Here is a 54,552-nt window from a genome sequence, read left to right as displayed (position 1 = left end):
GATCTCAGTCTGGCAGGCGGCACCGACAACTCAGCGGAAGGTGTTGCACCGGGCCATGTCACCGGTCCTGTAGCCCTGGTGGAACCACTGCTGCCGCTGCGCCGCCGAGCCGTGCGTCCAGTTCTCCGGGGTCACCCGGCCCTGGAACCTCTCCTGGATCCGGTCGTCGCCCACCGCGGCCGCCGCGTCGAGGCCGTCCTGGATGTCCGCGTCCGTGAGCCGGGTCAGCAGCGGGCGGCCCGTCCTGTCGTCGGGGGTGGTCGTCGCGTGCCGCGCCCACACCCCGGCGTAGCAGTCGGCCTGGAGCTCGACCCGGACGGCGTTGGAGTTCGCACCGGTCCGCCCGTCCTGGGCGCGCTCAAGGGTCCCCATCAGGTTCTGGATGTGATGGCCGTACTCGTGGGCCACCACGTACGCCTGGGCGAAGGGCCCGCCGCTCGACCCGAACTTGGTCCGCAGCTCCTCGAAGAAGCCCAGGTCCAGATAGACCTGCCGGTCCCCGGGGCAGTAGAAGGGCCCGACGGCCGAGGTCGCCGAGCCGCAGGCGGTCCCGACCCGCTGGGTGAACATCACGGTGGCGGCGTTCCCGTAGGCCCCGCCCCGTCGCGCGTACTCGCTCCGCCAGAAGTCCTGGAGGCTGTTGACGACGGCGACGATCCGGCAGTCCTCGCGGGTGTTCGCGTCCGAGCCCTTCTTGCAGGCCTGGTTCACCTGGGCCGCCGAGGACGAGGTCGCGACCGGTTCGTCGCCGCCGTCGGTGAGCCCGAGCTGGTCGGGCCCGACCCCGAAGAGCACACCCAGGACCAGCGCGATGAGGCCGATGATGCCGCCGCCGACCGTCGCCCTGCCGCCGGGGACGCGGCTGTTGCGGACGTCCTTGACCTCCGAGGTGTCCAGGTCGGCGTCGTCGTCGAACTGCACGGTCCACCACCCTCCGCGTACTGCCGCGGCAGTGGCCGCCGCCCTGCGCCGAGTATCGGCCGATCTTCCTCCCTTCGCCCCTTTTATTAGGTCAAGGCGAAATGCAAGGAAATGTGAGAAAGCTCCGATCGCGCCATATGACACCCACATGGCCGAAAACCAGTTGCAGGAGCCCGTTAGACTGGCCGTATGGCCACTCTCCCCGTGCATTAGCGGCGTCGAAGCCCGTCAATAACCGTCCTTCCGCCGTTCCCATCGCCCTGGAGTCTGTCCGTGATCACCGCCACCGGCATCGAGCTGCGCGCCGGCGCCCGCGTCCTCATCGAGTCCGCTTCCTTCCGTGTCGCCAAGGGCGACCGCATCGGCCTCGTCGGCCGAAACGGAGCGGGCAAGACGACCCTCACCAAGTGCCTCGCGGGCGAGGGCCAGCCCGCCGCCGGCGCCATCGCCCGCTCCGGCGAGGTCGGCTACCTCCCGCAGGACCCGCGCACCGGTGACCTGGACGTCCTGGCCCGCGACCGCATCCTCTCCGCCCGCGGCCTCGACACCCTCCTCAAGAAGATGCGGGCGAACGAGGAGCGCATCGCGACCGGCACCGGCGGCACCCGCGACAAGGCCATGCGGCAGTACGAGCGCCAGGAGACCGAGTTCCTGACGAAGGGCGGCTACGCGGCCGAGGCCGAGGCCTCCACCATCGCCGCCGCCCTCGGTCTGCCCGACCGCGTCATGGGCCAGCCGCTGCACACCCTCTCCGGCGGTCAGCGCCGCCGCGTCGAGCTCGCCCGGATCCTCTTCTCGGACGCCGACACGCTCCTCCTTGACGAGCCGACCAACCACCTCGACGCCGACTCGATCATCTGGCTGCGCGACTACCTGAAGACCTACCGCGGTGGCTTCATCGTCATCTCCCACGACGTCGACCTCGTCGAGACCGTCGTGAACAAGGTCTTCTACCTGGACGCCAACCGCTCCACGATCGACGTCTACAACATGGGCTGGAAGCTCTACCAGCAGCAGCGCGAGGCCGACGAGAAGCGCCGCAAGCGCGAGCGTCAGAACGCCGAGAAGAAGGCCGCCGCCCTCAACTCGCAGGCCGACAAGATGCGCGCCAAGGCCACCAAGACCGTCGCCGCGCAGAACATGGCCAAGCGCGCCGAGCGGCTGCTCTCCGGCCTGGAGGCCGTGCGTGCCTCCGACAAGGTCGCCAAGCTCCGCTTCCCGGACCCCGCGCCCTGCGGCAAGACCCCGCTGACCGCCGAGGGACTCTCCAAGTCCTACGGTTCGCTGGAGATCTTCACCGATGTCGACCTCGCCATCGACAAGGGCTCCCGCGTCGTCATCCTCGGCCTCAACGGCGCGGGCAAGACGACCCTGCTGCGCCTTCTCGGCGGCGTGGAGCAGCCCGACACGGGTGAGGTCACCCCGGGCCACGGCCTGAAGCTCGGCTACTACGCCCAGGAGCACGAGACGCTCGACCCCGAGCGGACCGTCCTGGAGAACATGCGCTCCGCCGCGCCCGACCTCGACCTCGTCGACGTCCGCAAGACGCTCGGTTCCTTCCTCTTCTCCGGTGACGACGTCGACAAGCCGGCCGGCGTGCTCTCCGGTGGCGAGAAGACCCGTCTCGCGCTCGCGACCCTCGTCGTCTCCTCGGCGAACGTGCTCCTGCTCGACGAGCCCACCAACAACCTCGACCCGGCCAGCCGCGAGGAGATCCTCGGCGCCCTGCGGACGTACAAGGGCGCGGTCGTCCTCGTCACGCACGACGAGGGCGCGGTCGAGGCGCTCGACCCGGAGCGGATCATCCTGCTCCCGGACGGCGTCGAGGACCTGTGGGGCGCGGACTACGCGGACCTCGTGGCCCTGGCCTGACCCGGCTCCACGGCTCCGGAAGCGCCCTCGGGCGGGCTCCGGGGTCCGGAGTGATCCTTCAGGGCTGGATCATTCGGCTCATGGGTGATCCTTCATCTGAGTGAGGGCGTCTCGTACACCCCGGCGCGGTGCTCTGCCGAATCCTTCCGGCAGACCCGCGCCGTATGTGTGTTCCCCCTGCGGCCTTGACCTGGCACTTCCCGCCCCGGGCGGCGCGGGCCCGGCTTTCCCTCTGTGCGGAATCTGTGCCTCCGGTCGTGGCGAGGGGGTGCTGCTCCCGCAACCCGGCCGCACGGACCTTGTCGAATGGGTGGCCAGGACGCCGGGTAGGGGTGATCATGAGAAGTCCAGAGCGCACTTCCCATGAGGAGGCACGGGTGGCCGAGACTCTGAAGAAGGGCAGCCGGGTGACCGGCGCCGCGCGCGACAAGCTCGCGGCAGACCTGAAGAAGAAGTACGACTCCGGTGCGAGCATCCGGGCGCTGGCCGAGGAAACCGGCCGCTCCTACGGATTCGTCCACCGGATGCTGAGCGAGTCCGGAGTCACGCTGCGTGGACGCGGCGGAGCGACACGAGGCAAGAAGGCAGCCTCGGTCTGAGTCATCGGGGCGGCTCGACCGGCCACCGGATCTCTCGGTGGCCACCCGGTCGACCGCGCGGTCGGCCAGGTGGTTACTGTGCAGTCACTTAGCATCCTCGCAAGTGCTGCACCGGAACCGGAGGCGCCCCATGGCTACGCTCGACGACTCTGAGCTCGTATTCGACAAGGACGGTGTACGGCTCACCGTCGAGGACGCCGTTGCCACGGTGACCCTGACCAACCCGGCGAAGCGCAACGCTCAGTCTCCCGCTCTGTGGCGGGCGTTGACAGAAGCCGGCCGGTCGTTGCCCGGCAGCGTGCGGGTCGTCGTCCTGCGCGGAGAGGGAAAGTCCTTCTCCGCGGGGCTCGACCGGCAGGCGTTCACGCCCGAGGGCTTCGACGGAGAGCCGTCCTTCCTCGATCTCGCGCGCGGTTCCGACGCGGACCTCGACGCGGAGATCGCCACGTACCAGGAGGCGTTCACCTGGTGGCGCCGTAGCGACCTCGTGTCGATCGCGGCCGTCCAGGGGCACGCCATCGGCGCGGGCTTCCAGCTCGCCCTCGCCTGCGACCTGCGGGTCGTCGCCGAGGACGTGCAGTTCGCCATGCGCGAGACCAGCCTGGGTCTCGTCCCGGACCTGACCGGGACGCACCCGCTCGTCTCGCTCGTCGGCTACGCCCGCGCGCTGGAGATCTGCGCCACCGGCCGCTTCGTCCACGCGGAGGAGGCCGAGCGCATCGGTCTCGCCAACATCGCCGTGCCCGCCGACGAGCTCGACGCGGCGGTACGGGACCTCAGCGCCGCCCTGCTCGCGGCGCCGCGAGCCGCGGTCAACGAGACCAAGGCGCTCCTCCAGGCTGCCGCGGGCCGCTCGTACGAGGAGCAGCGCACCGCCGAGCGCGCCGCCCAGGCGCGCCGTCTGCGCGACCTCGCGGGCCTCGGCGACTGACGCGCCCCGTTCGCCCCGGCGCGGTTCCTACCGCAGCTCGGAGACCAGCACCGTGACCGCCGTCGCCTCTCCGGCCGCGGCGGTCACGGCGTTCCGTACGTCGCGGACCACGTCCAGCGGTCGGTGACCTGCCGTCACCGCCAGCTCGACCCGCACCCGGCCGGAGGCCCGGTGGACCGGCGGGCCCAGCATGTCCGTCACTCCCGCGACCCCGTCGACCCGCAGCGCCGCGAGCGCGGCGGGGTCGTCCGTGGCCGGGGAGGTTCGCCCGGGTGGGGGAGCGGCGGGGCCGGAATTCTCCGGCGCCGCGTCGAGCAGCTCCGTCACCCGCAGGTCGACGGCGGCCACGACGAGGCCGAGCCTGTCCTCGGCCGCCGTGAGCAGGGCCGTACGCAGCTCGGCGACGAGCTCCGGAAGCGCCCGCCCGGCCACCGCCCCGAAGCCCGCCGAGATCCGCAGCGCCCCCGGCGGCAGCCCGCCGGGCGGCACGGGGAACGTCTCCGCGGCCGGCTCGGCGCCGGCGCCCGCGCCGGGCTCCGTGTCGGTGTCCCCACCGGCGCCCGCGCTCGCCTCCGCGGCGGGGGCGATGCGGAGTTCGCCCGGCACCACTCCCCGTACCGCCACGGCAGCCCCGTCGAGGGCCGTCCGTACCGCGCGCTCCGTGATCCAGGCCCCGTCCTCCGGTGCCCCCAGCGGCAGCAGCCGACCCGGCGCGAGCCGGTCCCGTACCGAAGCCGTCCAACCCTCAGCCGTCGTCATTGCCCCAGCCTGCCGCATCCCCCAGCGCGGGACCGGGCAGCCGCCCTTAGTGTGGGCAAAGAACCCCGAAATATCCCAGAAGGGGCGAAATTAAATGGTGGACAGTGCACACTCCGGTGACATGCCGTCCGACGAACAGCGCCGCACCTCCGTGACCAAACGCGGTGGCGGCGCCCCGGCCTCGCGGGGCCGGACCACGATCGCCGACGGCGTCGTGGAGAAGATCGCCGGCCTCGCCGCGCGCGACGTCGTCGGCGTCCATGCCATGGGCAGCGGGATCTCCCGCACCTTCGGCGCCGTACGCGACCGCGTACCGGGCGGGGGCGGCGGCAAGGCGAGCGTCACCCGAGGGGTGAAGGCCGAGGTCGGCGAGGTGCAGACCGCGCTCGACCTGGAGATCGTCGTCGACTACGGCGTCTCCATCGCCGACGTCGCCGGCGACGTCCGGGAGAACGTCATCGCCGCCGTGGAGCGGATGACCGGCCTGGAGGTCGTGGAGGTCAACATCGCGGTCAGCGACGTGAAGCTCCCGGACGAAGAGGAGGAGGAACCGGAGTCGAGACTCCAGTAGCCCTCGGACAGTCCTCGGAAGGGACAGAAAATGAGTATGGCGGTGGTCGGCCTGGTGGCCGGCATGGCCCTGGGTTTCGCCGGCTACTTCGGCGGCTTCGGGGCGTTCGTGCTGGTCGCGGCCCTGGGCGCGATCGGCTTTGTGGCCGGCCGGTTCCTCGACGGCGACCTCGAACCCGGCGACCTGTTCCGGGGCCGCGAGCGCGGCGACCGGCGGCGGTGACCCGGGGTGGCAGCGGACCCGGTACGTGACCGCGGGGCGACCACGATCGCCGACCGGGTCGTCGCGAAGATCGCCTCCCAGGCCGCGCGGGAGGCGCTGGACGCCGTCCCCCAGGGCGGCTCGGCGCCGCACGCCTCGGTCGTCGTCCACCGGGACGTCGCCCGGGTCTCGGTGAGCCTCGAACTCGCCTACCCGACCGACGTCGGCCGCCAGTGCGGGGCCGTCCGGAGCCGGGTCCGCAGCCGCGTGGAGGGCCTCGTGGGCATGGAGGTCCACGAGGTCGCCGTCCACGTGGAACGCCTCCACTCCCCGCACACCCGCGAGACCAGCCCAAGGGGCCGCCTCTCATGACCACGACCCCGACCCCGGCCCCGGCCCCGGACCCCGAGGGCACCGCCCCCCACCCCGAGCCCTCGGCCCCCGGGGCGCCCGGGGACCCCGACCCCGTACCCGTCCTGGCGGACGCCGGTGGGCCGCGCGTCCGCCGCTTCTGGGCGGTCCGGCGGATCCCCGCAGCCCTGCTCGCGGCCCTCGTCCTCGGCGGGGCGGGGCTGCTCCTGTACGACGTGGCCGCCGTCCGGGCCGAGCGCTCCGCCATGGCCTGGCGGCGCGAGTTCGCCGACACCCTCGCGAGCGAACCCCTCGACAGCACCCCCGTCGTCGCCGGCGCGGCCGTCGCCGTCCTGCTCGGCGTGTGGCTGCTGATCCTGGCCGCCACCCCCGGACTGCGGGCCGTCCTCCCCATGAGCCGCCGGCATGCCGAGGTACGCGCGGGGCTCGACCGGGAGGCCGCCGCCCTCGTCCTGCGGGACCGTGTCATGGAGGTCTCCGGCGTCCAGTCCGTCCGGGTCCGCGTCGGCCGCTCCAAGGCCGAAGTCCGCGCCGTCTCGCACTTCCGGGACCTCGACGAGGTCCGGAACGACGTGGAGGCCGTCCTCGCCACCGGTGTCGAAGAGCTCGGCCTCGCCCACCCGCCCGCGCTGACCGTACGGGTCACCCGACCGCCGAAGAAGGGGTGAACGCCCGTGACGGTCGTCCTCCGCCGCGTCAACCGCGCACTGCTCGGCCTCGCCGGGCTGCTCCTCGTCGTCGTCGGCGGCGCCGTCCTCGCCGCCGCCCTCGACCTGTCCGTACCGTCCTGGTGGCCCTGGTCGGGCCCCTCCGACGTCCTGCTCTCCGCCGCGGACCGGCAGCGATGGCGCGAGGAGGGCTGGTGGTGGCCGGTGGTCATCGCCGTCCTCGGGCTCGTCGTCCTGCTCGCCCTGTGGTGGCTGCTCGTGCAGTTCCGGCGGGCCCGGCTCCGCGAGGTCCTCGTCGACACCGGCGACGGCGAGGAGGCGATCCTCCGCGGCCGGGCCCTGGAGACCGTCCTGGAGGCGGACGCCGGCGCCCAGGAGGGCGTGGCCCGCGCCAAGGTCTCCCTCACCGGCCGCCGCGCCGCCCCCCGCACCCGCGTCGCCCTCGACCTGGAGCCCTACGCCTCCCCGGGGGACGCCCTGAGCCGCCTCGGCACCGAGGCCCTGGCCCACGCCCGTACGTCCGCGGGGCTGCCCGAGCTGCCGACCGAGGCCCGCCTGCGGGCCGTGAAGCACCGGGCCCGCAGGGTCACCTGAGCCCCGCCCCCGGCCTCAGAAGCCGGAGCGCGCCCCGCCGTCCACCGGGAGCATCAGCCCCGTCAGGTAGGAGGCGGCCGGCGACAGCAGGAAGGCCGCCGTGCGCCCGAACTCCTGCGGGGTGCCGTAGCGGCGGAGCGGGATCGTGGCCTCGTTCGCCGCGCGAGCCGCGTCCGCGTCGCCGGAGAGCGCGTCGAGCGAGCGCACCCGGTCGGTGTCGATGCGGCTCGGGAGCAGCCCGACGACCCGGACCCCGCGCGGGCCCAGGTCGTTGGCGAGGGACTTGGCGAAGCCGGCGAGCCCGGGGCGCAGCCCGTTCGAGATGGTCAGGCCGGCGATCGGCTCGTGGACCGAGGCGGACAGGACGAAGCCGATCACCCCGCCCTCGGTCAGCGTCTCGGCCGCCGCGCGGGCGAGACGTACGGCCCCGAGGAAGACGGCGTCGAAGGCGGCCGCCCACTGCTCGTCGGTGTTGTCGGCCGCGAAGCCGGGCGCGGGGCCCCCGACGCTGATCAGGATGCCGTCGAAGCCTCCGAAGCGCGCCCGCGCCTCGGCGATCAGCCGGGCGGGGGTCCCCGGGTCGGCGTTGTCGGCGGCGACCCCGGCGACGGCGGCCCCCTCCGCACCCCCGCCCAGCCCGGCCACGGCGTCCGCGACCGACTTCTCCTCGCGCCCGGTGATCAGCACCTTCGCGCCCTCGGCGAGCAGCGCCTCCGCCGAGGCCCTGCCGAGCCCACGGGTCGCGCCGGTCACCACGTACACACGGTCCTTCAGTCCCAGATCCATGGGCCCATCCTGGCCTACTCCCCGGCCTCCGCCTCCTTCGCCACCGGCTCCTCCGCCTCTCCCGCGAAGGCGAGCCCGAGGGCGGTGCCCACGAGCCCGATGTGGCTGAAGGCCTGCGGGAAGTTGCCCAGCTGGCGCCCGGCCACCGGGTCGTACTCCTCCGCGAGGAGACCCACGTCGTTGCGGAGGGCGACGAGCCGGTCGAAGAGCTTGCGCGCCTCCTCGGTCCTGCCGATCAGCCGCAGTGCGTCCGCCAGCCAGAACGAGCAGACGAGGAACGTCCCCTCCCGGCCCGGCAGCCCGTCCACCGTCCCGCCGGCCGTGCTGTACCGGTTCACGAACCCGCCGTGCAGCAGCTCCGCCTGTACGGCGTCCACCGTCCCGACCACGCGGGGGTCGTCCGGCGGCAGGAAGCCGACCTGGGGGATGAGCAGCGTGGCGGCGTCCAGCTCCTGCGAGCCGTACGACTGGGTGAAGGTGTTCCGGACGGGGTCGTAGGCCTTCGCGCACACCTCGGCGTGGATCTCGTCGCGCATCGTCCGCCACCGCGCCGCGTCGCCCGGCAGCGTGGGGTGCGCCTCCAGGGTGCGCACCGCCCGGTCTGCGGCCACCCAGGCCATCACCTTCGAGTGGGTGAAGTGGCGGCGCGGGCCGCGCACCTCCCACAGCCCCTCGTCGGGGTCCCGCCAGGTCGACTCCAGGAAGCCGAGCAGGCTCAACTGGAGGCTCCAGGCATGGCGCTGCGCCGGGATCCCGGCCTCGCGCGCACGGTGGAGCGAGTCCAGGACCTCGCCGTACACGTCGAGCTGGAACTGCTCCACGGCCGCGTTCCCGGTCCGTACCGGCGCCGAGTCCGCGTAGCCGCGCAGCCACGGCAGGGTGGTCTCGGGCAGCCGCCGCTCCCCGGCGGGGCCGTACATGATCTGGAGGTCGGCCGGATCGCCCGCGACCGAGCGCAGCAGCCAGTCCCGCCAGGCGACCGCCTCGTCGACGTAACCGGCGGCGAGCAGCACGCCGAGGGTGAGGGAGGAGTCGCGCAGCCAGCAGGCGCGGTAGTCCCAGTTCCGTACGCCGCCGAGCTCCTCAGGCAGGGAGGTGGTGGGGGCGGCGACGATTCCGCCGGTCGGGGCGTACGTGAGCGCCTTCAGGGTGATCAGGGAGCGCAGCACCGCCTCCTGGTGGGGGCCCCGGTAGGTGCAGCGGGCGGACCACTCCCGCCAGTCCGCCAGGCACAGCTCCAATGCCTCGAAGGGGTCGACGAGGTCGGGGCGCGGCTCGTGCGAGGGGTGCCAGGTCAGGACGAAGGCCACCTTCTCGCCCGCCGTGACGGTGAAGGAGGAGCAGGTGGCGAACTGCTGGCCCCAGGTCTTCACGGCCGGCTCGCTGCGCAGCCAGACGGAGTCCGGCCCGGCGATCGCGACCCGGTGGCCGTCGGCGCGGCGCATCCAGGGCACGATCGATCCGTAGTCGAAGCGCAGCCGCAGGACGGAGCTCATCTCGACCGTGCCGCTGACGCCCTCCACGATCCGCATGACGTCGGGGGACACGTCCCGCTGGGGCATGAAGTCGACGACCTTGACGGTGCCGGTGCGGGTCGTCCAGTAGGTCTCCAGGACGAGGGAGTCCTCGGCGTAGCGCCGGGTCGTGCAGGTCTTGGCGCCCTTGGGCGCGATCTGCCAGTGGCCGTTGTCCTCGTCGCCGAGGAGCGCGGCGAAACAGGCGGCCGAGTCGAAGCGGGGCAGACACAGCCAGTCGATCGACCCGTCACGGCCGACGAGCGCGGCGGTCTGGAGATCGCCGATGAGGGCGTAGTCGTCGATACGTTGCGTCACGCTTTGGGCTGTTCCCGGAAGTGACGCCCGTCAATCAGAGAGACGGAGCGGCCTGGGCCTCCGCCGTGTCCCCGGCCGCGTCCCCGTCACCTTCCCCGTCCCCGCCACCGGCGGCTTCGGCGCGTGCCGCGGCCTGCCGGTCCTGCTTCTCCCGGCGCACGAGGATCACCCACCCGACGGGTACCCCGGCGGCGAAGAGCCACCACTGCACGGCGTACGCCATGTGCGCGCCGATCGATTCGTGATCGGGCTCGGCGATCGGCTCGGGGGTGCCGTCGGCCGACTCGGGGGTGATCAGTTCGAGGTAGCCGCCGAGGACCTCGCGGCCGATGAGCGAGGCCTGCTGCTCGCTGTTGATCAGCATCACCTGACGGTCCGGCAGACCCTTGAGGTCCTTGATGCCGCTGGCGCCGGTCGTCTCGTCGGCCTTGAGCCGGCCGGTGACGGTGACCTCGCCCTTGGGCGCGGGCGGGACCGGCGGGTACGCCCGCTGCTCGGCGGCGGCGGGCACCCAGCCGCGGTTGACCAGGAGGACCCGGCCGTCCCGCAGGACCAGCGGGCTCAGGACGTGCACGCCCACCCGGTCGTCGGTGGAGGTGCGCCGGCGGACGACCACCTCGTGGGCGGTGTCGAAGGTGCCGGTGGCGGTGACCTGCCGCCAGTAGTCGGCGCGCGGGACGGTGTGGCCGGGGGAGGTGAGCTCCTCGACCGGGACCGGCTTCGCCTTGAGGTTGTCGGCGATCAGGGCGTTCTGGGTCACACGGCGTTCGTGCCGGTGGAACTGCCAGAAGCCCAGCTCGATCATCGTGGGGACGAGGACGAGCGCGATGAGGGTGAGGATCACCCACTGCCGGGACAACAGGAAGCGGTACACCCCATGACGGTACAACCGGGGTCATGGGGTGCGTGCGGCGGGGTTCGGCCGACCCGGGGAGCCGCGGGCCCCAGGATCGTTTCCTCGGATCGGTGTGCCGGGCCGGAGCCGTGGACCCGGCCGGATCACACCCTGTCCACGATGCCCACCTTTCCCTCCGCGCGGGCGCAGTGGGCGCCGCAGTACCAGCTGCCCTCGCTCTCGACGCCCTGTCCGATGATCTGGACGCGGCAGTGCTCACAGATGGGCGCCATGCGGTGGATGGCGCACGAGAAGCAGTCGAAGACGTGCACCGCACCCTGGGCATGGACCTCGAAGGACATGCCGTAATCGTTTCCGCAGACCTCACAACGTGCCATGCGCCACAGGGTGGAGCTCCCGGCGGGCGGGAGCGGCGAGCCACGCCCACCCGGCCCCGCGCGTCACCCGTCTGCCGGGGCCACGTCCCGCAGCAGCTGCGTGTAGGCGGCCTCGTCGACGACCGGCGTCCCGAAGGACTTGGCCTTCAGCGTCTTGGAGGTGGGCGCGTCCGGGTCGTTCGTGACGAGCAGGCTCGTCAGCCGGGAGACGCTGGTGGCGACATGGAGCCCCGCCTCGACCGTGCGGTCCTCCAGGAGCTCCCGGTCGACGGAGGTGTCGCCGGAGAAGGCCACCCGCATGCCCTGCTTGAGCGGCCGGTCCGTCTCGTACCGCCCGGGGTTGGGGTAGGGGCAGGCGGGGCGCTTCCGGGAGGGGCGCCAGGAGTTCATGCGGTACGCGGACGACGACGGCGCCGCGTACGAACCCTGGTGGCCGATCCGGGGCTGCGCCGGGGCCCCGGCCCACTCCGTCAGCGGCCGGCACTCCAGCAGCGGCAGCCGGACGTTCCGCTCGGCCGCCGCGTGCAGGCTCGGCCGGAACGCCTCGGCGAGGACCCGCGCGTCGTCCAGCGCGTTGTGCGCGCGCTGCTGGACGACGCCGAAGTGCGCGGCGAGCGTCGCCAGCTTGTGGTTGGGCAGCGGCAGCGACAGTTCCTTGGCGAGCGCGATCGTGCACAGGCGCTGCCGCACGGGCGCGGTCCGCTCGGCGCGCGCGTACTCCCTGGCGATCATCTGCCAGTCGAACATCGCGTTGTGCGCGACGAGGACCCGGCCGTCGAGCCGGGCCGCGAACTCCGCCGCGATCTCCGGGAAGAGCGGCGCGCCCTCCAGGACGTCGCTGGTCAGCCCGTGGATCCAGACGGGACCGGGGTCGCGCTCCGGATTGACGAGCGTGTACCAGTGGTCCTCGACGTTCCCCTGGGCGTCCAGCCGGTAGACGGCAGCCGACACTATCCGGTCGTCGCGGGCGAGGCCGGTGGTCTCCACGTCGACGACCGCGTACCCCTGTGGGTAGGCGGCCGGCCACGTCGCTGCTGTCGTACGGTCGTCGAGCATGGTCAATGAGAATACGGCCCGCGACCGACAGCGCCGTCCCCGGTGTCCCCGGAGGCCCCGGCGAGCAGACCGTCCACCAGCGCCCGTACCGAGTCGACGAAGAGCGCCTCGGTGTCGATCGGCGCCGCCAGGGCCCGGGCCAGCTCGGCGTCCGACCCGGCCGCCTCCGCGCGCCACAGCTCCTCCTCGGCGGGGGACTGGGCGGGGGCACGCTCGCGGTTGCGCTCCACCAGGACGTAGCCGACGACCTGGAACTGCAGCGCGCGGACGGCCCGCGCCGCGTGCGCCCCGCGCAGCCCCGCCGCGTGGGCCTCATGGGCCAGGGCGCGCTGGGCCGGCAGGAACATCCGCTCCGTCAGACCCCGTTCGTGGACCATCGCCACGAGGTGCGGCCGCTCGCGCAGAGCGCGCCGGAGCGCGCGGGCGACCGAGACGATCCGCTCGGCGGGGGTCGTCCCCCGCGGCCGGATCGTACCCAGGTCGGTGACCGTGCGGGTGACGAGCGCGTCGAGGAGCGACTCCCGGTTGCCGACGTGCCAGTAGATCGAGGTGACCGCCGTGCCCAGCTCGGCGGCGAGCCTGCGCATCGTCAGGGCGGCCGGGCCGTGCTCCCTCACCAGGGCGGCCGCGGTGTCCAGGACCTCGTCGCGGCTCAGTGCCGAGCGTGCCATCACTCTCCCCCAACTCCTTGGCGTGCACGGGTCTTTACCCTTCATCGGTGACGGTGTAACTGTGTTACAGGCCGACTGTCCGGGGGACCTTCCCGAAGGGTGGTACGTCATGGCACGAGTACGGTACGGGGCGCGCACCGACGCCGAGATCGCGGCGGCGCGCACGAAGAGCGCGAAGCTCCCCGACATCTGGTCCACGGGAGTGGTCGCCGTCTGGGAGACCGACCCCGACGTCGTCGCGGCGATCCTGCCGCCCCCGCTGAAACCCACGGCACGCCCGCTCGTCCGCGCCAACATCAGCCAGGTCGACCTCCCCGGCTACCCCCTGGGCGCCGGCTCCGTGGCGGTCGCCGCCGCCCACGGCGACCGCGAGGGCTGGTACCCGCTGGTCATGCCGATGACCCACGAGCGCGCCCTGATCGGCGGGCGCGAGGTCTTCGGCGAACCGAAGAAGCTGGGCGAGGTCACCGTGGAGCGCGAAGGACTCGTCGTCCGCGCGGCCCTGGCCCGGCACGGCATCGCCTTCGTCGAGGTGCGCGGCGCCGTCTCCGGCCCGCTGCCGCTGCCGGAGCCCGTCGAGAAGACCGACTTCTACTTCAAGTTCCTGCCGGGCGTCGACGGCACCGGCTTCGACGCCGACCCCGTCCTCGTCCACTGCGTCCGCAACGAGAAGGTGCGGAAGCTGGAGCGGGTCACCGGGGACGTGGTCCTGCGCGAGTCCATGTACGACCCGGTGGCCGACCTTCCCGTACGCCGGCTCGTCGAGATCACGATCGGCGAGAAGACCACCGACCAGCGGGGCACGGTCGCCGAACGCGTCTCCGCGCAGGCGCTGCTGCCCTACATCCACCAGCGGTACGACGACCCGCTGCAGATCCTCGACGGCCCCCCGGAAGGGAGTGTCTGATGGAGCTGCGCGCGGGACAGGTCGCCGTCGTCACGGGCGCGGCGAGCGGCATCGGGCTCGCCATGGCCCGCCGCTTCGCCGCCGAGGGCATGTCCGTCGTCCTCGGGGACGTCGAGCCGGGCGCCCTCGCGGAGGCCGCCGACGAGCTGATGGAGGACGGGGCGCAGATCCTCGCCCGCACGGTCGACGTCTCCGACCCCGAGGAGGTCCGGGCCCTCGCGGACGCGGCGTACGACACCTTCGGCGCCGTCCACGTCCTCTGCAACAACGCCGGGGTCGGCTCCGGCGCCGAGGGCCGGATGTGGGAGCACGAACCGAACGACTGGAAATGGGCGTTCTCCGTCAACGTCTGGGGAGTCTTCCACGGCATCCAGGCCTTCCTCCCGCGCATGATCGCGAGCGGCGAGCCGGGCCACGTCGTCAACACCTCCTCCGCCGACGGCGGCATCGCCCCGCTGCCCACCGCCTCCGTGTACGCGGTCACCAAGGCGGCCGTCGTCACGATGACCGAATCGCTCTACGCCCACCTGCGGGCCGAGCACGCGCGCGTGGGCGCCTCCGTGCTCTTCCCCGGCCCGCACATGCTCCGCACCGGCCTGTGGGAGTCGCACCGCAACCGGCCCGAGCGCTTCGCGAAGGAGCGCCCGCGCAGGAGCCCGTACCGCAGCCTCGACCAGTGGGAGGCCGCGATGAAGGAGGCCGGGCAGGAGATCGCCTTCACCCCGGTGGAGGACGTCGCCGAGCTGGTCGTCGAGGGCATCCGCGCCGACCGGTTCTGGATGCTGCCGGAGAGCGAGCACAGCGACGGCCAGATCCGGGCGCGCTCGCGGTCGATGCTCGACCGCGCCAACCCGTCGTACCTGGAGAGCTTCATCCTCGACCGGGACCAGGACCGGGACCAGGAGCAGGACCCAGACCGAGACCGTGACCGAGACCGTGACTGAGGGGCGTACCGCCATGACGACGTACGAGGATCCCTATCTGATCATCTCCTCCGACTGTCACGCCGGACTGCCCACCGAGCAGTACCGGCCCTATCTGGAGTCCCGCCACCACCGCGCCTTCGACGAGTTCCTCGCCGGCCGCGACGCGCGCCGCGAGGCGATGACCCGCCTCGGCGTGCGCAACGAGGCCTTCGCCGACAAGTGGTTCCACGACAACGAGGAGGGGCTGCGCGGCGGCTGGGACGCCGCCCAGCGGCTCAAGGAACTCGACGGCGACGGGGTCGCGGCCGAGGTCGTCTTCCCCGACGCGGACGCCGTCGACAGCCAGACCGCCGCTCCCTTCGGCGTGGGCCTCGGCCTCTCCGGCGACCAGGACCCGGTGCTCGGCATGGCGGGCGCGAAGGCGCACAACCGCTGGCTCGCCGAGTTCGTCGGTCAGAATCCCGAGCGGCACTGCGGGGTGGCGCTGCTCCCCGTCACCGCCGACCCCGTCGAGGTCGTCGCCGAGATCCACCGGGCCAAGGAGTCCGGACTGGGCGCGCTCATGATCCCCTCCATGTGGGTCGACAAGGCTCCGTACCACGACCGGCGGTACGACCCCGTGTGGGCGGCCGCCGCCGAGACCGGCATGCCGGTCGTCACCCACTCCGGCGCCGCGCCCCGCGAGGAGTACGGCGACCACCTCGGGATCTACGTCTCCGAGGTCACCTTCTGGCCGGCCAGGCCCCTCTGGTTCCTGCTCTGGTCCGGGGTCTTCGAGCGCCACCCCGGCCTGAGGTTCGGCGTCGCCGAGTCCGGCTGCTGGTGGCTGCCCAACCTGCTCTGGTTCATGGACCGGCTCTACCTCGGCGCGCACGGCGGCAAGAAGCTGTCCCCGTTCGCGGAGTTGAAGCGGCCGCCGAGCGAGTACCTGGACCGGCAGGTCTTCGTCTGCGCGACCAACACCAAGCGGCGCGAGCTCGCCCAGCGCTACGAGATCGGCGTCGACAACATCCTGTGGGGTTCGGACTTCCCGCACCCGGAGGGGACCTGGCCCGCCACGCGCGCGTGGCTGCGGAACACCTTCCACGACATCCCCGTGGCGGAGACCCGGCGGATGCTGGGGCTCGCGGCGGCGGAGGTCTTCGGTTTCGACCTGCCGGCCCTTGAACCGATCGCCCGCCGGATCGGCCCCACCCCCGCCGACCTCGGCCAGTCGGCCGACCAGGCGGCCGTGGAGGCCTCCTGGGCCCGCTCGCGCGAGGTGGGCCGCCACTGGCTGACCGAGAACGACTTCCCGGTCCTCGGGACGAACTGATGGGGGGCGAGCCGATGGACAGGTACACCGTCATCTCGGCCGACTGCCACGCGGGCGCCGACCTGCTGGACTACCGGCCGTACCTGGAGAAGAAGCACCACGACGACTTCGACGCCTGGGCGGCGACGTACGTCAACCCGTACGAGGACCTCCTGGCCGACACCGCCGACCGCAACTGGAACTCGCAGCGCCGGCTGAGCGAGCTGGAGCAGGACGGCGTCGTCGCCGAGGTCGTCTTCCCCAACACCATCCCGCCGTTCTTCCCCAAGGCCTCGCTGATGGCGCAGCCGCCCACCCGCGCCGAGTACGAGCAGCGCTGGGCCGGGCTCCAGGCGCACAACCGCTGGCTGGCCGACTTCTGCGCGGACGCGCCGGGGCGCAGGGCGGGCGTGGCGCAGATCCTCCTCAACGACGTGGAGGCGGCGGCCGCGGAGATCCGCCGCACCCGCGAGGCGGGGCTCACCGGCGGCATCCTGCTCCCCGGTGTCCCGCCGGGCTCGCCCGTCCCGGAGCTGTACTCGGAGACGTACGACCCGATCTGGGCGGTCTGCGCGGAGTTGGACGTGCCGGTCAACCACCATGGCGGTTCGGCGTCGCCGCCGCTCGGGGAGGAGCCGGCGGCCCGCGCCGTCTTCATGGTCGAGACGACGTGGTTCTCCCACCGGGCCCTGTGGCACCTGGTCTTCGGCGGTGCGTTCCGGCGCCACCCGGGGCTCAAGCTGGTCCTGACCGAACAGGGCTCGGGCTGGATCCCTGGCGTGCTCGACATGCTGGACTACTACCACGGGCGTCTGGTGTCGGCCGCGACGAAGGCCTCCACCGCCGAGTCCAAGTTCGGCGCCGGGCTCGCGGAGTCCATGGGCAAGGGCCCCAGCGAGGTCTGGCGCGACAACTGCTTCGTGGGCGCGAGCTTCATGCGCCCGCACGAGGTGCCGCTGCGCGAGCGGATCGGCCTGGACAAGATCATGTGGGGCACCGACTACCCGCACGACGAGGGCACCACCCCGTACTCCCGCGAAGGCCTCCGCATCGCCTACGCGGGCCTCCCCAGGGAGGAGGTGGCCGCCATGGTGGGGGGCAACGCCGCCCGCGTCTACGGCTTCGACCTCCGGCTGCTCGACGCCCTCGCCGCCGTCCACGGGCCGACGGTCGAGGAGGTCGCTGAACCCCTGAAGGAGGTCCCCGCGGGCGCCACCAGCCCGGCCTTCGCCCCGGGCGGGTCGGTACGCGTCTGGTGACCCGCCGGGTGCGACGCTCCTGACGTGACCGACGCACCCGAGGACATCGACGCATCCGCACACGAGGCCCACGGCGGAGGCCTCGGCTCCCGTCTCAACTGGCTCCGGGCGGCCGTGCTCGGAGCCAACGACGGAGTCGTCTCCACCGCGGGCCTCGTCGTCGGCGTCGCCGGGGCCACCGAGTCCCAGGCGGCGCTGCTCACCGCCGGTCTCGCGGGACTGCTCGCCGGATCGATGTCGATGGCGGCGGGGGAGTACGTCTCGGTCTCCACCCAGCGCGACTCCGAGGAGGCCGCCCTCGCGCAGGAGAAGCGCGAACTGCGGGAGGACCCGGAAGCGGAACTCGCCGAGCTGACCGGCCTCCTGGCGGCCCGCGGCCTCTCCGCCGACGTGGCCCGCGAGGCCGCCGAACAGCTCACCGAGCGCGACGCCCTGCGCGCCCACGCGCGCGTGGAGCTGGGCATCGACCCGGACCGGCTCACGATCCCCTGGCACGCGGCCGCCGCGAGCTTCCTCGCCTTCACCGTCGGCGCCCTGCTGCCCCTCCTCGCGATCGTCCTGCCCCCGGCCTCCGCCCGCCTCTGGGTCACGGTCGTCAGCGTCCTCGCGGCCCTGACCTTCACCGGCTGGTGGAGCGCCCGCCTGGGCGAGGCCCCCGCCGGCCGTGCCATCCTCCGGAACGTGGCGGGCGGCGCCCTGGCCATGGCGGTCACCTACGGCGCGGGTTCGTTGCTGGGGGCGACGGGAATCTAGGGGTGTCTTGTCAGAAGGTTCCAAGGCTTGCTGACAACTCGTCTCGCATACTTGTTGGTAACCACGTCTATCCGCACCCCGACCCTCACCCCTACCGTCATCGGCATGCCGAACCTGCCCGATGTCGTGCTCTGGTCCATACCGGCGTTCGTCCTGCTCACCGTCGTCGAGATGGTCAGCTACCGCCTCCGCCCCGACGACGACGCCGCCGGGTACGAGGCCAAGGACGCCGCCACCAGCATCGGCATGGGACTCGGGAGCCTCTTCGTCGACCTCGTGTGGAAGATCCCGATCGTCGCGATCTACGCCGCCGTCCACGAGCTCACTCCGCTCCGCGCGCCCGTCCTGTGGTGGACGATCCCGCTGATGCTGCTCGCCCAGGACTTCTTCTACTACTGGTCGCACCGCGGGCACCACGTCATCCGCGTCCTGTGGGCCAGCCACGTCGTGCACCACAGCAGCCGCAGGTTCAACCTCTCCACCGCCCTGCGCCAGCCCTGGACCGGTTTCACCTCCTGGCCCTTCTACCTGCCGATGATCGCGCTCGGCGTCCACCCGGCCGCGCTCGCCTTCTGCTCCTCGGTCAACCTCGTCTACCAGTTCTGGATCCACACCGAGCGGGTCGGCAAGCTGCCGCGCCCCTTCGAGTACGTCCTCAACACCCCGTCCCACCACCGCGTCCACCACGCCTCCCAGGGCGGCTACCTGGACCGGAACTTCGGCGGGATCCTCATCGTCTGGGACCGGGTGTTCGGCTCCTGGGTCGGCGAGACCGACCGGCCCGTCTACGGGCTCACCAAGAACATCGAGACGTACAACCCCCTGCGCGTCGCCACCCACGAGTACGCCGCCATCGCCCGCGACGTCCGCTCCGCGCGCGACTGGCGCGAGCGGGCCGGCCGGGTCTTCCGCGGCCCGGGCTGGCAACCGGGACCCGTGCGGGAACAGTCCCCGCGGTCCGGCGCGACGCCGGAGGCGGCGGCATGAGCACCGAAGAAACGGCGGCCCGAGCCGTCCCGCTCTCCCCGACCTCCTCGTCCGCTTCCCAGGCCCTGCTCGCCGCCTTCGGCCTCGCCGCGGCCGTCGACCTGGGCTCGCTCCTCGCGGGCGCCGAGCTGGGCCACCAGCTGGCCAAGCCGCTCCTGATGCCCCTGCTCGCCGCGTACGCCGTCACCAGGGGCGCCCCGAAGCTCCTGGTCGCCGCGCTCCTGCTCGGCTGGGGCGGCGACCTCTTCCTGCTCTCCGACGCCGACTGGGCCTTCCTCGTCGGGATGGGCTCCTTCGCCGTCGGGCACGTCTGCTATCTGCTCCACTTCGGGCGGAGGCGCACGTCTCCGCTCCTCGGCGCCGGATACGCCGTCGCGCTGCTGACCACGATCGCGCTCCTCTGGCCCGACCTCCCCGCCGAGCTGCGGATCCCCGTCGCCGGGTACTCGCTGCTGCTCACCGCGATGGCGTACCGCGCGAGCGCCCTCGGCCTCCTGGCCGGCCTCGGCGGCGCCCTGTTCCTGCTGTCCGACACGCTCATCGCCACCGGCGTCGCCGAGTGGCCCCAGCTGCCGGCGCCCGACTTCTGGGTCATGCTGACCTACATCGCGGCGCAGTACCTGCTGACGGTGGGAGTGCTCTCCGCGATGTACGGTGAACGTCGTACAACCGTCTGACAGCAAGGACCACCCCCCATGCGCGCCACCACCATCCACGCCCCGTTCGACATGCGCGTGGAGGACGTGCCCGACCCGGTGGTCCAGGACCCCACCGACGTCGTCCTGCGCGTGCTGCGCGCCTGCATCTGCGGCAGCGACCTGTGGGCCTACAAGGGCGAGTCCGCCCGGCAGCCCGGCCAGCGCATCGGCCACGAGTTCCTCGGCATCGTCGAGGCGGCCGGCTCCGAGGTCACCGGCTTCGCCGCCGGCGACCTCGTCGTCGCGCCCTTCGTCTGGTCCGACGGCACCTGTGACTACTGCGCCGAGGGCCTCCACACCTCCTGCCCGCGCGGTGGCTTCTGGGGCTCCGTCGGCTCCGACGGCGGCCAGGGCGAGGCCGTCCGCGTCCCCTTCGCCGACGGCACCCTCGTCAAGCTCCCCGCCGACGCCGCCTCCGACGACCACCTGCTGACCGCGCTGCTCGCCCTCTCCGACGTCCTGGGCACGGGCCACCACGCGGCCCTCGGCGCGGGCGTGAAGCCCGGCTCCACCGTCGCGGTCGTCGGCGACGGCGCCGTCGGCCTCTGCGGCGTCCTCGCCGCCAAGCGCCTCGGTGCGGAGCGGATCATCGCGCTCGGCCGCCACACCGCCCGTACGGACATCGCCCGCGCCTTCGGCGCCACCGACGTCGTCGCCGAGCGCGGCGAGGCCGCCGAGGCCGCCGTCCGCGAACTCACCGGCGGCCAGGGCGCCCACGGCGTGATCGAGGCGGTCGGCACCGAGCAGTCCATGCGCACGGCGGTGGCCATCACCCGCGACGGCGGCTCCATCGGCTACGTCGGTGTGCCCCACGGCAGCGGCACCGGCCTCGACCTCTCCGTCATGTTCGACCGCAACATCGCGCTGCGCGGCGGTGTGGCCCCGGTCCGCGCCTACATCCCGGAACTGCTGCCGGACGTCCTCGCCGGCACGATCGACCCGTCCCCGGTCTTCGACCTGACGGTCGACCTGGACGGAGTCCCCGCCGGCTACAAGGCGATGGACGACCGCACGGCCCTCAAGGTCCTGATCAAGCCGTAAGCGACTCCGCTCCGCCCTGTGCGGCGCGCTGTCGCCGTCAGGCCCGGCCTCGTGTGGGCAGTCGTCCCGCAGGGCGGGACGGGTGGTCCCAGGCCCTGTTGCCGGGCTCCCGGCCCCGCCCGCCCCCTGTACGGCCGCCGCGTCCGTCAGGCCCCCGGCCACTCCGGCGCGTCCGCCCCGGCCAGACCCGGGGGCCGGGTCCAGTTCGTCGGGCCGCCCTCGTACGAGACCGGCGACAGCGCGTGCCGCAGCCGCCCCAGCGGGCCGTCCGACTCGGTGACGTACCGCTCGGGCTCGTACCGCGGCAGCGCGGTCGTCAGCCAGTGGCCCGTCTGGGCGAGTGCCATGCGCACGAGCCGGCCGCCGCCCTCCGCGCGCTGCTCCGTCAGCGACCGCAGCACCGCCGCCGCGAGCAGATACCCCGTCCCGTGGTCCAGGGCCTGCGCCGGAAGGGTCCCCGGCTCCTCCGCCGAGCCCTCGGTCACGGCGATGCCCGTCGCCACCTGCACCAGGGAGTCGAAGCCGCGCCGCTCGCCCCACGGCCCGTAGTCGCCCCAGGCCGACAGCCGCGCGGTCACCAGGCCGGGCCGGTCGAGGCCGAACCGGTCGAGCGCGCCCGGCCGGTAGCCGGTGACCAAGACGTCCGCCGCGTCCAGGAGTTCGTCGAAGGTGCGCCGGTCCGACGGCCGCTCCAGATCGAGGGCCGCGGTCCGCTTCCCGACATTCGTGTCCGCGTGCTGGTCCGGCAGCTCGGGGTTGCCCGGCGGATCGATCCGCAGCACGTCCGCCCCGAGCAGCGCCAGCGTCCGCGTCGCGACGGGTCCGGCGATCACCCGGGTCAGATCGAGCACCCGGAGCGGACCCGAGCGGCGCCGCGGCGGGGCCTCGTCGAGCCGCTCCCGGGTCAGCAGCGGCCGGGCCGCCACCTCCCGGCCCTGCGGGTGCTCCGCCCACTCCGAGGGCGTGCGCAGGGCGACGGCCAGGCCCCCGGCCGCGTACACCGCGCTCTCGACCTCGACGGCCTTCCGCTCGCCGATGGCCCCGGCCACCGCCTCGACGGAGTCGGGGACACCCAGCGCCACGAGCAACGCGGCCCGGTGGTGCGGGTAATTGGCATGCGTACGGACCCAGCCGTCCGACGCCCGCCAGAACCGCGACAGCGGCGCGAAGCTCACCGGCGCCCGCCCGTCGACCCGCAGATGACGCTCGCTCACGAAGGCCGTGGCGACCGCCCCGTCGTCCACCCGCACCGGCCCCGGGAGCCCCGCGTGCTCCACCGCGGCGAGCGAGCAGACCGCGACCGCGGCCCGCGCCAGGTCCATCACCGGCAGCCGCGCGGGCAGCAGCCCGGAGGTCCCGCCGTACTCCACACGGTCCACCAGGGCGGGATCGCCGCCGAGAGCCGACCACAGCAACTCCGTACCGGAACGTGGTGTGTTGTCCATGACAGCACTATGGCACGGCACGTGGCACTCAGTGCCACGGCGTCATGCGAAAGGGCCCTGGTGCGGCACACCGCACCAGGGCCCCTCGCAGATGACTAGCGGCGGACAGCGTCCAGCGCGTCGATCAGACCGGCCCCGTAGAAGCCGTTCTTGTTCTTGCCACCCTCACAGACGGCGTCGATCTTGCCGTCCCCCTCGATGTCGTACGGGTTGGTGCAGGCGCGGTCGTCGGCCTGCGCGTACAGCAGCGCCTTGAGGGCCGCCGGGCTCGCGTAGGGGTGCGTCGACTTGATCAGCGCGAGGACGCCCGCCGCGTGCGGCGAGGCCATCGACGTGCCGGCCTTGTAGTTGTAGCCGCCGTTGACCGTGGTCGACAGGATGCGGCCGTTGACCGCCGGGGCGTCCGGGGTCTGGTACTCGGTGCGGTCACCGCCGGGGGCGGCGACGTCGATCACGCCGAGACCGTAGTTGGAGTAGGACGCCTTGAGGTCCTTGGCTCCGGTCGCGGAGACCGTGACGACGCCCGGCAGCATGGCCGGGTAGTCGAGGCACTCCTTCGGGTCGATGACCCGGTCGCCGGGCGTGGTGTCGTTCGGGCTGCTGTTGTCGACGATCGAGTCGGCAGCCAGGTCGAACTTGGAGTTGCCGGCCGCGGCGACGTTGACCGTGCCCTTCTTCTCCGCGTACCGGGTCGCACGGGTGACCGCCTCGATGAGGGCCTTCTGGTCCTCGTCGTTCTTGCAGGCGAACATCCACGGGTCGGTGTAGTAGCTGTTGTTCGTGATCTCGACGCCCTGCTCGGCCGCCCACATGAAGCCGCAGACCACGGCCTCGGTGTAGAAGAAGCCGTCCGGGGTCGACACCTTGATGCCCGAGACCTTGACGCCCGGGGCGACGCCGGTCATGCCGATGCCGTTCTTGGCGGCGGCGATCGTGCCGGCGACGTGCGTGCCGTGGTCGCTCTCGCCCGGGTTCGGACGCCACGAGCCGGCGGTGGTGTCCGGCTTGCCGGACACGCAGTTCGCGGAGGCCTTGACGTCGAAGTTCGGCGCCAGGTCCGGGTGTGTGTCGTCGACGCCCGTGTCGATGACGGCGACGGTCACGCGCTTGCTGCCCAGCGTCTTCTGGTGCGCCTTGTCCGCCTTGATGGCGGGCAGGTCCCACTGCAGGGGCTCCAGCGGGTCCTGCTCGTCCGTGGCCTTGGCCGCGGCGGCCTTGGCCTCGGCCGCGGACAGCGTCTGAGCGCCCTCGTCGACCGAGGTGTCGGTCTGGACGGAGAGCGGGGCGGTACGGGTCGAACCGGCCGACACCACGCCACGCGCCTGGCGGATCGTCTTCGCGAACTCGGGGTTCTGCGAGTGGACGACTATCACGCCTATCTTGTCGTACGAGATGACGACCTCTCCGCCGGCGGCGGCGATCGCCTTCTTCACCGAGGCGGCGGTCCAGCGGCCACCCGCGACGTTGACGACGTACGAGAGCTTCGGCCCGTTCGTCGCGGCGACGGCCGCAGCCGGAGCGTCACTCAGATCCGCGGCGGAGGCGGCGCCGGAGGGAAGGAAGCCGAGCGAGGCCGTGAGCGCGAGACCAGCAGGCAGAGCAAGAGCTCGGCCGCGCCTCGATCCCAGATGAGCCATGGGTTCTCCACATCATCCGTATGTACTGTCCGCGCGCGGGTTTACGCGCGGACAGGTGCATGACGAGTGAAGCTATCGCTGATCTTCCCGCCGCTTCAATGAGTTGAGAAGACTTCATGAAGATCCGTGCGAATAAATCCCTCGCGTGAACCACTTCGCTTCCGGCTCCGTGCCGTTGGACAGGGGAGGGGCTCCGATCGGCGCCCCCGTTCCCGCACCCCTGGTGAGGCCCCCTTGAGCATGCCGTCCGTCCCCGCGTCACGAGGAGATTCCGTGGCTACCGAAGCACCGCCGCCGCCCAGAAACGGAACGGACACCGACCACGGTCCGGTGTCGCCCACGACGGAGCAGTTCGTCGAGGTGCAGGAGGGCGAGGAGTTCGGCGAACTGCGCCGCACCTACCGCTCCTTCGCCTTCCCCCTCACCCTCGCCTTCATCGCCTGGTACCTGCTCTACGTGCTGCTTTCCAACTACGCGGGCGACTTCATGAGCACCAGGCTCTTCGGCAACATCAACGTGGCGCTGGTCCTGGGCCTCGGCCAGTTCCTGACCACCTTCCTCATCGCCTGGCTCTACTCGCGGCACGCCGCGAACAGCCTCGACCCCCGCGCCGAGGCCATCCGGAACCGTATGGAGGGCGACGCATGAGCTCCACCGTCCTGCTCGCGGCGGGCAACGCCACCAGCGAGCACCGGCCGCTGATCATCGCCCTGTTCGGCGCCTTCGTCGTGGCGACCCTGGTCATCACCGTCTGGGCCGGCCGCCAGACCCGCAGCACCGCCGACTTCTACGCCGGCGGCGGCCAGTTCACCGGCTTCCAGAACGGCCTCGCGATCTCCGGCGACTACATGTCCGCCGCGTCCTTCCTCGGCATCAGCGGCGCCATCGCCCTCTACGGCTACGACGGCTTCCTCTACTCGATCGGCTTCCTCGTCGCCTGGCTCGTCGCCCTGCTCCTGGTCGCCGAGCCCCTGCGCAACTCCGGCCGGTTCACGATGGGCGACGTCCTCGCCTACCGGATGCGCCAGCGCCCCGTCAGGACCGCCGCCGGCACCTCCACCATCGTCGTCTCGATCTTCTACCTGCTCGCGCAGATGGCGGGCGCGGGCGTGCTCGTCTCGCTGCTGCTCGGCATCACCAGCGACGGCGGCAAGATCGCGATCGTCGCCCTCGTCGGCGTCCTGATGATCGTGTACGTGACGATCGGCGGCATGAAGGGCACCACCTGGGTGCAGATGGTCAAGGCGGTCCTGCTCATCGCGGGCACCCTCCTGATCACCTTCCTCATCCTCCTCAAGTTCAACTTCAACATCTCCGAGCTGCTCGGCGCGGCCGCCACCAACAGCGGCAAGGGCGACGCCTTCCTGGACCCCGGCCTCAAGTACGGCGTCAGCGCCCTCTCGAAGCTGGACTTCCTCTCCCTCGGCATCGCGCTCGTCCTCGGCACGGCCGGCCTGCCGCACATCCTGATCCGCTTCTACACGGTGCCGACCGCCAAGGCCGCCCGTAAGTCGGTCAACTGGGCCATCGGCATCATCGGCGCCTTCTACCTGATGACGATCGTCCTCGGCTTCGGCGCCGCCGCCCTGCTCAGCGGCGACACCATCAAGGCGTCCAACAAGGCGGGCAACACGGCGGCCCCGCTCACCGCCCTGGAGGTCGGCGGCGGCGCCGGCTCCACCGGCGGCGCGATCCTCCTCGCCGTCATCTCCGCCGTCGCCTTCGCCACCATCCTCGCCGTGGTCGCCGGACTGACGCTGGCCTCCTCCTCGTCCTTCGCGCACGACATCTACGCGAACGTGATCAAGCGGGGGAAGGCCACAGAGAAGGAGGAGATGCGGGCCGCCCGCTGGTCCACCGTCCTCATCGGCATCGTCTCGATCGCACTCGGCGCCCTCGCCCGCGACCTCAACGTCGCCGGCCTGGTCGCCCTCGCCTTCGCGGTCGCCGCCTCGGCCAACCTGCCGACGATCCTCTACTCGCTCTTCTGGAAGCGGTTCACCACCCAGGGAGCGCTCTGGTCGATCTACGGCGGACTGATCTCCTCCGTCGTGCTCGTCCTCTTCTCGCCGGTCGTCTCCGGCGGACCGGCCTCGATGTTCAAGGGCGTGGACTTCCACTGGTTCCCGCTGGAGAACCCCGGCCTCGTCTCGATCCCGCTCGGCTTCCTCCTCGGCTGGCTCGGCTCGCTCCTCTCCAAGGAGGAGCCGGACGCCGGCAAGTACGCGGAGCTGGAGGTCAAGTCCCTCACCGGCGTCGGGGTGGCCGCCGCGGTCAAGCACTGACCGGAGCGCGACGTCTCGTGCACGGTCCGCAGCGATCCACCGGCCGCGTCGTAGGGTTCTACGACGCGGCCGCTCCGGTCCCGTGACAATCTGCCCCTGCTTCTTGTCGGTGGCCTCACGTAGGCTCGGCATCACACGCATCCGCAAGACGGGGAGGGGGCCCACAGTGCTCATCGACACCTACGGCAGGGTCGCCACCGACCTGCGCGTCTCGCTCACCGACCGGTGCAACCTGCGCTGCACGTACTGCATGCCGGAAGAGGGCCTGCAGTGGCTCGCGAAGCCGGATCTCCTCACCGACGACGAGATCGTCCGGCTGATCCGCATCGCCGTCACCGACCTCGGCGTCACCGAGGTCCGCTTCACGGGCGGCGAGCCGCTGCTCCGCCCCGGCCTCGTCGGGATCGTCGAGCGCTGCGCCGCCCTGGAGCCCCGCCCCCGCATGTCCCTCACGACGAACGGCATCGGGCTCAAGCGCACGGCCACCGCCCTCAAGGCCGCCGGCCTGGACCGGGTCAATGTCTCCCTGGACACCCTGCGCCCCGAGGTCTTCAAGACCCTCACCCGCCGCGACCGCCACCGCGACGTCCTCGACGGCATGGCCGCCGCGCGGGACGCCGGCCTCACCCCGGTGAAGGTCAACGCGGTCCTGATGCCCGGGCTCAACGCCGACGAGGCCCCCGACCTGCTCGCCTGGGCGATCGAGGAGGGTTACGAGCTCCGCTTCATCGAGCAGATGCCCCTCGACGCCCAGCACGGCTGGAAGCGCGACGGCATGATCACCGCAGGGGACATCCTGGAGTCCCTCCGCACCCGCTTCACCCTGACCGCCGAGGGCGCCGACGAGCGCGGCTCCGCCCCCGCCGAGCGCTGGGTCGTCGACGGCGGACCGCACACGGTGGGCGTCATCGCCTCCGTCACCCGCCCGTTCTGCCGAGCCTGCGACCGCACCCGGCTCACCGCCGACGGACAGGTGCGCACCTGCCTCTTCGCCACCGAGGAGACGGACCTGCGGGCCACGCTCCGCTCGGACGCGCCGGACGAGGAGGTCGCGCGGATCTGGAAGCAGGCCATGTGGGGCAAGAAGGCCGGCTCGGGCCTCGACGACCCGAGCTTCCTCCAGCCGGACCGCCCGATGTCGGCGATCGGCGGCTGAGACCGGGGCCTCAGCCCTCGGCCGGCTGCTCCCACTCGCTCAGCGGGACGACGTCCTTGAGGAAACCCCGTACCCCCAGGAACTGGGAGAGGTGCTCGCGGTGTTCTTCGCACGCGAGCCACGTCTTGCGCCGCTCGGGCGTGTGCAGCTTGGGGTTGTTCCACGCGAGGACCCAGACGGCGTCGACGCGGCAGCCCTTGGCGGAACAGATCGGCTTCTCTTCGCTCACCCGATCATTGTCCAGCAAGGGCGATGCCGGGCAGCCACGGGGGGAGCTGCCCGGCATCGGTCCGTCGCTCCGACGGGGGATGCGGAGCGCGTAGGCAGTATGTCACGGCACATGGGGTGCGGTGCACTGGAACGTCATGATTGATCTGAGCTTTTCTTGAGGTTTCCGGCCACTGTCCGTGATCAGTTCCGGCCGCCGTACGGAGCCTCCGCCCCGGCACCCTCCGCCGCCTCCGCCGTCCCCGCCGCGCCGAGCGCGGGACGCACCGGAGCCGGTACGAAGGTGGAGGGAAGGGACGGCGCCGACTCCCGCCCCGCGTTCGCGATGACCACGGCGATATAGGGGAGCAGGATCCCGAGGGCGAGCGCCACGATCGCCACGTGCCGTTCGACGTTCCACAGCACCGCCGCGGCGATCACGGAGAGCGTCCGGACCGTCATCGAGATGATGTACCGCCGCTGCCGTCCCCGGACGTCGTCGGTGAGCCCCTGCCGGGCCCCCGTGATCCGGAAGACCTCGGTTCCGCCGTTCTTCGGCATCGCCGTCCACCACCCACCGGTCGTGCCGGACCCTCCCCGGCCCGGACCTCACTCCACCGTACGCCCGGCCCTCCGCGCCGACGAGACCGGGGCACGGATGGAGGTGTCCGACATGCGCCGAATGGCGGGCGGACCGAGACTGGGCCCACGTGCGCAAAAGGAGGCGACGATGAGTTGGTTGTGGGCGATCATCGTGGGATTCGTCCTCGGCCTGATCGCGAAGGCGATCCTGCCGGGGAAGCAGCAGATCCCGCTCTGGCTGACGACCGTGTTCGGCATTCTGGGCAGCGTCCTCGGCAACGCGGTCGCGACCTGGATCGGCGTCAACGACACCAAGGGCATCGACTGGACCCGCCACCTGCTCCAGCTGATCGGCGCCGTCGCCGTGGTCGGGGTGGGCGACATGATCTGGGCCTCGATGAAGGGGAACAGACAGCGGGCGTGACACACCCGTGAAACCGGGAGGCCCGGTACGGCAGCTGAGCTGCCGTACCGGGCCTCTTCGGCGTGCGGGCGGATCAGCCCTCCGCGCCGGCGAACTCGATCGCCGCCAGGTTCTTCTTGCCGCGCCGCAGCACCAGCCAGCGGCCGTGCAGCAGCTCGTCCGCCGACACCTCGGCGTCCTCGGCGGTGACCTTCACGTTGTTCACGTACGCCCCGCCCTCCTTCACCGTGCGGCGAGCGCCCGACTTGCTCGGGGCGAGCCCGACCTCGGTGAACAGGTCGACGACCTGGCCGAGCTCGGTCACGCGCGCGTGCGGCAGCTCGGACAGTGCGGCGGCGAGCGTCGCCCCGTCCAGCTCGGCCAGGTCGCCCTGCCCGAACAGCGCCTTCGAGGCGTTGATGACGGCCGCGCACTGCTCCGCGCCGTGCACGAGCGTGGTGAGCTCCTCGGCGAGCGCCCGCTGGGCGGCGCGCGCCTGCGGCCGCTCGGCGGTCTGCGCCTCCAGCTCCTCCAGCTCCTCGCGGGACCTGAAGGAGAGGATCCGCATGTACGTCGAGATGTCGCGGTCGTCGACGTTCAGCCAGAACTGGTAGAACGCGTACGGCGTGGTCATCTCCGGGTCCAGCCAGACGGCCCCGCCCTCGGTCTTGCCGAACTTGGTGCCGTCCGCCTTGACCATCAGCGGCGTCGCGAGCGCGTGGACGTCCGCGCCCGGCTCCAGGCGGTGGATCAGGTCGAGACCGGCCACCAGGTTGCCCCACTGGTCCGAGCCGCCCTGCTGGAGGACGCAGCCGTAGCGGCGGTACAGCTCCAGGAAGTCCATGGCCTGGAGCAGCTGGTAGCTGAACTCCGTGTAGCTGATGCCCTGCTCGGACTCCAGGCGCCGGGCGACGGAGTCCTTGGTCAGCATCTTGTTGACCCGGAAGTGCTTGCCGATGTCCCGCAGGAACTCGATCGCCGAAAGCCCGGCGGTCCAGTCCAGGTTGTTCACCATGACCGCCGCGTTCTCCCCCTCGAAGGAGAGGAAGGGCTCGATCTGTGAGCGCAGCCGGTTCACCCAGTTCGCGACCGTCTCCGGGTCGTTCAGGGTGCGCTCGGCCGTCGGCCGCGGGTCACCGATCTGCCCGGTGGCCCCGCCGACCAGCGCCAGCGGCCGGTGCCCGGCCTGCTGGAGCCGGCGCACGGTGAGCACCTGGACCAGGTGGCCGACGTGGAGACTGGCCGCGGTCGGGTCGAAACCGCAATAGAACGTGACGGGGCCGTCCGCGAGAGCCTTGCGCAGTGCGTCCTCATCGGTGGACTGGGCGAAGAGCCCACGCCACTTCAGCTCGTCGACGATGTCCGTCACGACCGTCAGTCTCCTCAGGTTGTTGGTGGTACGACGCCTCAGTCTAGGCGGTGGGTCAGACCCCCTTGCTGACCGAGCTCATGTTGAAGTCCGGCACCCGCAGGGCGGGCATCGCGGCCCGGGTGAACCAGTCGCTCCACTCGCGCGGAAGCGTCTTCTCCGTCCGGCCCGCCTCCGAGGCCCGCGACAGCAGGTCCACCGGCGACTCGTTGAAGCGGAAGTTGTTCACCTCGCCGACGACCTCGCCGTTCTCGACGAGGTACACGCCGTCCCGGGTCAGCCCGGTCAGCAGCAGCGTCGCCGGGTCGACCTCGCGGATGTACCAGAGGCAGGTCAGCAGCAGGCCGCGCTCGGTCGAGGCGACCATCTCCTCCAGGGAGCGCTCGCCGCCGCCGTCCAGGATCAGGTTCCCCGCCCCGGGCGCCACGGGCAACCGAGTGAGTCCCGCGGTGTGCCGGGTGGTGATCAGGTGCGACAGGGCGCCCGCCTTCACCCAGTCGATCGGCCCGACCGGCAGACCGTTGTCGAAGACCGAGGAGTCGTCGCCGGACGAGTGCGCGATCACGAACGGCGCGGACTCCAGGCCCGGCTCGTTCGGGTCGCTGCGCAGGGTCAGCGGCAGCGGGGAGAGGGTCTCGCCGAGCCGGGTGCCGCCACCGGGCTTGGAGAAGACCGTACGGCCCTCCACCGCGTCCCGGGCCGTGGACGACCACAGCTGGTAGATCATCAGGTCGGCCACCGCCGTCGGCGGCAGCAGCGTCTCGTACCGCCCGGCGGGCAGCTCGATCCGCCGCTCCGCCCAGCCGAGCCGGGTCGCCAGCTCCGCGTCGAGCGCGGCAGGGTCGACGTCCTTGAAGTCCCGTGTCGAGCGCCCTGCCCAGGCGGAGCGCGACCGGTCGGGCGACTTGGCGTTGAGCTCCAGCGTCCCGTTGGGCTGGTCGTGCCGGAGCCGCAGCCCCGTCGACGTACCCAGGTAGGTCGAGGTCAGCTCGTGGTTGGCGAAGCCGTAGAGCTCACGGCCGCCCGCCAGGGCCCGGGCGAAGGCCTCGCCGAGCGCCGGGGCGAAGTCGGCGAAGACGGCGGAGGAGGTCTCGGCCGGGGCGTCCGTGAAGTCGGGGGAGGAGGGCACGCCCTCGACCAGCGGCTGCGCGTCCTCGGCGGGCCCGGCGGCCTTCGCGGCGGCCTCGGCGGCCCGGACCAGCGGCTCCAGGTCGTCGACGGTGACGGCCGACCGGGAGACGACACCGGAGGCGGTGCCCTGGGCGCCGTCGACGGTCGCGATGACGGTGAGGGTGCGTCCGCGGGTGACGCCGTTGGTGGTCAGCGCGTTCCCGGCCCAGCGCAGATTGGCCGAGGACTCCTCGTCGGCGATGACGACACACCCGTCGGCACGGGACAGCTCAAGCGCCCGCTCGACGATCTCGTACGGCTTGCTGACGCGGCTCATCGACCGGCCTCCTGCGTCGTGTTAAGGATGTTGACGCCCCGGAAGAGGGCGGAGGGGCAGCCGTGGGAGACCGCGGCGACCTGGCCCGGCTGGGCCTTGCCGCAGTTGAAGGCGCCGCCGAGGACGTACGTCTGCGGGCCGCCGACCTGCTCCATCGAGCCCCAGAAGTCGGTCGTCGTCGCCTGGTACGCCACGTCCCGCAGCTGTCCGGCGAGCCGGCCGTTCTCGATGCGGAAGAAGCGCTGCCCGGTGAACTGGAAGTTGTAGCGCTGCATGTCGATCGACCACGACCGGTCGCCGACCACGTAGATGCCCCGCTCGACCCCGCCGATCAGGTCCTCGGTCGACAGACCGCCCGGGTCCGGCTGCAGCGAGACGTTCGCCATCCGCTGCACCGGCACGTGCCCGGGGGAGTCCGCGAACGCGCAGCCGTTCGAGCGGCCGAGGCCCGTGAGCTTCGCGATCCGCCGGTCCAGCTGGTAGCCGACGAGCGTGCCGTCCTTCACCAGGTCCCAGGACTGCGCCTCGACGCCCTCGTCGTCGTAACCGATGGTCGCGAGCCCGTGCTCGGCGGTGCGGTCACCCGTCACGTTCATGATCGACGAGCCGTACGCCAGCTTGCCCAGCTGGTCGAAGGTGGCGAAGGAGGTGCCCGCGTAGGCCGCCTCGTAGCCGAGGGCCCGGTCCAGCTCGGTGGCGTGCCCGATCGACTCGTGGATCGTCAGCCAGAGGTTCGACGGGTCCACGACCAGGTCGTACCGCCCGGCCTCGACGCTCGGCGCCCGCATCTTCTCGGCGAGGAGCCCCGGGATCTCGTCCAGCTCCTTGTCCCAGTCCCAGCCGGTGCCCGTCAGGTACTCCCAGCCCCGCCCGACCGGCGGCGCGATCGTCCGCATCGAGTCGAACTCACCGGTCGTCCCGTCGACGGCGACCGCCGTGAACTGCGGGTGCAGCCGGACGCGCTGCTGGGTCGTGACCGTGCCCGCCGTGTCCGCATAGAACTTGTTCTCGTGGACGGTGAGCAGCGAGGCGTCCACGTGCGCCACGCCCTCCGCCCGCAGCAGCCGCGCGCTCCAGTCGGCGAGCAGCGCGCTCTTCTCCTCGGCGGGGACGGAGAAGGGGTCGATCTCGTACGAGGAGACCCAGGTGCGCTCCGAGTGCACCGGCTCCTCGGCCAGCTCCACGCGCTCGTCGGAGCCCGCCGCCGCGATCACCTTGGCCGACAGCTTCGCCATGGCGACCGCCTGCGAGGCGACCTTCGCCGCCCCGTCCATGGTCAGGTCGACCCCGGACGCGAAGCCCCAGGCCCCGCCGTGCACCACCCGCACCGCGTAGCCGAGGTCGGTGGTGTCCGAGGAACCGGACGGTTTGGCGTCCCGCAGCCGCCACGAGGCGCTGCGCACCCGCTCCAGGCGGAAGTCCGCGTGCTCGGCGCCGAGCGCACGCGCCCGGGCGAGCGCCGCGTCGGCGAGCGCCCGCAGGGGCAGCGCGACGAACGAAGGGTCGATCTGATGGACCACGAGCGGCCTCGCTCTCGGTGATCGGAAGACGGCGGTTGAGCTGTTCCGGAAGTCAATCATGGGAAAGGCGGCCGAGTGGGCCCATTACGAGCGCTCCCCACGGGCCGCTCCCCGGGCGCTCCCCGGCAGACCCGTACCCACTCCGAGCTGTAGGGATCCGACAGTGACGCCCCTACGCCACTGTCGGAGGTCGATTCCTCATGTCGGGAGCGATACCGATAGGTTTTCGGCTACCAGACCGCTATCGAAAGGGTGATCCGTTGAGCCGCTCGGTTCTCGTCACCGGAGGAAACCGGGGCATCGGCCTCGCCATCGCCCGCGCGTTCGCCGAGGCCGGCGACAAGGTCGCGATCACGTACCGCTCCGGCGAGCCCCCGGCCGCCCTGGTCGAGCTCGGCTGCCTGCCCGTCAAGTGCGACATCACCGACGGCGAGCAGGTGGAGCAGGCGTACAAGGAGATCGAGGAGAAGCACGGTCCGGTCGAGGTCCTCGTGGCCAACGCCGGCGTGACGAAGGACCAGCTCCTCATGCGCATGTCGGAGGAGGACTTCACGTCCGTCGTCGACACCAACCTGACCGGCACCTTCCGGGTCGTGAAGCGCGCCAACCGCGGCATGCTGCGGGCCAAGAAGGGCCGCGTCGTCCTGATCTCCTCGGTCGTCGGTCTGCTGGGCTCCGCGGGCCAGGCCAACTACGCCGCCTCCAAGGCCGGCCTGGTCGGCTTCGCCCGTTCCCTCGCGCGTGAGCTCGGCTCGCGCAACATCACGTTCAACGTCGTCGCCCCTGGTTTCGTCGACACCGACATGACCGCGGTCCTCACCGACGAGCAGCGCGCGGGCATCGTGTCCCAGGTGCCGCTGGGCCGTTACGCGCAGCCGGAGGAGATCGCCGCCGCGGTGAAGTTCCTCTCCTCCGACGACGCCTCGTACATCACTGGAGCCGTCATCCCGGTTGACGGCGGATTGGGCATGGGTCACTGATCACCATGAGCGGAATCCTCGAGGGCAAGCGCATCCTGATCACGGGTGTGCTGATGGAGTCCTCCATCGCCTTCCACACCGCGAAGCTGGCCCAGGAGCAGGGTGCGGAGATCATCCTCACCGCCTGGCCGCGGCCGACGCTGACCGAGCGCATCGCCAAGAAGCTGCCCCACCCCGACAAGGTCAAGGTGCTGGAGCTCGACGTCTCCAACGACGAGCACCTCGCCCGCCTGGAGGGCCAGGTCCGTGAGCACCTGGGCGACCGCCTCGACGGCATCGTCCACTCGATCGGCTTCGCTCCGCAGGACGCCCTCGGCGGCAACTTCCTCAACACGCCGTTCGAGTCCGTGGCCACCGCCATGCACGTCTCCGCCTTCTCCCTGAAGTCGCTGACGATGGCGCTGCTGCCGCTGATGAGCGAGGGCGGCTCCGTCGTCGGCCTCACCTTTGACGCGAAGTTCGCCTGGCCGCAGTACGACTGGATGGGCCCGGCCAAGGCCGCCCTGGAGGCCACCAGCCGCTACATGGCCCGTGACCTGGGCAAGCAGAACATCCGCTGCAACCTGATCTCGGCGGGCCCGATCGGTTCGATGGCCGCGAAGTCCATTCCGGGCTTCGGCGAGCTGGCCGCGGTGTGGGACAGCCGCTCCCCGCTGGAGTGGAAGCTCGAGGACCCGGAGCCGGCCGGCCGTGGCGTCGTGGCGCTGCTCTCCGACTGGTTCCCGAAGACGACCGGCGAGATCATCCACGTCGACGGCGGTCTGCACGCGATCGGCGCGTAAGCGCCCGCTCCGCGCCGCTGGGCAGAAGGCCCGCGCGTTCCCCCTCCGCAGGGGCGGACGCGCGGGCCTTTTCCGTGCCGGGGCGAGGCCCGCCGCCAGGGGCCGTCATCCGGCCCGCGACCAGGCCCGTCATCCGGCCCCCTGCCAAGGCCCGTCATCCGGCCCCCTGCCAAGGCCCGCGGTCAGGCCCTCGGCCAGGTCCCGATCCGGCCCGCGACCAGGCCCGATCGCTCCCGACTCGAAAAGTAGCGCGAATCACCCCAGACTGGGGCAGAGCGTGATGTTCTGCTGCTGACGGGGAGGAGGTACGGGCATGCGCGCGATACGTCACGGGCTCGGCGCGTTCGCCTCGGTCGCCGTTCTGCTCACCGGGATCGCCGTCGCCGCCGAGGTGCGAGCCGCTCCCGCCCCGGCCGAGGAGCTCCCCGCGGCCGCCCCGCCCGCGGACGAGCTGGAGAACTTCGGGGCGTCCTGCCGCACCGTCGTCCAGGGCTCCCGCGTCACCGCGTACTGCCAGAACCCGTACCCCGGCACCGACCGCGTCCGGCTTCACGTCGAGTGCGACCGCTGGTGGGACGTCGACACCGACAGCGCCCCCGTCGACGTCGGCCCCGCGGACTACGCCCAGATCTCCGGCCGCTGCTGGAAGGAGGTCCGGTCCGCCTGGGTCACGCACCAGCCGGCGGAGCCGGAACCGTCTCCGGCGCGGGAACCGGCTCCGGTACGGGGCTCTTGAGGCACATGAAGGGGTAGCCGGCCGCCTCCGTCCCGGCCCGCTCGGCGTCGCCCGCACGGATCGCGTCCACCAGGCGCGCGTGGTCCATGTGGTTCTCCGGCCGCAGCTCCTGCCCGACGTCGTCGCGCAGCCAGTCCCGCAGGAGATCGCCCAGGTCCGCGTAGAGCTCCGTCAGCACGTCGTTGCCCGAGGCGGCCACGACCGCGTGGTGGAAGGCCGCGTCGACCGTCACGAACCGCTCCGCGTCACCCGACTCCCACGCCTCCTCGCGGCGTGCGAGCAGCGCGTCGAGCTGCTTCAGGTCCCGCTCCGTGCGCCGCTCCGCCGCGAAGCGCGCGGCAGCGGACTCCAGGGTCGAGCGCAGCTCGGCGACGTGCCGGGGGTCGGAGCCGGCGAAACGCCGGTGCATGACGCCCGCCAGCTCGCTGGTGGCGACGACGTACGTCCCCGAGCCCTGGCGGATGTCGAGCAGTCCGTTGTGCGCGAGCGCCCGGACGGCCTCGCGCACGGTGTTGCGGGCCACGCCCAACTGCTCGACCAGCTCCGGCTCGGTCGGGATGCGCGAACCCACCGGCCACTCCCCGGAGGTGATCTGGTTCCGCAGCTCGGTGATCACCTGATCGGAGAGTCCTGCGCGCCGCGGATGACCGAGGGCCATGGAACACCTTCCATTCGTTCGAGATCGAACCGTTCGAGATTGGACAACCAATCATCCCATGATTCTATGATGACCCCATGCCTGACGAGCCGAAGACCCTCGACCCCGCACGACCGGCCACGACAACCGTTCCGGCGGCCACCACGGCCCCGCCCGGAGCCGCCGTCCCCGGCGATTCTCCCGCGGCGGGGCGGGCGCAGCGCTGGACCCTCGGCCTCGTCACCGTCGGCCTCGTCCTCGCCGCCCTGAACCTGCGCCCCGCCATCACCAGCCTCGGCGCCCTCCTCGAAGAGGTCAGCGCGGACCTCCACATGAGCGGCACCGTGGCCGGCGTCCTCACCTCGGTCCCCCCGCTCTGCTTCGCGATCTTCGGCATCACGGCCCCCCGCCTGGCGCGCCGCTTCGGCCCCGCCGCCGTCGTCTGCGCGGGCATGGCCGCGATCCTCACGGGCCTGATCCTGCGGCCCCTCGCCGGCGGCACCGTCGCCTTCCTCGCCGCCAGCGCCCTCGCCCTCATGGGCATCGCCGTCAGCAACGTCCTGATGCCGGTCATCGTCAAGCGGTACTTTCCCGACCGCATCGGCACCATGACCGGTCTCTACTCCATGGCCCTCGCCCTCGGCACCTCCGTCGCCGCGGCCGCGACCGTCCCGATGACCGCCGCCCTCGGCGGCGACTGGCGCATCGGCCTCGGCGTCTGGGCGGCCGTCGCCGCACTGGCCGTCCTGCCCTGGATCCCGCTCGTGCGCGACCGGGACCGCACCCCCGAACCGGCCAGGGCCACCACCGCGACGGAGGCCCCCGCGCCGCGCGTCACCCGCAGCCGCACCGCCTGGGCCCTCGGCTGCTTCTTCGGCCTCCAGGCCACCGGCGCCTACATCACGATGGGCTGGATGCCGCAGATCTTCCGCGACGCCGGCGTCCCCGCCTCCACCGCGGGCGTCCTCCTCGCCGTCACCATGGTCATGGGCGTCCCGCTCGCCTTCGTCATCCCCCGGCTCGCGACCCGGATGAAGACCCAGGGACCGATCGTCGTCGCGCTCGGCCTCTGCGGCCTCACCGGCTACACCGGCCTCTTCTTCGCCCCGGCCGCCGGAGCCTGGGTCTGGGCGGTCCTGCTCGGCGTCTCCAACTGCGCCTTCCCGCTCGCCCTCACCATGATCGGGATGCGCTCGCGGACCGGTGCCGGCGTCGTCCGCCTCTCCGCCTTCGCCCAGAGCGTCGGCTACCTCATCTCCATCCCCGGTCCCCTCCTCGTCGGCGTCCTCTACCAGCACAGCGGCGGCTGGGGACTGCCCATCGCCCTCATGGGCGGCCTGATGGTCCCGCAGATGGTCATCGGAACCCTCGCGGGGCGGGACCGGACGGTCGAGGACGAATGCTGAGATGCGAGACTGGTTCCATGCCAGTCCTCGAACCCAATCCCCAGAACGGCCAGAAGAAGCTGCTCATCGTGCTCGGCGCGATGCTCGGCATCACGGTGGTCATCGGTGTGATCGCCTCCATCGCCTCCCCGTGACCACCGGGGGTGGGGAAAACCCCCGCATCCCCTAGGGGGAGAGTGTCAGGGTGAAGTGGGTGGATCACCTGATGGGCCGGCGGACTCCCGATCCGTAGGTTGGAGACAACCGCCGCATACGCCGGCGCACGGTTCTCCCACCCCTCGGAGGCGGCCATGTCGGCCCGTACGGACACCAGCACCCGGCCCCTGCCGACCCACGTCGACACCCGGCTGCCCTGGTGGGCGCTCGCCCTCCCCGTGGCCGCTTTCGCCGCCCTGCTCCTGCTCATAGCGGGGCCGGGTGGGGCCCAGGCGACCGCTGACGACCCGGGGGTCGGCCGGGTCCTTCAGCAGCTCCAGCAAACGCTCGCTCCCTGAGTCACCGCAAGCCGTTCCGTGCGAAGCTGTGGACCATGAGCGTCGATACACCCCGCAGGATCGTGCTGCTCCGCCACGCCAAGGCCGACTGGAACCAGGAGTCCGACCACGAGCGTCCCCTCGCCGAGCGAGGCCGCACGGACGCCCCCGTCGCGGGCCGCAAGCTCGCCGAGACCGGCATCGGCTTCGACCTGGCCCTCTGCTCGACCGCCCTCAGAACCAGGGAGACCTGGAAGCTGGCCGTGCACGAACTGCCGCAGCGCCCCAAGACCGTGTACGAGGAGCGACTGTACGAGGCCTCGATCGGCGAGCTCATCGCCCTGCTCAACGAGACCCCGGAAGACGTCGACGACCTCCTCGTCATCGGCCACAACCCCGGGATGCACGGCCTCGCCGACGCCCTCGCCGGCGACGCGGAGGGCGATGCCCAGTCCCGTATGAACCGCAGCGGCTTCCCCACCTCCGCGTTCGCCGTACTCGCCTTCGACGGCTCCTGGAAGTCGGTCGAGCACCATGTCGCCCGGCTCGTGCACTTCTGGGCCCCGCACGACTGACGCGCCGCACTCCCGCTCCGTACGCGAAGGGGCCCTGCCGTCGGACGACGACCGGGCCCCTTCGCGTACGGGCGAACCGATGGCTCAGTGCAGCAGGTCCTCGCCGCCGTCGGCGACCTCGACCTCCTCGCGCGTGATCCCCAGCAGATAGAGCACGGTGTCCAGGAAGGGCACGTTCACCGCCGTGTCCGCGGCCTTGCGCACCACCGGCTTGGCGTTGAACGCCACCCCGAGGCCCGCCGCGTTCAGCATGTCCAGGTCGTTGGCCCCGTCGCCGATGGCCACGGTCTGCGCCAGCGGCACACCCGCCTCCGTGGCGAACCGGCGCAGCAGCCGCGCCTTGCCCGCACGGTCCACGATCTCGCCGGTCACCCGACCCGTGAGCTTGCCGTCCACGATCTCCAGCGTGTTGGCCGAGGCGAAGTCGAGCCCGAGCCGCTCCTTCAGATCGTCGGTGACCTGCGTGAACCCGCCGGAGACCACACCCACCTGGTAACCGAGCCGCTTGAGCGTACGGATCAGGGTCCGGGCCCCCGGCGTCAGCCGCACCTCCGCGCGGACCTTGTCGACCACCGAGGCGTCGAGCCCGGCGAGCAGCTCCACCCGCGCGTGCAGGGACTGCTCGAAGTCCAGCTCGCCGCGCATCGCGGCCGCCGTCACCTCGGCGACCTTGTCCTCGCAGCCGGCGTGCGCCGCGAAGAGCTCGATGACCTCGTCCTGGATCAGGGTCGAGTCGACGTCCATGACGACGAGCCGCTGGGCCCGCCGGTGCAGCCCGGCGGAGACCACGGCCACGTCGACCCCGATGGTGTGGGCCTCGGTCGCCAGGGCGGTCCGCAGCGGCTCGGTCTCGCAGCCCGAGACGGCGAACTCCACGGCCGTCACCGGATACTTCGCGAGGCGGAAGATACGGTCGATGTTGCCGCCCGATTCCGCGATCCTGGCCGCTATGGCCGCCGTCTGCTCCGCGGTGAGCGGGTTGCCGAGCACGGTGACGTGCGAGCGCCCCTCACCGCGCGGCCGGTTGTCACCCGTACCGGAGATGATCTCGGCCTGGAGCTTCAGGGACTCGGCCCAGCTGTGGACGGTCGCCCGCAGCTCGCCCTGTGAGGCGACGGTCGGCTCGGTGACGAGCGCGCACAGGACGAGCCGGCCGCGGGAGACGACCTGCTCGATGTCCACGACGTCGACGGAGTAGGCGGCGAGGGTGTCGAAGAGTCCGGCGGTGATCCCGGGACGGTCCTTGCCGAAGATCTTGACGAGAAGGGTGGGAACGTCTGAGGTCTGCGATGCGCTCATGGTGGTTCCACCGTATCGGGCACCGCGTGCCACCTGACCCCCCGTCCCGCCCAGCGGACACCCGAGTGGTCCTCGGCTTGCCTCGAAGGTCTTCACACGGCCCGACTTTCCGAGACGGGACCGGGCCTGAAATAGTTCCCCAGGATGATTCGCCATCCCTGGACTCCCGAACGCGGGGGTACATCGGGGGACAAGTAGTGGGGCTCGGAGTGCCAGAACTCGTACTGGAATTGAATGGAAGGACCTGGACGCTCGATCCGTCCAGGTCGTACACCCTCGGCCGCGATCCCCAGGGTGACCTGGTCATCGACGACGCCAGGGTCTCGTGGCGCCACGCCACCATCAGCTGGGGCGGCCGGAGTTGGGTCATCGAGGACCACGGCTCCACGAACGGCACGTTCGTCCAGGGGCAGCGGATCCACCAGATGGAAATCGGTCCCGGATCGGCCGTCAACCTCGGCAACGCGACCGACGGCCCCCGGCTGAATCTCGCCGCCTCCGGCGCGGCCGCCGTATCGCAGCAGCAGGCCCCGGCCCATCAGCCCGCCGCCGCGGCGCAGGCCGACTGGGCCACGCACCAGGCACCCCCGCAGCAGCAGGGCTGGCCGCAGCAGGGCGCACAGGGCGGACACGCCCCCGCGTACCAGCAGGTCCCGCACCAGCAGGTCCCGCACCAGCAGGGCCCGGCCGGGCACCCGGGGCAGGGCGGCCCCGTCGAGCAGCTCGCGCAGAAGGTTCCCGGCGGCGGACCCGCGGGGGCGTCGTCGGCCTATGCCGACCGCAGCCCCACCACGTTCCACGCGCTCAACCTCGGCCACGTCATGCGCATCGGCCGTGCCCTCGAGAACGAGCTGGTCGTCTCCGACCTCCAGGTCTCGCGGCACCACGCCGACTTCCACGCGACGCCCGACGGCCGCTTCGAGATCCGCGACCTCGGCTCGCACAACGGCACGTACGTCAACGGCCAGCCGATCCCGAAGGGCGGCTCGGCCGTCCTCGGCCCGCAGGACATCGTCGGCGTCGGCCACTCGACGTTTCGCATCGTCGGCGGCCAGCTCGAGGAGTTCGTCGACACCGGCTCCGTCTCCTTCTCGGCCCGCCACCTCACGGTCACGGTCGACGGCGGCAAGAAGATCCTCCAGGACGTCACCTTCGGCGTCCCCGAGAAGTCGCTCATCGGTGTCATCGGCCCGTCCGGCTCCGGTAAGTCCACGCTGCTCAAGGCGCTGACCGGCTACCGCCCGGCCAACGAGGGCGACGTCCTCTACGACAACCGAAGCCTCTACAAGCAGTTCGCCGAGCTGCGCCAGCGCATCGGTCTGGTCCCGCAGGACGACATCCTGCACAAGGAGCTGACCGTCGTGAAGGCGCTCCGCTACGCGGCCAAGCTCCGCTTCCCCGGCGACACCGCCGCGGCCGAGCGCGAGGCCCGTATCGACGAGGTCCTGCGCGAGCTCAAGCTCGACATCCACAAGGAGAAGAAGGTCACCTCCCTCTCCGGTGGCCAGCGCAAGCGTGTCTCCGTCGCCCTGGAGCTCCTCACCAAGCCGTCGCTGATCTTCCTGGACGAGCCGACCTCCGGCCTCGACCCGGGCATGGACCGCGATGTCATGCAGCTGCTGCGCGGCCTCGCCGACGACGGCCGCACGGTCCTCGTCGTCACCCACTCGGTGGCCGAGCTCGGCCTCTGCGACAAGCTGCTCGTCATGGCACCCGGCGGCTCCGTGGCGTACTTCGGCCCGCCGGAGGAGGCGCTGAACTTCTTCGGCTACTCCACCTGGGCCGACGTCTTCTCCGCCTTCGAGAACTACCGCGACTACGACTGGGCGGGCCGCTGGAAGGGCTCGCAGCACTACCAGATGTACGCCGCGGACATCGACGCCGTCGCGGCGCAGCCCGTCCAGATGCCGCAGCAGGCGATGGCCCGCCCGCCGAAGCCGCAGGGCTGGGGCTCCCAGCTGTGGACGCTGATCCGCCGCTACGTCTCGGTGATCGCCTCCGACAAGGGCTTCCTGGGCCTGATGGTGATCCTGCCGGCCGTCCTCGGCGCGGTCTCGGTCGTCATCCCGGCGGACTTCGGCCTCGGCTCGCCGACGCCGCCGTCCCGCTTCAATGGCGACGCGGGCACGATCATGCTGATCCTCGCGGTCGGCATGTGCTTCAGCGGCGCCGCCAACTCGGTCCGTGAACTGATCAAGGAGCGGGTCATCTACGAGAGGGAGCGCGCCACCGGCCTCTCCCGCTCGGCGTACCTGATGTCCAAGGTGATCGTCCTCGGCCTCATCACGGCCTTCCAGGGCGTCATCATCTGCGGCATCGGCTTCTCCACCCGCGCACTGCCGGCCGAGGGCCTCTTCATGCCCCCGGCCGTCGAGCTCTGCATCCAGGTGATCGCCCTCGGCCTCACCTCGATGATGTTCGGCCTGGTCATCTCCGCGCTCGTGAAGACCGCCGAGAAGACCATGCCGCTCCTCGTCATGTTCGCGATCATCCAGGTCGTCTTCACCGGCATCCTCTTCCAGGTGTACGGCTCGCCCGGCCTGGAGCAGTTCGCCTGGCTGATGCCCTCCCGCTGGGGCATCGCCGGCGCCGGCACCACCCTCGACCTGGCTCGCCTGATGCCGCCGTGGGATCACAAGAACCCCACCGACACCGACCCCCTGTGGGAGCACACGGTCGGCCAGTGGAGCCTGGACCTCGGCATCCAGCTCCTGATGGCGGTCGTCTGCTGCGTCGTCGTGGCGCGGCTGCTGCGCCGCCACGAGCCCGAGGTCATGCGCAAGTAAGCACCGAGGCAGTACGCCGAAGGGCGGCACCCCGCGCAGGGGGTGCCGCCCTTCGGCGTACAGGAGGTGCGACAGCGGATCAGTACGCGCTGTTGACGTTGTCGATCGAGCCGTAGCGGTCGGCCGCGTAGTTGGCGGCGGCGACGAGGTTGGCGACCGGGTCGTACTGGTCGAACTTGGTGCCCGGGATGTGGTACGCCTTGAAGGTCGGGTAGATGACCTGCAGCAGGCCCTTCGACGGGACGCCGTTGATGGCGTTGATGTCCCAGTTGTTGATGGCCCGCGGGTTGCCGCTGGACTCGCGCATGATGTTCTTGTGCAGGCCGTTGTACGTGCCCGGGATGTTGTGCTTGTCCATGATGAACAGCGCCTCGCGGATCCAGCCGTCGAGGTTGTTCGCGAAGACCGGCGTGCGGGCGACGGAACGGCTCGCGGCCGTCTTCGCCGCGGCGCGCTTCTTCGCGTCCGCCTTGGCCTTGGCGGCGGCGTCGGCCTTGGCCTTCGCGGCGGCCTTGGCCTTGGCGGCGGCCTGCGCGTCGGCCTGCGCGTCGGCCTTCGCCTTGGCAGCGGCCTTGGCCTTGGCGGCGGCGTCGGCCTTCGCCTTCGCGGCGGCCTCCTGCTTCGCCTTCAGACCGATGGTGGTCTGCTGCTCGGTGACGCTGGCGGCCAGCGCCTTCGCCTGCGGGCTGGCGGCGTTGTACGACCAGGCGACCTGCTGGGTGCCGGAGAGGGCCTGGGGCTCGGTCTCGGTGGAGCCACCGTTGCCCGGCACCAGGGAGAGGGTGAGCGCGGCCGCGCCCAGAGCGGCGACGCCGGCGATCGTGGCCTTGTGGGTCTTCTTCAGACCACGAATGTGGCCAGGGGTGTTCGCAGACATAACGGACTACCTCTTCGAATCGCTGGGGGTCGTCGCTCGGCCGGGGCGGCGCTGCGCCTTCATCGGCGGCGACGGGGGCAATTCTTAGCGGCAGCAAAAACGTGTGGCAAAGGTGTGACGTACGATCCCGGGTAGTGGATCAGGGGCCCGTGCACCGGCCACGGAATGCCCTGTGTGGCCAGATTCCTCCACGTCTATCGGGCCTCCCGGCGTCCACTAGGGGCCTTCGTAAGTGATGTGGGTCCTATGCGCGGGCTCACATCGGGCACGTAACAACCTCACCCCGCGTTGCGGGAGCAATGCAGACGGTGAGGCGGCTCCTCCCTAGGCCTCCCGAAGGCCTTCCGAGGGTCCGTCGCAAGGAGGAGAAGGGCGCCGCCGGCCTACGACCGGAGGCGCCCCACCCCTCTCACTCCCTCGCCAGTACCGGTGCCACGTACCGCCCGCTGGCCGGCCGCCGGTCGAGCAGCCGGAGGAAGCCCGGCACGACGGAGTCCGGAGAGGGCCGCGTCCCGGTCCCCGCGGGCTCCGCGGCCGCGTACATGTCCGTCTCCATGTCACCCGGGTCGACCGCCCACACCCGCAGCCCGGGCTCCTCGACGGCGAGCACGCCCGCCAGCAGGTCGACGGCGGCCTTCGACGCCCCGTACCCGCCCCACGTCGCGTACGACTCGACGGCCGCCTCCGAACTGAGCATGATCACCGCCCCCGCGTCGCCCGCCCGCAGCAGCGGCAGGCTCTCCTGCACCAGACCGAGCACCGCGACGACGTTCGTCTCCAGGGCGGCCCGCAGACCGTCCAGCGGCTGATGCTCCAGGCGCGGCAGCGGAGCGGCACCCAGCACGGCCGCGTTGTTCACCAGCAGATCGAGCCCACCGAGCCCCCGGGCCGCGGCCACCAGCGCCCGCCGGTGCGCGGCGTCCCCGACATCGCCGGGCAGCCCGACCACCCGCGTGCCGTGCGCCGCGCGGAGGGCGGCCGCGCTCTCCTCCAGCGCCGGCGCGGTCCGGGCGTTCAGGACGAGGTCCCAGCCCCGTCCGGCGAGCGCGTGGGCGAGCGACCTGCCGAGCCCCTTCGACGCCCCCGTGACGATCGCGACAGCCATGACCCGTCCCCCTATGTATGCGTGGTGCCCCGCACGATCCGCGGGACGCCGCCTGACCTCACCCTCCAGCAGGACCGGGCCCCACCGCCTCGGCCACGGGCCCGGCCCGCCGAGGACGTCGGTCCTAGGTCCCGGGTCCCCCTCCCACGCGTCCTCGGGCGGATACGCACGGTCACACCCCGCCGGTACGGTGAACACATGAGCCATCGACCGAGCTCCGGCCTCGCCGCCGTGAGCACCGCCCTCCTCGCGATGAGCCGCCATCTGGAGGTGCGTGACGTCCTCAAGACGATCGTGGCCTCCGCCCGCGAGCTCCTCGACGCCGAATACGCGGCGCTGGGCGTTCCGGACGACCACGGCGGCTTCGCCCAGTTCGTGGTCGACGGCGTCAGCGACGAGCAGTGGAAGGCGATCGGCCCGCTGCCGAGGCAGCACGGCATCCTCGCGGCGATGCTCCACAAGGCCGAGCCCGAGCGCCTCGCCGACGTCCGGGAGGACCCCCGCTTCGAGGGCTGGCCCGCAGCCCACCCCGAGATGTCCGACTTCCTCGGCCTCCCCGTCAGGGACGGCGACGAGATCCTGGGCGCCCTCTTCCTCGCCAACAAGCGCTGCCCGAAGGAGACGGGAAGCTGCGGATTCACGGCGGAGGACGAGGAACTGCTCTCGATCCTCGCCCAGCACGCGGCCATCGCCCTCACCAACGCCCGGCTGTACGAGCGCAGCCGCGAGCTCACCATCGCGGAGGAGCGCTCCCGCCTCGCCCACGAGCTCCACGACGCCGTGAGCCAGAAGCTCTTCTCGCTCCGGCTCACGGCCCAGGCTGCGGCGGCCCTCGTAGACCGCGACCCGGTCCGGGCCAAGGGCGAGCTCCAGCAGGTCGCCGCCCTCGCCGCCGAGGCGGCCGACGAGCTGCGAGCGGCGGTCGTCGAGCTGCGCCCCGCCGCGCTCGACGAGGACGGCCTCGTCCACACCCTCCGCACCCAGATCCAGGTCATGGACCGGGCACACACGGCCCGGGTCACCTTCGCGAGCCCGGGGATCCGCGCCCTGCCCGCCGCCCAGGAGGAGGCGGTGCTCCGCGTCGCCCAGGAAGCCCTGCACAACGCCCTGCGCCACGCCGAGGCCGAGCTCGTCACCGTCACGCTCGCCCGCAACGGCCCGGGCGCGCGGCTCACCGTCACCGACGACGGCAAGGGCTTCGACCCGCGCACGGTCCGCAGCGCGGGCCGCCACCTCGGCCTGGTCTCCATGCGGGACAGGGCGGGCGGCGTCGGCGGCGGACTCACCGTGACCTCGGCCCCCGGCAAGGGCACCACGATCGAGATGGAGGTTCCCGGTGGCTGACAAGCCGATCCGTGTCCTGCTGGTCGACGACCACCAGGTCGTCCGCAGAGGCCTGCGCACCTTCCTCGAGGTGCAGGACGACATAGAGGTGGTGGGGGAGGCCTCCGACGGCGCCGAAGGCGTCGCCCGCGCCGAGGAGCTCCGCCCCGACGTGGTCCTCATGGACGTGAAGATGCCCGGCACCGACGGCATCGAGGCGCTGAAGCGGCTCCGCGAGCTCGGCAACCCGGTCAGGGTCCTCATCGTCACCAGCTTCACCGAGCAGCGCACGGTCGTCCCCGCGCTGCGCGCCGGAGCCTCCGGATACGTCTACAAGGACATCGACCCCGACGCCCTGGCCGGCGCCATCCGCTCCGTCCACGCGGGACACGTCCTGCTCCAGCCGGAGGTCGCCGAAGCGCTCCTCAGCCAGGATGACTCCCCGAGCGGTACGGGGCGGGGCACGACCCTCACGGAGCGCGAGCGCGAGGTCCTCGGCCTGATCGCGGACGGCCGGTCCAACCGCGAGATCGCCCGCGCGCTCGTCCTCTCCGAGAAGACGGTCAAGACGCACGTCTCGAACATCCTGATGAAACTCGACCTGGCGGACCGCACCCAGGCCGCTCTCTGGGCCGTCCGCCACGGCCTCACCGACTGACGCGCCGGCGCGCCCCCCTCGCGCGCCGGGCGCACGACCGTTCAGTCCTTCATACCGTCGGGTGTATATCCCCCGTTCGGCGCAACCCGGCAGGGGCGGCGGCGTTCTCCATGACGTGCTGCGGCGGACCGGTCGCAGCGATGACCAGGAGGATGTACCAAGTGAAGAACCTCAAGAAGGCCGCTGCCGTCACCATGGTCGCCGGTGGCATCATCGCCGCCGGCGCGGGTGTCGCCTCCGCCCACGGCGCCGAGGCCGAAGGCAAGGCCCTCAACTCGCCGGGCGTCGCGTCCGGCAACCTGGTGCAGGTCCCGGTCCACGTCCCCGTGAACGTCTCCGGCAACACGGTCAACGTGATCGGCCTGCTCAACCCGGCCTTCGGCAACCACGCCCTCAACGGCTGAGCCACCCCCAGAACGACCGGCCCCCGGACGATCCCCCGGGGGCCGGCCCCTTTTCCTTTCCCGGCCGTGCCCCTCGCACCACTCGGCCCTGACGTGCCTCCCGGGCTTCGGCCCCGGGCCGTCGGCTCAGAACCCCCGCTCCCGCTCGCGCTCCCGTTCCCGCTCCTCCACATACGCGTTGTACGCGGCGACCTGCGCCCGCCGGGCCACCCGCTCCACCGGCCGCAGCGCCTCGCCCCGCGCCGCCATCTCGGAGGCGCTGACCGCACCCCCGTGACCGCGGCCGTACGCCAGGTCCACCAGGAGCCCGATCCGCTGGGCCAGCTCAAGGACCCGCACGGCCCGCGGCGGATAGCCGGGAGCGAGCACCTCCCGCCCCACCTCCGCCCGCGCCCGGTACGCCTCGCGTGCCGCGTCGGCCGCCGGACCCGAGGCGGCGACGTCCAGCCGCGTCAGCACCGCCGTCGCGTCCCGCAGCGCCTCTGCGAGCTCCCGCTCCGCCTCACCGAGCGACGGCACGTCCGCGGGCGGAGCCTCCCGCACGGAGAGGCAGCGCCAGACGACCTCCACGTGCACGTCGCCGGCCGGCCCCGCCTCCGAGACCTCCGGCACGAGACCGTACGGCGCGCCGAAGCCGACCACGGCCTCCGCGGCCTCCAAAGCACGCGCGTTGAAATCCGGCGGCCCGCTCAACCCCAGCGGATGCCCCGGCGCGGGCAGCGCCACCCGCCAACCGGTCACCCCGAGCCGACGCAGCCGGCCCAGCGCCAGCGTCAGCCCCACCGGCGCCGCCTCACCCGGCAGCCCCTCCACGCGGTGCACCGCGTCCTCCCCGACAATGGCCAGCGCCGCGTCGTCCGGCGACACCGCCCCGGCCAGCAGGGCATTGCCCCAGGCGGCCAGGCGTCCTGAGCGTGGTTCCGAAAGCATCCCCCCAGACTAAGGACTCAAAGGACGCCCTAGGGACCGGCCCGCTCCGTCGATAACGTAGGTTTTCCCCTGGACGCCGCGCCCATCGGCGCAAGGCGACGACACGACTCGACCGCAAGGGGAGACAACGCGCTCATGAGCGATGTACTGGAGCTGGTGGACGTATCCGTGGTCCGCGACGGACGGGCTCTGGTGGACGAGGTCTCCTGGTCGGTCAAGGAGGGCGAGCGCTGGGTGATCCTCGGACCCAACGGCGCCGGCAAGACCACCCTTCTGAACATCGCCTCCAGCTACCTCTTCCCCACCAAGGGCTCCGCCACGATCCTCGGCGAGCAGCTCGGCGGCGTCGGCACCGACGTCTTCGAACTCCGCCCCCGCATCGGCATGGCCGGCATCGCCATGGCGGAGAAGCTGCCCAAGGGCCAGACCGTCCTCCAGACCGTCCTGACCGCCGCGTACGGCATGACGGCCACCTGGCACGAGGACTACGACCCGGTCGACGAGGAGCGCGCCAAGGCCTTCCTCGACCGCCTCGGCATGAACGACTACCTGGACCGCAAGTTCGGCACCCTCTCCGAGGGCGAGCGCAAGCGCACCCTGATCGCCCGCGCGATGATGACCGACCCCGAGCTCCTCCTCCTCGACGAGCCCGCCGCCGGTCTCGACCTGGGAGGCCGCGAGGACCTCGTCCGCCGCCTCGGCCGCCTCGCCCGCGACCCGTACGCCCCCTCCATGATCATGGTCACGCACCACGTCGAGGAGATCGCGCCCGGCTTCACCCACGTCCTGATGATCCGTCAGGGCAAGGTCCTCGCCGCCGGCCCGGTGGAGATGGAACTGACCTCCCGTAACCTCTCGCTCTGCTTCGGCCTCCCGCTCGTCGTCGAGCGCGTCGGCGACCGCTGGACCGCCCAGGGCCTGCCCCTGAAGTAGCGGACCGGAGCGCCGGCGTCCCGCACAGCCGCCCGCGCCCTGTCCCGGAGGGACCCCACCGCCCTACCATGACCACGTGGACATCGACGCGTGGGTCTGGTGGTTGATCGGCGCGGTGGGGCTCGGCATTCCGCTGGTCCTGACCGCGATGCCGGAGTTCGGCATGTTCTCCGTCGGAGCGGTGGCGGGGGCGGTGACCGCCGCCCTCGGCTTCGGCGTCGTTCCCCAGGTACTCGTCTTCGTCGTCGTCTCGGTCGCGCTGATCGCGGTGGTACGCCCGATCGCCGCCCGCCATCGCGACGGCAGGCCGCAACACGCCTCCGGCATCGACGCCCTGAAAGGGCGTCAGGCCGTCGTCCTGGAACGGGTCGACGTCGCCGGCGGAGGCCGCATCAAGCTCGCCGGCGAGATCTGGTCCGCCCGCGCGCTCGACAGCGGACAGACCTTCGAACCGGGCGACCAGGTCGACGTCGTGGAGATCGACGGCGCGACGGCCGTCGTGATGTGACCGAACCTCGCCCATGACGTCGCGACGTCTGGGAAACTCGATCATCGAAAGCCATCCGGCAGTCAACCGGTAGCGAAGGGCACGGGGAACACGATGTCAGCAGTCATCATCGTCCTGATCATTCTGGTGGTGCTCGTCTTCATCGCCCTGATCAAGACGATCCAGGTCATCCCGCAGGCGAGCGCGGCGATCGTGGAGCGCTTCGGCCGCTACACCCGCACCCTCAACGCCGGACTGAACATCGTCGTCCCGTTCATCGACTCGATCCGCAACCGCATCGACCTCCGCGAGCAGGTCGTGCCGTTCCCGCCGCAGCCGGTGATCACCCAGGACAACCTCGTCGTCAACATCGACACGGTCATCTACTACCAGGTGACCGACGCCCGGGCCGCGACCTACGAAGTCGCCAGCTACATCCAGGCGATCGAGCAGCTCACCGTCACCACCCTGCGCAACATCATCGGCGGCATGGACCTGGAGCGGACCCTCACCTCCCGCGAGGACATCAACGCCGCGCTCCGCGGCGTCCTCGACGAGGCCACCGGCAAGTGGGGCATCCGCGTCAACCGCGTCGAGCTCAAGGCGATCGAGCCGCCGACCTCCATCCAGGACTCGATGGAGAAGCAGATGCGCGCCGAGCGCGACAAGCGCGCCGCGATCCTCACCGCGGAGGGCACCCGCCAGTCCCAGATCCTCACCGCCGAGGGCGAGAAGCAGTCGGCGATCCTCCGCGCGGAGGGCGAGGCCAAGGCGGCCGCCCTGCGCGCCGAGGGCGAGGCCCAGGCCGTCCGCACGGTCTTCGAGGCCATCCACGCCGGCGACCCCGACCAGAAGCTCCTCTCGTACCAGTACCTCCAGATGCTCCCGAAGATCGCCGAGGGCGACGCCAACAAGCTCTGGATCGTGCCCAGTGAGATCGGCGACGCCCTCAAGGGCCTCTCCGGCGCCTTCGGGAACATCGGCGGCGGCGTCCCCGGCTTCAACACCAAGGACGTACCGGCCGCCAGGCGAGAAGAACCCCCGGTTGACTGACACGTACACCTAAAATTCGTGCATGATCGGTGCGAGCCCCTCGACCCTGACGAACTCAGAGCGGGGAGGCGACTCACTGATCATGTAAGGAGATGGCGTTGTCCATCTGGGAAGCACTGGCAGTCTTCGCCGCCGGTATCGGCGCCGGCACCATCAACACCATCGTCGGATCGGGCACGCTCATCACCTTCCCGGTCCTCCTCGCGACCGGACTGCCCCCGATCACCGCGAACGTCTCCAACGCCCTGGGCCTCGTCCCCGGCTCCATCAGCGGGGCCATCGGCTACCGCCGCGAACTGAAGGGCCAGAAGGCCCGCGTCATCCGCCTCGGCAGCGTGGCCCTCCTCGGTGGCCTCATCGGCGCGATCCTGCTGCTCGCCCTGCCGTCCGACGCCTTCGACGCGATCGTCCCGGTCCTCATCGGCGTCGCGCTCGTCCTGGTCCTCCTCCAGCCCCGCATCGCCGCAGCGGTCAAGCGCCGCCGCGAACAGACCGGCACCGAGGCCCACCCCGACGGCGGCCCGGTCCTCCTCGTCGGCCTCCTCCTCGCCAGCATGTACGGCGGTTACTTCGGCGCCGCCCAGGGAGTGCTCTACCTCTCCCTCATGGGCCTGCTGCTCCACGACACCCTGCAACGGATCAACGCCGTCAAGAACATCCTCGGCGCCCTCGTCAACGGAGTCGCGGCCGTCTTCTTCCTCTTCGTCGCCGAGTTCGACTGGACGGCCGTCCTCCTCATCGCCGTCGGCTCCACCATCGGCGGCCAGATCGGCGCCAAGGTCGGCCGAAAGCTGCCGCCTGCCGTCCTGCGCGGGGTGATCATCGCCGTCGGCATCGTCGCGATCCTCCAACTGACACTGAAGTAGACGAGCCGCCCGGCCCACGAAAGAGCCCGCCTCCCCCAGGGGAAGCGGGCTCAAGCCGTACGAGACGGCTGACACCGTACGAGACGGCTGACCCGTACGAGACGCTCTACGCCGCCGAGTTCGCGAGCCACTCCGGCAGCGCCGACCGCTCACCGGCCCGCAGCGCGAGCAGCATCGCGTCAGCCGGCGACGGCACGAACGGCTCGTGCAGCAGTGGCATCCCCGCCTGCTCCGGCGTCCGGTCCGCTTTGCGGTGGTTGTCCTCGGCGCAGGAAGCGACGGTGTTCAGCCAGCTGTCCCCGCCCCCCTGGGCGCGCGGCACGACGTGGTCGACGGTCGTCGCCCTCCTCCCGCAGTACGCGCACCGGTGTTGGTCCCGGACCAGCACCCCCCGCCTCGACCACGGGGCGTGTCTTCGGAAGGGCACCCGTACGTACCGGCAGAGCCTGATCACCCGCGGCACCGGAAGATCGACGGCGGCACCGCGAACCCGCAGCTCGGGATGAGCCTGCTCGACGACGGCCTTGTCCTGCAGGACAAGCACCACCGCACGGTTGAGTGTGACCGTCGAAAGCGGCTCGAAGCTCGCGTTCAGTACCAGCGTGTCCCGCATTGTGCCCACCTCCCGTGTGCCGGCCCCGCCCCGGAGCGGGGCGTGGGGCCTGGATCAACGATGGCCGGGCCGGCCGGGGTCGGACAACGTAATTTCTCGCGCAACAAAAGATGCCCGCTTCTGATCTCTCCAAGACCAGAAGCGGGCAAACAACAAACGAACGATCAGACCGCCGCGGGAGCCGCGTACTCGGCGACCAACTGGGCGCGGCCCAGCGTGTGGAACCGCAGATTGAACCCGATGGCCGCCGGCGAGGCGCCGTCGTCAGGCCCGAGCTTCGCACTGTCCACGGCGTACACCGTGAAGACATAACGGTGCGCGGGATCCCCGGCCGGGGGAGCGGCACCCCCGAACTCCTTCGCGCCGTAGTCGTTCCGGACGTGCACGGCCCCGGCCGGCAGCCCCTCGAACGACCCCGACCCGGCACCGACGGGCAGCTCCGTCACCGACACCGGGACGTCGAACAGCACCCAGTGCCAGAACCCGCTGCCCGTCGGGGCGTCCGGGTCGAAGCACGTGACGGCGAAGCTCTCCGTCCCCTCCGGGAAGCCCTCCCAGCGCAGGTGCGGAGAGGTGTTCCCCGCCGCGTACACCTGCGCGTCCTTCAGGACCCCGCCCGGCGTGACGTCGTCGCTCACCACCGTGAACTCCGCCACCGGCGGGTGGAAGTCATGGGGAAGCGGCGCCCTCTTGCCCTCGGACACGTGGAAACCTCCGTAAAGCCCGTACCTGCTGCCTCGACAGCCCGTCGCCGTCGAGCCTAGAGCCAGTTGCGACGGCCGCCGACCTCGGCGAGCCACTGGTTCAGGTACGCCGCCCAGTCGGTCGTGTGGAAGTCGTGCAGCCCCACCTTGAACGCACGGAAGGAGTCGCTGCCCTCGCCGAACAGACCGGGCTTCTTGTCCATCTCCAGGACGACGTCCATCTCGCGCTCGTCGGCGACGAAGCTGACCTCGACCTGGTTCAGGCCGCGGTACTGCTGCGGCGCGAAGAACTCGATCTCCTGGTAGAAGGGCAGCTTCTGCCGCGTCCCCCGGATGTGCCCGCGCTCCATGTCGGCGCTCTTGAAGCGGAAGCCCAGACCGATGAAGGCGTCCAGGATCGCCTGCTGCGCCGGCAGCGGGTGCACGTTGATCGGGTCCAGGTCACCGGAGTCCACGGCCCGGGCGATCTCCAGCTCGGTGACCACACCGATGTTCATGCCGTGCAGCTGCTGACCGGAGACCGACGTCACCGGCGTCTCCCACGGCACCTCCAGACCGAACGGCACCACGTGCACCGCGCCGGCCTTCACCTCGAAGGCACCGCCCAGCCGCACCTTGAGGAACTCGATGTCCTGCTTGTGCTCCTGGTCGCCACCCTCGACCTCGACCCGCGCCTGCAGCCCGACGGAGAGCGCCTCGATCTGCTGGTCGACGCTGCCGCCCTGGATCCGCACCTCACCCTGGACGACACCACCCGGGACCACGTTCGCCTCGGAGAGCACGGTCTCCACGGTGGCCCCACCGGCACCCAGGCTCGCGAGCAGCTTCTTGAATCCCATGACATCCACTCCTTCTCGGTACTGACCTCTACATACGCGCGACGACCGTAGCCGGTTCCCCGCCGCCCGCCACTACGCTCGGCCGCCATGAGCGACACCCCTTCCCGTTCGCGCCTCCCGAGGGCCTTCTTCGACCGCCCCGTCCTTGAGGTCGCGCCGGACCTGCTCGGCCGCACCCTCGTCCGCAACTCACCGGACGGACGGATCGAGCTGCGCCTCACGGAGGTGGAGGCGTACGCCGGCGCGATCGACCCCGGCTCGCACGCCTTCCGCGGCCGCACCGCACGCAACGCCGTCATGTTCGGCCCGCCCGGGCACGCGTACGTCTACTTCACCTACGGCATGTGGCACTGCCTGAACCTGGTCTGCGGCCCCGAGGGCGAGGCGAGCGGTGTCCTCCTCAGAGCGGGAGAGATCCTGACGGGTGCCGAGCAGGCCCGCCCCCGCCGCCGCTCGGCCCGCCACGACAGGGAGCTGGCCAAGGGCCCCGCCCGCCTGGCCACGGCCCTGGACGTCGCCCTCTCCCTGAACGGCACGGACCTCTGCGCCGCCGCCCCGGATACCCCTCTGGCCCTCTTCGCCGGCACCCCACCCACGCCCGACAGCATCAGCAGCGGCCCCCGCACAGGAGTGGGCGGCGACGGCGCCCCGCACCCCTGGCGCTTCTGGATCACGGACGACCCGACGGTCAGCCCGTACCGCCCCCACACCCCCAGGAATCGCCCCCTTGACTCTGGCCGCCCGAGCGCCTAACGTAGCCCGAGCCGCAGGAAACGGGCCTGCTTGTTCGAGCACCCCGTAGCGGCCATCCACTACTCTCGATGATTCCCCAGCAGGGGCGTATTTCGGCATCCCGAAATTCGTTTCGAATGGCTCGATTATGAGTCGCCAGAGAAATCAGCTAAAGTAGTGACCACGCCGAAAGGCCCCCGGAGTGAAAACAAAAGGGACCGGAAAGCATCGAGGGAATCGGATGGAAAACATCTGATAAGCTTCGGAACGAAGGAAAAGTCCGGAGGAAAGCCCGCGAGGGTGAGTACAAAGGAAGCGTCCGCACCTTGAGAACTCAACAGCGTGCCAAAAATCAACGCCAGATTAGTTGAT

60 protein-coding genes are annotated in these 54,552 nt (G+C 71.5%); 36 read left to right on the top strand and 24 right to left on the bottom strand.

Translation table 11 applies throughout. The features are described 5' to 3' along the window. Window positions 1–30: 30 nt before the first annotated feature. Entirely contained in the window at window positions 31–921 is an 891-nt protein-coding gene (gene ypfJ, locus IE124_RS06285; protein WP_189505671.1) for a KPN_02809 family neutral zinc metallopeptidase, read from the bottom strand. Between the two features lie 273 nt (window positions 922–1,194). Here ypfJ and IE124_RS06280 point away from each other — a divergent pair, with 273 nt between their 5' ends. The 3 genes from IE124_RS06280 to IE124_RS06270 all read left to right on the top strand — a co-directional run bounded on the left by IE124_RS06280 (window position 1,195) and on the right by IE124_RS06270 (window position 4,323). Next, complete coding sequence (locus IE124_RS06280) at window positions 1,195–2,793, top strand: ABC-F family ATP-binding cassette domain-containing protein (RefSeq protein WP_150271544.1); 1,599 nt, start codon at window positions 1,195–1,197, stop codon at window positions 2,791–2,793. Window positions 2,794–3,170: 377 nt separating this feature from the next. Beyond that, window positions 3,171–3,392 (top strand): helix-turn-helix domain-containing protein, encoded by a 222-nt coding sequence (locus IE124_RS06275; RefSeq protein WP_024756249.1) that lies wholly within the window; start codon window positions 3,171–3,173, stop codon window positions 3,390–3,392. Between the two features lie 130 nt (window positions 3,393–3,522). Beyond that, window positions 3,523–4,323: an enoyl-CoA hydratase/isomerase family protein gene (locus IE124_RS06270; RefSeq protein WP_189505669.1), complete on the top strand. Its 801-nt coding sequence runs from the start codon at window positions 3,523–3,525 to the stop codon at window positions 4,321–4,323. A gap of 27 nt (window positions 4,324–4,350) precedes the next feature. On the opposite strand, the gene IE124_RS06265 is transcribed toward IE124_RS06270, so the two are convergent. After that, a complete protein-coding gene (locus IE124_RS06265) occupies window positions 4,351–5,082 on the bottom strand; it encodes a hypothetical protein (protein ID WP_189505667.1) in 732 nt (243 codons plus the stop codon). A gap of 94 nt (window positions 5,083–5,176) precedes the next feature. Between IE124_RS06265 and IE124_RS06260 the strand changes: the two genes are divergently transcribed. The 5 genes from IE124_RS06260 to amaP are packed head-to-tail and all read left to right on the top strand — an operon-like array spanning window position 5,177 to window position 7,488. Then, window positions 5,177–5,653, top strand: a complete 477-nt coding sequence (locus IE124_RS06260; RefSeq protein WP_229832215.1) for an Asp23/Gls24 family envelope stress response protein — start codon at window positions 5,177–5,179, stop codon at window positions 5,651–5,653. A gap of 30 nt (window positions 5,654–5,683) precedes the next feature. Continuing rightward, window positions 5,684–5,875, top strand: a complete 192-nt coding sequence (locus tag IE124_RS06255; RefSeq protein ID WP_189505666.1) for a hypothetical protein — start codon at window positions 5,684–5,686, stop codon at window positions 5,873–5,875. A 6-nt stretch (window positions 5,876–5,881) separates the two neighbouring features. Continuing rightward, on the top strand, window positions 5,882–6,226 hold the full coding sequence (locus IE124_RS06250; protein WP_189505665.1) for an Asp23/Gls24 family envelope stress response protein: 345 nt from the start codon (window positions 5,882–5,884) through the stop codon (window positions 6,224–6,226). After that, window positions 6,223–6,894, top strand: a complete 672-nt coding sequence (locus IE124_RS06245) for a DUF6286 domain-containing protein (protein ID WP_189505664.1) — start codon at window positions 6,223–6,225, stop codon at window positions 6,892–6,894. Before IE124_RS06250 ends, IE124_RS06245 begins: the two co-directional genes overlap by 4 nt. A 6-nt stretch (window positions 6,895–6,900) precedes the next feature. Further along, window positions 6,901–7,488, top strand: a complete 588-nt coding sequence (gene amaP, locus IE124_RS06240; protein ID WP_189505663.1) for an alkaline shock response membrane anchor protein AmaP — start codon at window positions 6,901–6,903, stop codon at window positions 7,486–7,488. Window positions 7,489–7,503: 15 nt separating this feature from the next. Here the strand turns inward: amaP and IE124_RS06235 are convergent, their stop codons facing one another. The 6 genes from IE124_RS06235 to IE124_RS06210 form a co-directional block, all read right to left on the bottom strand. Further along, window positions 7,504–8,274: an SDR family oxidoreductase gene (locus IE124_RS06235; RefSeq protein ID WP_189505662.1), complete on the bottom strand. Its 771-nt coding sequence runs from the start codon at window positions 8,272–8,274 to the stop codon at window positions 7,504–7,506. A 14-nt stretch (window positions 8,275–8,288) separates the two neighbouring features. Then, the gene (locus IE124_RS06230) at window positions 8,289–10,106 is read right to left on the bottom strand and encodes a glycoside hydrolase family 15 protein (RefSeq protein ID WP_189505661.1); all 1,818 of its coding nucleotides are present in this window, start codon (window positions 10,104–10,106) and stop codon (window positions 8,289–8,291) included. A gap of 34 nt (window positions 10,107–10,140) precedes the next feature. Beyond that, the gene (locus tag IE124_RS06225; protein ID WP_189505660.1) at window positions 10,141–10,980 is read right to left on the bottom strand and encodes an SURF1 family cytochrome oxidase biogenesis protein; all 840 of its coding nucleotides are present in this window, start codon (window positions 10,978–10,980) and stop codon (window positions 10,141–10,143) included. 125 nt (window positions 10,981–11,105) lie between these two features. Further along, entirely contained in the window at window positions 11,106–11,339 is a 234-nt protein-coding gene (locus IE124_RS06220; RefSeq protein ID WP_189505659.1) for a metallothionein, read from the bottom strand. A gap of 63 nt (window positions 11,340–11,402) precedes the next feature. Next, the gene (locus IE124_RS06215; RefSeq protein WP_055644256.1) at window positions 11,403–12,401 is read right to left on the bottom strand and encodes a DEDDh family exonuclease; all 999 of its coding nucleotides are present in this window, start codon (window positions 12,399–12,401) and stop codon (window positions 11,403–11,405) included. Continuing rightward, a complete protein-coding gene (locus IE124_RS06210) occupies window positions 12,398–13,066 on the bottom strand; it encodes a TetR/AcrR family transcriptional regulator (RefSeq protein WP_189505656.1) in 669 nt (222 codons plus the stop codon). Before IE124_RS06210 ends, IE124_RS06215 begins: the two co-directional genes overlap by 4 nt. A gap of 109 nt (window positions 13,067–13,175) precedes the next feature. On the opposite strand from IE124_RS06210, the gene IE124_RS06205 reads away from it, so the two are divergent. The 8 genes from IE124_RS06205 to IE124_RS06170 all read left to right on the top strand — a co-directional run bounded on the left by IE124_RS06205 (window position 13,176) and on the right by IE124_RS06170 (window position 20,931). Continuing rightward, a complete protein-coding gene (locus IE124_RS06205; RefSeq protein ID WP_189505654.1) occupies window positions 13,176–13,973 on the top strand; it encodes an acetoacetate decarboxylase family protein in 798 nt (265 codons plus the stop codon). Beyond that, window positions 13,973–14,917 (top strand): SDR family NAD(P)-dependent oxidoreductase, encoded by a 945-nt coding sequence (locus IE124_RS06200; protein WP_189505652.1) that lies wholly within the window; start codon window positions 13,973–13,975, stop codon window positions 14,915–14,917. Before IE124_RS06205 ends, IE124_RS06200 begins: the two co-directional genes overlap by 1 nt. A gap of 13 nt (window positions 14,918–14,930) precedes the next feature. After that, complete coding sequence (locus IE124_RS06195; RefSeq protein ID WP_189505650.1) at window positions 14,931–16,214, top strand: amidohydrolase family protein; 1,284 nt, start codon at window positions 14,931–14,933, stop codon at window positions 16,212–16,214. Window positions 16,215–16,228: 14 nt separating this feature from the next. Continuing rightward, window positions 16,229–17,452: an amidohydrolase family protein gene (locus tag IE124_RS06190; RefSeq protein WP_229832212.1), complete on the top strand. Its 1,224-nt coding sequence runs from the start codon at window positions 16,229–16,231 to the stop codon at window positions 17,450–17,452. A gap of 24 nt (window positions 17,453–17,476) precedes the next feature. Beyond that, entirely contained in the window at window positions 17,477–18,205 is a 729-nt protein-coding gene (locus IE124_RS06185; protein WP_229832209.1) for a VIT1/CCC1 transporter family protein, read from the top strand. A 105-nt stretch (window positions 18,206–18,310) separates the two neighbouring features. After that, entirely contained in the window at window positions 18,311–19,192 is an 882-nt protein-coding gene (locus IE124_RS06180; RefSeq protein ID WP_189505645.1) for a sterol desaturase family protein, read from the top strand. Then, on the top strand, window positions 19,189–19,869 hold the full coding sequence (locus IE124_RS06175) for a lysoplasmalogenase (RefSeq protein ID WP_189505643.1): 681 nt from the start codon (window positions 19,189–19,191) through the stop codon (window positions 19,867–19,869). The genes IE124_RS06180 and IE124_RS06175 overlap by 4 nt, the downstream gene beginning before the upstream one ends. 18 nt (window positions 19,870–19,887) lie before the next feature. Beyond that, a complete protein-coding gene (locus IE124_RS06170) occupies window positions 19,888–20,931 on the top strand; it encodes a zinc-dependent alcohol dehydrogenase family protein (protein WP_189505641.1) in 1,044 nt (347 codons plus the stop codon). Window positions 20,932–21,077: 146 nt separating this feature from the next. Here the strand turns inward: IE124_RS06170 and IE124_RS06165 are convergent, their stop codons facing one another. Further along, a complete protein-coding gene (locus IE124_RS06165) occupies window positions 21,078–22,376 on the bottom strand; it encodes a CoA transferase (protein WP_189505638.1) in 1,299 nt (432 codons plus the stop codon). Window positions 22,377–22,471: 95 nt separating this feature from the next. Then, window positions 22,472–24,013, bottom strand: a complete 1,542-nt coding sequence (locus tag IE124_RS06160; protein ID WP_189505636.1) for a S8 family peptidase — start codon at window positions 24,011–24,013, stop codon at window positions 22,472–22,474. Between the two features lie 273 nt (window positions 24,014–24,286). Here IE124_RS06160 and IE124_RS06155 point away from each other — a divergent pair, with 273 nt between their 5' ends. The 3 genes from IE124_RS06155 (at window position 24,287) to moaA (ending at window position 27,454) form a co-directional block, all read left to right on the top strand. After that, the gene (locus IE124_RS06155; RefSeq protein WP_189505635.1) at window positions 24,287–24,661 is read left to right on the top strand and encodes a DUF485 domain-containing protein; all 375 of its coding nucleotides are present in this window, start codon (window positions 24,287–24,289) and stop codon (window positions 24,659–24,661) included. Then, complete coding sequence (locus tag IE124_RS06150) at window positions 24,658–26,298, top strand: monocarboxylic acid transporter (protein WP_189505633.1); 1,641 nt, start codon at window positions 24,658–24,660, stop codon at window positions 26,296–26,298. Before IE124_RS06155 ends, IE124_RS06150 begins: the two co-directional genes overlap by 4 nt. 166 nt (window positions 26,299–26,464) lie before the next feature. Next, entirely contained in the window at window positions 26,465–27,454 is a 990-nt protein-coding gene (moaA, locus tag IE124_RS06145) for a GTP 3',8-cyclase MoaA (protein WP_150271586.1), read from the top strand. Between the two features lie 10 nt (window positions 27,455–27,464). Here the strand turns inward: moaA and IE124_RS06140 are convergent, their stop codons facing one another. Beyond that, on the bottom strand, window positions 27,465–27,683 hold the full coding sequence (locus IE124_RS06140; protein WP_189505631.1) for a hypothetical protein: 219 nt from the start codon (window positions 27,681–27,683) through the stop codon (window positions 27,465–27,467). A 182-nt stretch (window positions 27,684–27,865) separates the two neighbouring features. Beyond that, the gene (locus IE124_RS06135) at window positions 27,866–28,222 is read right to left on the bottom strand and encodes a DUF3099 domain-containing protein (protein ID WP_189505629.1); all 357 of its coding nucleotides are present in this window, start codon (window positions 28,220–28,222) and stop codon (window positions 27,866–27,868) included. A 169-nt stretch (window positions 28,223–28,391) separates the two neighbouring features. Here IE124_RS06135 and IE124_RS06130 point away from each other — a divergent pair, with 169 nt between their 5' ends. Continuing rightward, on the top strand, window positions 28,392–28,667 hold the full coding sequence (locus tag IE124_RS06130; RefSeq protein WP_189505627.1) for a GlsB/YeaQ/YmgE family stress response membrane protein: 276 nt from the start codon (window positions 28,392–28,394) through the stop codon (window positions 28,665–28,667). A 73-nt stretch (window positions 28,668–28,740) separates the two neighbouring features. Here IE124_RS06130 and tyrS read toward each other — a convergent pair whose 3' ends face one another. From tyrS to IE124_RS06115, 3 genes are read right to left on the bottom strand one after another with little or no spacing between them, the layout of a single operon-like run. Next, entirely contained in the window at window positions 28,741–30,015 is a 1,275-nt protein-coding gene (gene tyrS, locus IE124_RS06125) for a tyrosine--tRNA ligase (protein ID WP_189505626.1), read from the bottom strand. 55 nt (window positions 30,016–30,070) lie between these two features. Further along, a complete protein-coding gene (locus IE124_RS06120) occupies window positions 30,071–31,462 on the bottom strand; it encodes a metallopeptidase TldD-related protein (RefSeq protein ID WP_189505625.1) in 1,392 nt (463 codons plus the stop codon). Then, window positions 31,459–32,982 carry a TldD/PmbA family protein gene (locus tag IE124_RS06115; protein WP_189505624.1) on the bottom strand — a complete coding sequence of 508 codons (1,524 nt, stop codon included), beginning with the start codon at window positions 32,980–32,982 and terminating at the stop codon, window positions 31,459–31,461. Before IE124_RS06115 ends, IE124_RS06120 begins: the two co-directional genes overlap by 4 nt. A gap of 260 nt (window positions 32,983–33,242) precedes the next feature. On the opposite strand from IE124_RS06115, the gene fabG reads away from it, so the two are divergent. The 3 genes from fabG to IE124_RS06100 all read left to right on the top strand — a co-directional run bounded on the left by fabG (window position 33,243) and on the right by IE124_RS06100 (window position 35,480). Further along, window positions 33,243–33,962, top strand: coding sequence for a 3-oxoacyl-[acyl-carrier-protein] reductase (gene fabG / locus IE124_RS06110; protein ID WP_189505623.1), 720 nt, complete (start codon window positions 33,243–33,245; stop codon window positions 33,960–33,962). A 5-nt stretch (window positions 33,963–33,967) separates the two neighbouring features. Further along, entirely contained in the window at window positions 33,968–34,744 is a 777-nt protein-coding gene (gene fabI / locus IE124_RS06105) for an enoyl-ACP reductase FabI (RefSeq protein WP_150271599.1), read from the top strand. Window positions 34,745–35,057: 313 nt separating this feature from the next. After that, window positions 35,058–35,480 (top strand): hypothetical protein, encoded by a 423-nt coding sequence (locus IE124_RS06100; protein ID WP_189505622.1) that lies wholly within the window; start codon window positions 35,058–35,060, stop codon window positions 35,478–35,480. On the opposite strand, the gene IE124_RS06095 is transcribed toward IE124_RS06100, so the two are convergent. Next, window positions 35,413–36,138 (bottom strand): FadR/GntR family transcriptional regulator, encoded by a 726-nt coding sequence (locus IE124_RS06095; RefSeq protein WP_189505621.1) that lies wholly within the window; start codon window positions 36,136–36,138, stop codon window positions 35,413–35,415. The genes IE124_RS06100 and IE124_RS06095 overlap by 68 nt on opposite strands. Before the next feature lie 77 nt (window positions 36,139–36,215). On the opposite strand from IE124_RS06095, the gene IE124_RS06090 reads away from it, so the two are divergent. From IE124_RS06090 to IE124_RS06080, 4 genes are all read left to right on the top strand, one after another. Continuing rightward, window positions 36,216–37,523, top strand: coding sequence for a CynX/NimT family MFS transporter (locus IE124_RS06090; RefSeq protein ID WP_189505619.1), 1,308 nt, complete (start codon window positions 36,216–36,218; stop codon window positions 37,521–37,523). A gap of 17 nt (window positions 37,524–37,540) precedes the next feature. Next, the gene (locus IE124_RS35295) at window positions 37,541–37,657 is read left to right on the top strand and encodes an SGM_5486 family transporter-associated protein (RefSeq protein WP_268246706.1); all 117 of its coding nucleotides are present in this window, start codon (window positions 37,541–37,543) and stop codon (window positions 37,655–37,657) included. A 156-nt stretch (window positions 37,658–37,813) separates the two neighbouring features. Continuing rightward, complete coding sequence (locus tag IE124_RS06085; protein ID WP_189505617.1) at window positions 37,814–38,017, top strand: hypothetical protein; 204 nt, start codon at window positions 37,814–37,816, stop codon at window positions 38,015–38,017. Window positions 38,018–38,052: 35 nt separating this feature from the next. Then, complete coding sequence (locus IE124_RS06080) at window positions 38,053–38,571, top strand: SixA phosphatase family protein (protein WP_189505615.1); 519 nt, start codon at window positions 38,053–38,055, stop codon at window positions 38,569–38,571. 84 nt (window positions 38,572–38,655) lie between these two features. On the opposite strand, the gene serB is transcribed toward IE124_RS06080, so the two are convergent. Then, the gene (gene serB, locus IE124_RS06075; RefSeq protein ID WP_189505613.1) at window positions 38,656–39,870 is read right to left on the bottom strand and encodes a phosphoserine phosphatase SerB; all 1,215 of its coding nucleotides are present in this window, start codon (window positions 39,868–39,870) and stop codon (window positions 38,656–38,658) included. Window positions 39,871–40,067: 197 nt separating this feature from the next. Between serB and IE124_RS06070 the strand changes: the two genes are divergently transcribed. Next, window positions 40,068–42,656, top strand: a complete 2,589-nt coding sequence (locus IE124_RS06070; protein ID WP_189505611.1) for an FHA domain-containing protein — start codon at window positions 40,068–40,070, stop codon at window positions 42,654–42,656. A gap of 79 nt (window positions 42,657–42,735) precedes the next feature. On the opposite strand, the gene IE124_RS06065 is transcribed toward IE124_RS06070, so the two are convergent. Together IE124_RS06065 and IE124_RS06060 are read right to left on the bottom strand one after the other, a co-directional pair. Beyond that, window positions 42,736–43,533 carry a transglycosylase SLT domain-containing protein gene (locus tag IE124_RS06065; RefSeq protein ID WP_189505608.1) on the bottom strand — a complete coding sequence of 266 codons (798 nt, stop codon included), beginning with the start codon at window positions 43,531–43,533 and terminating at the stop codon, window positions 42,736–42,738. 409 nt (window positions 43,534–43,942) lie between these two features. Further along, on the bottom strand, window positions 43,943–44,638 hold the full coding sequence (locus tag IE124_RS06060) for an SDR family NAD(P)-dependent oxidoreductase (protein WP_189505606.1): 696 nt from the start codon (window positions 44,636–44,638) through the stop codon (window positions 43,943–43,945). 198 nt (window positions 44,639–44,836) lie between these two features. Here IE124_RS06060 and IE124_RS06055 point away from each other — a divergent pair, with 198 nt between their 5' ends. From IE124_RS06055 to IE124_RS06045, 3 genes are all read left to right on the top strand, one after another. Next, complete coding sequence (locus IE124_RS06055; protein ID WP_189505604.1) at window positions 44,837–45,982, top strand: GAF domain-containing sensor histidine kinase; 1,146 nt, start codon at window positions 44,837–44,839, stop codon at window positions 45,980–45,982. Then, the gene (locus IE124_RS06050; protein ID WP_189505602.1) at window positions 45,975–46,619 is read left to right on the top strand and encodes a response regulator; all 645 of its coding nucleotides are present in this window, start codon (window positions 45,975–45,977) and stop codon (window positions 46,617–46,619) included. Before IE124_RS06055 ends, IE124_RS06050 begins: the two co-directional genes overlap by 8 nt. 161 nt (window positions 46,620–46,780) lie before the next feature. Next, a complete protein-coding gene (locus IE124_RS06045; protein ID WP_189505600.1) occupies window positions 46,781–47,023 on the top strand; it encodes a chaplin in 243 nt (80 codons plus the stop codon). 126 nt (window positions 47,024–47,149) lie between these two features. Here IE124_RS06045 and IE124_RS06040 read toward each other — a convergent pair whose 3' ends face one another. Then, on the bottom strand, window positions 47,150–47,953 hold the full coding sequence (locus IE124_RS06040) for an Rv1486c family protein (protein WP_189505599.1): 804 nt from the start codon (window positions 47,951–47,953) through the stop codon (window positions 47,150–47,152). A gap of 135 nt (window positions 47,954–48,088) precedes the next feature. On the opposite strand from IE124_RS06040, the gene IE124_RS06035 reads away from it, so the two are divergent. The 4 genes from IE124_RS06035 (at window position 48,089) to IE124_RS06020 (ending at window position 51,292) form a co-directional block, all read left to right on the top strand. Further along, window positions 48,089–48,886, top strand: coding sequence for an ABC transporter ATP-binding protein (locus IE124_RS06035; protein ID WP_189505597.1), 798 nt, complete (start codon window positions 48,089–48,091; stop codon window positions 48,884–48,886). Between the two features lie 76 nt (window positions 48,887–48,962). Beyond that, complete coding sequence (locus tag IE124_RS06030; protein ID WP_189505595.1) at window positions 48,963–49,394, top strand: NfeD family protein; 432 nt, start codon at window positions 48,963–48,965, stop codon at window positions 49,392–49,394. Window positions 49,395–49,487: 93 nt separating this feature from the next. Next, window positions 49,488–50,426, top strand: coding sequence for an SPFH domain-containing protein (locus IE124_RS06025; protein ID WP_189505593.1), 939 nt, complete (start codon window positions 49,488–49,490; stop codon window positions 50,424–50,426). A 92-nt stretch (window positions 50,427–50,518) separates the two neighbouring features. After that, the gene (locus IE124_RS06020; RefSeq protein ID WP_189505591.1) at window positions 50,519–51,292 is read left to right on the top strand and encodes a sulfite exporter TauE/SafE family protein; all 774 of its coding nucleotides are present in this window, start codon (window positions 50,519–50,521) and stop codon (window positions 51,290–51,292) included. Between the two features lie 106 nt (window positions 51,293–51,398). Here the strand turns inward: IE124_RS06020 and IE124_RS06015 are convergent, their stop codons facing one another. The 3 genes from IE124_RS06015 to IE124_RS06005 all read right to left on the bottom strand — a co-directional run bounded on the left by IE124_RS06015 (window position 51,399) and on the right by IE124_RS06005 (window position 53,448). After that, on the bottom strand, window positions 51,399–51,905 hold the full coding sequence (locus IE124_RS06015; RefSeq protein ID WP_055644289.1) for an HNH endonuclease: 507 nt from the start codon (window positions 51,903–51,905) through the stop codon (window positions 51,399–51,401). Window positions 51,906–52,069: 164 nt separating this feature from the next. Further along, window positions 52,070–52,609, bottom strand: a complete 540-nt coding sequence (locus IE124_RS06010; protein WP_189505589.1) for a YbhB/YbcL family Raf kinase inhibitor-like protein — start codon at window positions 52,607–52,609, stop codon at window positions 52,070–52,072. 56 nt (window positions 52,610–52,665) lie between these two features. Next, window positions 52,666–53,448 carry a sporulation protein gene (locus IE124_RS06005; protein WP_055644291.1) on the bottom strand — a complete coding sequence of 261 codons (783 nt, stop codon included), beginning with the start codon at window positions 53,446–53,448 and terminating at the stop codon, window positions 52,666–52,668. An 87-nt stretch (window positions 53,449–53,535) separates the two neighbouring features. Between IE124_RS06005 and IE124_RS06000 the strand changes: the two genes are divergently transcribed. Beyond that, on the top strand, window positions 53,536–54,201 hold the full coding sequence (locus IE124_RS06000; RefSeq protein WP_189505587.1) for a DNA-3-methyladenine glycosylase: 666 nt from the start codon (window positions 53,536–53,538) through the stop codon (window positions 54,199–54,201). 125 nt (window positions 54,202–54,326) lie between these two features. On the opposite strand, the gene IE124_RS34695 is transcribed toward IE124_RS06000, so the two are convergent. Further along, window positions 54,327–54,552, bottom strand: a 226-nt coding sequence (locus IE124_RS34695; protein WP_229832207.1) for a hypothetical protein, incomplete at its 5' end; no start/stop codon positions are given.

It is taken from the genome of Streptomyces narbonensis, from assembly GCF_014649015.1.
Lineage (GTDB): Bacteria > Actinomycetota > Actinomycetes > Streptomycetales > Streptomycetaceae > Streptomyces > Streptomyces narbonensis.
This window is presented reverse-complemented; position numbering and strand designations above follow the sequence as displayed.

Bases quoted from the DNA above. Each gene is read 5' to 3' on its own strand.
- IE124_RS06270 (WP_189505669.1), top strand. From the start codon at position 3,523: ATGGCTACGCTCGACGACTCTGAGCTCGTATTCGACAAGGACGGTGTA.
- IE124_RS06265 (WP_189505667.1), bottom strand. From the start codon at position 5,082: ATGACGACGGCTGAGGGTTGGACGGCTTCGGTACGGGACCGGCTCGCG.
- IE124_RS06260 (WP_229832215.1), top strand. From the start codon at position 5,177: ATGGTGGACAGTGCACACTCCGGTGACATGCCGTCCGACGAACAGCGC.
- IE124_RS06255 (WP_189505666.1), top strand. From the start codon at position 5,684: ATGAGTATGGCGGTGGTCGGCCTGGTGGCCGGCATGGCCCTGGGTTTC.
- IE124_RS06245 (WP_189505664.1), top strand. From the start codon at position 6,223: ATGACCACGACCCCGACCCCGGCCCCGGCCCCGGACCCCGAGGGCACC.
- IE124_RS06235 (WP_189505662.1), bottom strand. From the start codon at position 8,274: ATGGATCTGGGACTGAAGGACCGTGTGTACGTGGTGACCGGCGCGACC.
- IE124_RS06220 (WP_189505659.1), bottom strand. From the start codon at position 11,339: ATGGCACGTTGTGAGGTCTGCGGAAACGATTACGGCATGTCCTTCGAG.
- IE124_RS06210 (WP_189505656.1), bottom strand. From the start codon at position 13,066: ATGGCACGCTCGGCACTGAGCCGCGACGAGGTCCTGGACACCGCGGCC.
- IE124_RS06205 (WP_189505654.1), top strand. From the start codon at position 13,176: ATGGCACGAGTACGGTACGGGGCGCGCACCGACGCCGAGATCGCGGCG.
- IE124_RS06200 (WP_189505652.1), top strand. From the start codon at position 13,973: ATGGAGCTGCGCGCGGGACAGGTCGCCGTCGTCACGGGCGCGGCGAGC.
- IE124_RS06195 (WP_189505650.1), top strand. From the start codon at position 14,931: ATGACGACGTACGAGGATCCCTATCTGATCATCTCCTCCGACTGTCAC.
- IE124_RS06190 (WP_229832212.1), top strand. From the start codon at position 16,229: ATGGACAGGTACACCGTCATCTCGGCCGACTGCCACGCGGGCGCCGAC.
- IE124_RS06180 (WP_189505645.1), top strand. From the start codon at position 18,311: ATGCCGAACCTGCCCGATGTCGTGCTCTGGTCCATACCGGCGTTCGTC.
- IE124_RS06175 (WP_189505643.1), top strand. From the start codon at position 19,189: ATGAGCACCGAAGAAACGGCGGCCCGAGCCGTCCCGCTCTCCCCGACC.
- IE124_RS06170 (WP_189505641.1), top strand. From the start codon at position 19,888: ATGCGCGCCACCACCATCCACGCCCCGTTCGACATGCGCGTGGAGGAC.
- IE124_RS06165 (WP_189505638.1), bottom strand. From the start codon at position 22,376: ATGGACAACACACCACGTTCCGGTACGGAGTTGCTGTGGTCGGCTCTC.
- IE124_RS06160 (WP_189505636.1), bottom strand. From the start codon at position 24,013: ATGGCTCATCTGGGATCGAGGCGCGGCCGAGCTCTTGCTCTGCCTGCT.
- IE124_RS06150 (WP_189505633.1), top strand. From the start codon at position 24,658: ATGAGCTCCACCGTCCTGCTCGCGGCGGGCAACGCCACCAGCGAGCAC.
- IE124_RS06135 (WP_189505629.1), bottom strand. From the start codon at position 28,222: ATGCCGAAGAACGGCGGAACCGAGGTCTTCCGGATCACGGGGGCCCGG.
- IE124_RS06130 (WP_189505627.1), top strand. From the start codon at position 28,392: ATGAGTTGGTTGTGGGCGATCATCGTGGGATTCGTCCTCGGCCTGATC.
- IE124_RS06120 (WP_189505625.1), bottom strand. From the start codon at position 31,462: ATGAGCCGCGTCAGCAAGCCGTACGAGATCGTCGAGCGGGCGCTTGAG.
- fabI (WP_150271599.1), top strand. From the start codon at position 33,968: ATGAGCGGAATCCTCGAGGGCAAGCGCATCCTGATCACGGGTGTGCTG.
- IE124_RS06100 (WP_189505622.1), top strand. From the start codon at position 35,058: ATGCGCGCGATACGTCACGGGCTCGGCGCGTTCGCCTCGGTCGCCGTT.
- IE124_RS06095 (WP_189505621.1), bottom strand. From the start codon at position 36,138: ATGGCCCTCGGTCATCCGCGGCGCGCAGGACTCTCCGATCAGGTGATC.
- IE124_RS06090 (WP_189505619.1), top strand. From the start codon at position 36,216: ATGCCTGACGAGCCGAAGACCCTCGACCCCGCACGACCGGCCACGACA.
- IE124_RS35295 (WP_268246706.1), top strand. From the start codon at position 37,541: ATGCCAGTCCTCGAACCCAATCCCCAGAACGGCCAGAAGAAGCTGCTC.
- IE124_RS06085 (WP_189505617.1), top strand. From the start codon at position 37,814: ATGTCGGCCCGTACGGACACCAGCACCCGGCCCCTGCCGACCCACGTC.
- IE124_RS06080 (WP_189505615.1), top strand. From the start codon at position 38,053: ATGAGCGTCGATACACCCCGCAGGATCGTGCTGCTCCGCCACGCCAAG.
- serB (WP_189505613.1), bottom strand. From the start codon at position 39,870: ATGAGCGCATCGCAGACCTCAGACGTTCCCACCCTTCTCGTCAAGATC.
- IE124_RS06065 (WP_189505608.1), bottom strand. From the start codon at position 43,533: ATGTCTGCGAACACCCCTGGCCACATTCGTGGTCTGAAGAAGACCCAC.
- IE124_RS06060 (WP_189505606.1), bottom strand. From the start codon at position 44,638: ATGGCTGTCGCGATCGTCACGGGGGCGTCGAAGGGGCTCGGCAGGTCG.
- IE124_RS06055 (WP_189505604.1), top strand. From the start codon at position 44,837: ATGAGCCATCGACCGAGCTCCGGCCTCGCCGCCGTGAGCACCGCCCTC.
- IE124_RS06040 (WP_189505599.1), bottom strand. From the start codon at position 47,953: ATGCTTTCGGAACCACGCTCAGGACGCCTGGCCGCCTGGGGCAATGCC.
- IE124_RS06035 (WP_189505597.1), top strand. From the start codon at position 48,089: ATGAGCGATGTACTGGAGCTGGTGGACGTATCCGTGGTCCGCGACGGA.
- IE124_RS06025 (WP_189505593.1), top strand. From the start codon at position 49,488: ATGTCAGCAGTCATCATCGTCCTGATCATTCTGGTGGTGCTCGTCTTC.
- IE124_RS06020 (WP_189505591.1), top strand. From the start codon at position 50,519: ATGGCGTTGTCCATCTGGGAAGCACTGGCAGTCTTCGCCGCCGGTATC.
- IE124_RS06015 (WP_055644289.1), bottom strand. From the start codon at position 51,905: ATGCGGGACACGCTGGTACTGAACGCGAGCTTCGAGCCGCTTTCGACG.
- IE124_RS06005 (WP_055644291.1), bottom strand. From the start codon at position 53,448: ATGGGATTCAAGAAGCTGCTCGCGAGCCTGGGTGCCGGTGGGGCCACC.
- IE124_RS06000 (WP_189505587.1), top strand. From the start codon at position 53,536: ATGAGCGACACCCCTTCCCGTTCGCGCCTCCCGAGGGCCTTCTTCGAC.